This is a genomic window from Pseudonocardia sp. N23 (genome assembly GCF_002583555.1).
Taxonomy (GTDB): Bacteria; Actinomycetota; Actinomycetes; order Mycobacteriales; family Pseudonocardiaceae; genus Pseudonocardia.
On record NZ_BEGX01000002.1, the window covers coordinates 113691 to 171101 of the forward strand.

Genomic DNA, 57411 nt, shown 5'->3' on the forward strand with positions numbered 1-57411 from the left:
GGGTCGGTGCTGCTCGCCGCAACGGCCGCCGGGTACGCGACATGCCCGCTGAGCCAGGCGCTCGAGCTCTCCGCGACACGCACCCGCGTGCGGAACGAGGCGGGCGGGGTCGAGTACCCGCAGCTCGTGTTACGCATCGGCCGAACGTTCGGCCACTCCGGCCCGGTGCCGGAGACGCCCCGACGGGCCCTCTCCGCCGTACTGCGCTGAGCGGACGACGTTCACCGGCCAGTGGGATCGCAACACTGCTCGCGCCGCTGCTGCGCGACCACGACGACCGGGCAACGGCCGTGGCGCACGACCGCGCGGTGGACCGACCCGCCCGGCGGACGCGCACCCGGCCGGGCCCCCACGACGACCAGCTGCGCGGTCGCCGACAGCCTCGTCAACGCCGCCGCCGGGCTCTCGCGCAGGACACGTGCGACGACCTCGACGGTCGGATGGAGCCGCCTGCACTCCTCCAGCAGCCGGTCCACCGCGGCACGGGTACCGGGATGGACGGCGCGCGTCGCGTGCACGGCGTGCACGGGCGCCCCGCGCCGCTGCGCCTCGTCGAACGCGAACCTCGCCGCTGCCGCGGCGCCCGCACCGACGCCCACCACCACGGGGTCGCCGGGAGCGGCCGGAGCGGTCCACGGGTCGGGCTCGGCGACAACGACCACCGGACACCGCGCACCCGCCATGACCGTCATCCCGACGGACCCGAGCAGCGTCCCGGTGACCGGTCCGCGCCGATGGGACCCGAGGACCAGCATCGACGCCTCCCACCCGGCCTCCCGCAGCACTCCCGCCACCCGGCCGTGCGCGACCGTCCGGGTCACGACGATGCCCGGTGCGACCTCGCCGGCGACGGCGGCGGCCGCCGCCAGGTACACCGGGGCGGAGCCGTCGAGGAGTGTGCCGGGCGCCGGTTCGTGTCGCCGCGCAGGCCATCGGGGCACCGCGACGAGGCTGACGGTCAGGCCCCGGAGCCGGGCCTCGGCGGCGGCCCAGCGGACCGCCTCGGTCGCCGACCGCGAACCGTCGACCCCGACGACGAGCGGGCCGGCGGCCTGTACCTGCGGCACCGTGTCGTACCCGGCCGCGTCCGTCACCTTCCCGTCGGCCCGCTGCCGCGGCACCGTGCGTCGATGACTGCCGCGTGACCCGGTCATGCGAGGTCCCGTTGCCGGAAGGCGGCCGCGCCGACCCCCGCGATCACGATCGCGACGGCGAGCGTCGCCAGGACGGCCGCCACGTCGACCGCGCCACCGGGCAGGTGTGGGACGTGGGTGAACGGGGACAGGTCCAGCACCCAGGAGGGCGCGCCGAGCACCGGGCCGAGCTCGGCGACCGTGACGAGTCCCGCGACGACCAGCCACACCAGTGGCACCGACCGTCGGGCGAGCCCGTACCCCGCGGCGGCCAGGCACGCCACGAACAGCACGGCCGGGGCCTGCGCGAGGGCCGCGGCGGTCAACCGGACCACCTCCGTCCCCGTCGTCGCGGTCCCGTGGGTGACACCCGCTGCGGCGCCGCCGACGGCGAGCATGACCAGCCCGCCCGCCGCGGCAACACCCAGGTGGGCCAGGAACCAGCGCGCGCGCCCGACCGGCGCGGACAGAACGGCGTCGGCGCGGCCGCTGCGTTCCTCGGCCGCCATCCGCAGGACCGCGGCGGCGACGACCAGCGACGCCGCCGATGCGAGCAGGCCGAACTCGGCGACGAGGAACGCATCGGACATCGCGTGGGCGCCGCCGAGAGCCGTCACGACCTGCCGCATCCGAACGCTGTCGAGCATCCCGCCCAGCTGTGACGTGACGCTGCCTGCCACCGCGCCGACGACGGCGAACGCCGCTGTCGCCACCGCGAAGAGCCCACGCTCGCGGTGCACGGCGAGCCCGACGGGCCCTCGTAGCAGGGGCGACGCCTCGGCCCGGCCGGGACGCGCGTGCAGCAGTCCCGTCCCCAGGTCACGACGACCGCGTACCGCGAGCGCGGCGCCGAGGAGGGTGAGCGCGACCGCCGGCGGGATCGCCAGCACCCACCAGTGGCGCGCGCCGAAGGGGTCGACCCGTTCGCCCCAGCCGAGCGGGGACACCCACACCATCCACGTGCTCGTCCCGCCCGTGGCATCGCCGACGGCGCGCACGAGGTAGGCCGCCACGACACCCAGGACCGCCAGCGTGGTCGCGACCCGGGCCGACCCGGCGATCTCGGCCGTGAGCAGCCCCACCCCCGCGAAGACCAGTGCCGCGCCGCCCCAGGTCGCAGCGAACGCCAGGGCTCCACCCCAGCCGAGACCCGCTGCTGCGAGCGCAGTCGCCGTGACCAGCGTGAGGCCGGCGGCGAACGTCGTCGCGGTCAGACCGGCCGCCGCCGTCGGCGCCCACCGGCCGGCGCCGGCCGACGCCACGAGCTCGGTTCGGCCGCCATCCTCCTCGGCCCGGGTGTGCCGCACGACGACGAGTACGGCGACGACGGCCGCCGCCGCCGCACCCAGGACGCCCAACTTCCAGAGCGCGAGCGCCCCGGCGGCGCCGTCGCCGGAGAGGGGACCGTACATCGCCAGGAGTGCGGGCGAGGCCGTGATCGCTCCCACCGCGGCCCCTCGCTCGGCGGGGTCGACGTAGAGGGCGTCCGTCGCGGCCGCCGACAGTGCCGCGGTGCCGGCGAGCGCGGCGACCGTCACCGGCAGCCGGACCCGCTCCCTGTGCAGGGCACGGCGCAGCAGTACGCCGCCCCCGGTCCAGCTCTGCAGGGTCGCTGCTCCGGGCGGGCCCCCCGTCACGCCGACGCCTCTCTCGTGGTCGGCGCGAACTCCGCCAGGAACACCTGTTCCAGCGAGGGTGGGCGCACCTCCAGCCGCACGATGCCGGCGGCGGAGAGCCGTCGCATCAGACCGTCCATCGCGGCGGGGTCGACGTCGCAGACCACGACCCGGCCGCGGACCTCGCCGAGATGCACCCCGGCCAGGTCGTCGGTCCGGGGAACAGGTGCGGCGAGCTCAGCGGTCACCGTGGTCCGGCAGAGGTGGCGCAGCTCCGGCAGCGACCCGGACTCGACCGTCCTGCCACGGCGGATGATCGTCATCCGATCGGCCAGCGCCTCGACCTCCGAGAGGACATGGCTCGACAGCAACACCGTCCGCCCGCGGTCACGCTCCTCGCCGAGCACGCGCCGGAACTCCGCGTCGACGAGCGGGTCCAGCCCCGTCGTCGGCTCGTCGAGCACCAGCAGCTCGACGTCGGACGACAGCGCCGCGACCAGCGCGACCTTCTGCCTGTTGCCGCGGGAGTACGCCCGGGAACGGGTCGTGGGGTCGAGTGCGAAACGCTCGACCAGGGCGTCGCGTCTGGCCACGTCGAGGCCACCTCGCAGAGCCCCCAGGAAGTCGATGACCTCGCCCCCGGTCAGGTCGGGCCACAGCGACACGTCGCCCGGTACGTAGGCCATCCTGCGATGCAGCTCGACGGCATCGCGCCGAGCATCCCCGCCCAGAACACGGACGTGCCCGGCGTCGGGCCTGATCAACCCCAGCAGGACACGCAGGGTGGTGGTCTTCCCCGACCCGTTCGGCCCGATGAACCCATGGATCTCGCCCTGCTCGACACGCAGGTCCAGCCCGTCGAGGGCAGCGGTCCTGCCGAAGCGCTTGACGAGGCCGCGGACGTCGACCGGGACGTCGGCGGGGACGTCGGCGCTCACACCTCGTCCCCGTCGGCCTCACTCGGTGCTCCCGACGGTGGGCGGACCACCGCGACCGGACAGGGAGAATGTTGCAGCACCGCCTGGCTCACCGAGCCCAGGAGCAGTCCCCGGGCCGGGCCGAGACCCCGGGAGCCCACGACGACGAGACCGGCGCCGACGGCTGCGTCGAGCAGCGCGCGGGCGGCGCCGTCACGCACGACGACCTCGCGCACCTCGACCCCCGGGTACTTCGCGGCCCACACCGCGACGGAGTCGGTGAGCACACGCCGCTCCTCCTGCGCGACGGACGCCCAGTCGACGTACGGGACGATGAACGGGTCGATCACCGTCTCGATCCACGAGTGGACGGCGATCAGCGGGACACCCCGTCCGGCGGCCTCCTCGAAGGCGAACGCGATCGCCGGCTCGCCCTGGGCGGACTCCTCGATGCCGACCACGACGGGCGCGTCAGGGCGAATCGGACGGTCGGGCTCGCCGCGGACGACGACGACCGGGCACAGCGCATGCGCCGCGACGCCCACCCCGACGGACCCCAGCAGCAGCCCGGCGAAGCCCCCGTTCCCGCGGTTGCCGACCACGACCAGCGCTGCGCCGGCCGACTCGTCGACGAGCACACGGACGGGGGCACCGCCACGGACGTCGCGGTCGATCCCGACCTCCGGGGCGACCCCGTGGGCCGCCTCGGCCGCGGCGTCCAGTGACCGGTGGGCGACCTCCAGCAGTGCGTTGCGCTCGTACTCCTCGCCCAGTGCTGCGAGACCGATGGGCGCGTAGCTGCTCCACCCGAGGGCCGCGACCAGTCGGAGCCGCAGCCCCCTGCGGTGCGCCTCGACCGCCGCCCACCGTGCCGCGGCACGGGCATGCCCCGACCCGTCGATACCGACGACGACGTTCATGGGAGTGGCGGCGCGCATGGTTCCTCCAGGTCTGGTGTGCTCAGGCGAACGATCGCCGACAGCGGGTGGCACCGGCACCGGCTCTCCGGCCCGCCGACACGGGACGTTCGGCCCGGAAGGGCGCCGGTCCCGTGGCCCGCGCCGCGAGCGGCGTCAACGGACCGGATGAGGGGGCTCGGCCGGGGAGGTGAGCGGCACCGTCCAGACAAGTCGTGTCCCACCGCCCGGGCGGCGCCGGACAGTCATCTCCCCGCCGAGTTCACGAGCCGTGCCTGCGAGACCGAGCAGGCCGTGTCGTACGACGTCGTCGTCGATGCCGGTGCCGTCGTCCACGATCTGCACGGTGAGTTCGCCGCCGACGTCGACGTCGACCTGGATCTCGCGGCCGCCCGAGTACCTGACGGCGTTGGCGACGCCCTCCCGCACGACGGCGAGCACGTGCTGGACCAGCCCGGGTACGACCAGGGTGTCGACCGTGCCACTCGTCCGGGCCGTCGCGTACACCCCGGAGTCCCGGACGACCTCGGCCACCAGGTCCAGGACGCGACGCCGCAGACCCCGGTCGCCGTCGTCCGAGCCCTGCAGGTCGAAGATCGACGCCCGAATCCGCCGAACTGTCGTGTCGAGCTCGTCGCCCGCCTGTCGGAGCCGCTGCTCGACGTCGGCATCGTGGACGCGGCGCAAGGTGCTCTGCAGCAGCAGGCCCGTGGCGAAGAGCCGCTGGATGACGTGGTCGTGCAGGTCGCGGGCGATCCGCTCCCGGTCGGCGAGCACGTCGAGCTGCCGCTGCGCCCTGGTCTTCCCGATGAGGTCGAGTGCGAGGACCGCCTGCTCCGCGAAGGACGTCACGACCGGGACCTCGTCAGGCAGGAACGGCGTCGTGCCGGCCGAACGCAGTGCCAACACCACCCCGATCACGCGTTCGCCCGCCCTCATCGGTACAGCGACCCACGGCCCGAGACCATCGACGGGCCGAGGAAGGAGGTCGGTCGGTTCCTGACCCAGTTGGGCGCTGCGGCTCTCCGTGACCTCGACGAGGCGCGGTCCGCCACGGAACCCTTCCCGGCCCGGACCCGACGCGACGCCTGCCGATCCGGCCGTCCGGTAGAGGTGGTCGTCGTCGGGGCCGAGCACGACCGCCGTGGCGACCGAGCGCGTGAGCTCCAGCGTCCGTGTCGCGACGAGGGTGAGCACCTCCGTGTCGCTCGCCCCTGCCATGACCTCGGCGCGGATGTCGTCGAGAGCCTCCAGCCACCGCTCCCGCTGACGTATGCGGTCGAACTGCTCGGCGTTCGCCACCGCGACTCCTGCTGCCGCGGCCAAGGCCTGCAGCACGACCTCGTCGTCGGCGGTGAACGCCGCGCCGCCACGCTTCTCGGTGAGGTAAAGGTTCCCGAAGACGCTCCTGCCGGCGCGGACCGGGGCACCGAGGAAGGTGCGCATCGGGGGGTGTCCCGGTGGGAGACCCCCCGATGCGGGGTGCCGGCCGAGGTCGGTGAGGCGGAGCGGCCGCGGATCGGTGATCAGCACTCCGAGCAGACCCTTGCCCGTGGGTGGGCGCCCGATCCGCTCCCGCGCACCATCGGGGAGCCCGACGTCGACGAACCGGGCGATCGTCCCGTCGGGGCCTAGCACGCCGAGGGCACCGTAGCGGGCGTCGACGAGAGCGACGGCCGCCTCGACGATCCGGCGCAGGGTCGCATCCAGCTCCAGCCCGGAGCCGATGACCAGCACGGCGTCGAGGAGGTCGCGCAACCGCTCCGCCTCCCCCACCGGTACCGCGACCGGACGCGCGGGCGTCCGCGTCACCCGGCCTCTGCTCGGAACACGCTCGTCCGCGGCTTCGTCCTGCCGGCCCCGCGTCATCGGTCTCCCCCGTCGTCGGTCCGCACCGTCGCAGCCGGGCCCGCCGGCCGACACCTGCGCGTGTCCCGGAGCCGGGTGGCAGAAGGCCTCACCGGCGAGGACCTTCGCCGCTGGTCGATGTGTCCGGACCACCCGCAGGCTGGTGTCGACCCCCGGCCCGCCCCAGGCCGGTCCGCAACGACGACGGGGAGCGGTGATGAGCGAGACGGCCCACGCACTCGGTACGACGAGAACGCAGCTCCTGGACGTGATCCACGTGGCCGGGCTGGCGCCGTCGCTGCACAACACGCAACCCTGGCGGTTCCACGTGACACCCGACCGGCTCGAACTGTGGGCCGACCGCAGTCGCCAGCTGCACGTCGCCGATCCCGACGGACGCGAGCTCCGGATCGCCTGCGGTGCAGCGTTGTTCAACCTCCGGCTCGCTCTCCTCGGCGTCGGTGTCCGGCCGCTCGTCAGCGTCGTGCCCGACCCCGACCGTCCCGACCTCATCGCGGTCGTCCGGCGTGGCGGTACCAGGCCCGCGAGCCCGCAGGTGAAGGAGCTGCTACGAGCGGTTCCCTTGCGGCGCACCAATCGCAGACCGTTCGCCGATGCCGAGGTGGCGACGTCCGCGCGTTACGAGCTCCGTCGCGCCGCGATCGAGGAGGGCGCCTGGCTGGACCTCGTCACCGACCCGGACATCCGGGTGGAGCTCAGTGGTCTCGCTCGCGAGGCGCACGACCTCCAGGTCTCCGATCCGGAGTTCGTCGCCGAGCTGGACGCCTGGACCGGCCACGTCGCCGAACGCCGTGACGGAGTGCCGGCCCGCTCCGGGGGTCCGCTGCCTCCCCCGAACTCGACCTGGGTGTTCCGGGACTTCACCAAGGGCTCGGGGGCGACCGGGCGCATCTACGAGGCCGAGCCGCTCATCGGTGTCCTCAGCGTCCACGGTGACGGCCCGCGTCAGGACGTTCGGGCGGGCGAGGCGCTGGAGCGTGTGCTGCTGACCGCGACCGTGCACGGGCTCGCCGCGTCGTTCCTGTCGCAGCTCGTGGAGGTCCCGGGAGCTCGTGACCGCGTGCGACAGTTGACCAGCGGCACCCGCCCACCGCAGGTCGTGATGCGGATCGGTCACGGATGGCCCGTGGCGGCGACGCCGCGGCGCCCGCTCGACGAGATCCTCGTCGAGGACCGTCCCCAGGACCGCGGCTCGACGGAGCGCCGCTCAGCGGAGCTCGACCCGGACGCCGCTCAGCCGCCGGGGCCTCAGCGAGAGCATCCGCGACGAGGATCCGCCGGCCCACACCCCATGCAGCCGACGCCGTAGACGCACTGCGTCGAGCTCCGACCGGATCTCGGCTGTCCCACCCACCGCCAGCACCGTCCACGCCACAGCGGCGACGTCGTCGACGCCGTCGGTCTCGAACGCGGCGACTCCGTTCGCGACGATCGCGCGCGCGACAGCCGGATCCTCGATCGCGAACACGACACGGCTCCCTTCCCACGTGTAGGCGACCGGCCTGCACTCGGGCAGCGCCCCGCGGGTGTAGACGATCCGTCCGAGCGTGCCCGCACCCAGGAGCGCACGGCAGCGCATCGCGTCCATCACGCCCTCACCGGCCGCTGGGCCGGCGGGGTCGGAGCTGTGCGGCGGCGTGGCGGTCATCGCGGTGACGTCGCGGTCATCGGACAACGATCGCTCGCCGGGCGCCCCAGGGTGGAGGGCCGAAGGTCCCTGATCGGGCATCCCAGAGTCCTTGATCACCGTCAGGGCAATGGCACCGACCAGCACAGCCGGCTCCCACCAGCCGCTGCCACCCCGAGCTCGAACCGACCGCCGCGGCGCTCGGCGCGCCGCCGCAGGTTGGCCAGTCCGCTTCGCCGGCCCCCGCCACCCGGACCCCGGCCGTCGTCGGCCACGACGACCTCGACGAGGCAGGCCGCGGGGTCGACGACGACGTCGACCTCGACGTGGGACGCGTGGGCATGCTTGGCGACGTTGCTCAGCGCCTCGCGCAGCACCGCCGTCATGTCGTCCACCAGGTCATCATCGGAGGCCACCGTGTCGGCGGGACCGGTGAACCGCAGCGCCGGACCGAAACCCAGCGACGCGGCCGCCTCCTGGACCACGTGCAGGATCGAGGCACGGACACCATCGCCGCCGTCGTCGGCATGCTGCAGCGCGAAGATCGTCGTCCGGATCTGCGAGATCGTGTCGTCGAGATCCCCCACGACACCCCGCAGACGCTCGGCCTCGGCGGTGTCCCCCAGGCGCGCCGCGATGCTCTGCAACGACAGACCGGTGCCGAACAGCCGCTGGATCACGTGATCGTGGAGGTCGGCGGCGATGCGCTCGCGCTCGTCGAGCATCCGGAGCCGCTCCCGCTCTGACCGGGCCTCGGTCAGTTCGAGGGCGACGGCGGCCTGGTTCGCGAAGCCGGCGACCAGGCCGAGGTCCGTGTCACTGAACCCGGGCCGTCCGCGGAGCCGGATGACCGTCAGGACCCCGTCGGTCCGCGACGGACCCACCAGTGGGACCACGAGCATCGGGCCGATGTCGAGCAGGTCGCCTCCCGCCGCCGGGGTGAGGTCAGGGCGTTCGTCCGGGCCGGAGAGCCGCATCGCCGTGGCGGACGTGAAGACCTCGCCGCTGACCGACCCCAGCGTCGGGAAGCGCCGGTCGTGCAGGTCGGGCAGGACGGGCTCGAGGCCGCGCCGGACATCCGCGATGTCGACCCGGAGCATCTCGCCCGCCGGGCCCTCCGGGCGGGCGAGGACCGCGAGGTCCGCGCCGGCGAGCTCACGGCTGCGTTCCACGATGAGCCGCAGCGGCGGCTCTCCCGGTGACCCGAGCATCTGCTGGGTGACAGCCGTCGTCGCGGCCATCCATTCCCCGCGCACCGTCGTCGAGTTGAACAGGCGCGCGTTGTCGATGGCGACCGCGGCGGTCGCGGCGAGGGCGCGCGCGAGCTCCTCGTCCTCGTCGCTGAACTCCCCGCGCGCGCTCTCGGTCAGGTACAGGTTGCCGAAGACCTGTCCCCGGATACGGATCGGAACGCCGAGAAAACTCGTCATCGCCGGATGGCCGTCCGGGAAGCCCGAGGAACGGGGGTCCGCCGACAGCTGCCGCAGCCGGATGGGCCGCCCCTCGTCGATCACGGCGCCGAGCAGGCCACGCCCCTCGGGAAGGTCACCGATCCGGTCGACGACCTGTTCGTCCATCCCGATGTGGACGAACTCGGCCAGTCCTCCCCCGACGTCGGCCAGCACGCCGAGAGCGGCGTACCGGGCGTCGAGCAGGTCACGTGCCGCCTCGGCTATCCGCCGCAGGACCGCCGGCAACGCCAGGTCGGCGATGATCGCCTGATTCGCCTTGAGCAAGCCCCGCAACCGGCCCTGGGCGGCCATGACCTCACCTGCGCGGTCGACCAGCTGTCCGAGGAGCTGATCGAGCTCGAGGCGTGGCAGATCGGGGAAGGTCAGCATCGGATCGGCTGCGGGCGGAGGAGAGCCGTCGTCCGCATCCACGGGCTGCTCGGTGGACATGTCGACTCCGATCGTCATGCCTCGACGCTCATGCCCACGTCGGCCGGACAGTTCCGCCGCAGAGCGGGTGGACTCCTTCGAGGTGGCGAACCTACCGAGATAGGTGGGATCGGGGCCAGGCCGGCCACCGGATCCGCGGGGCGTCCACCCGACACGACCGGCGCCGGCACGGCTACCGGCGGGCACTTGGTCCCGACAACGGCGGTGACTTCGACTGTGCCCGAGGGGCCGTTGCACCGCAGTGCGATCACCGCTCCACGGCTGATCCTCGACAGGTCCGACACACAACCGAGGAGGGTCACGATGACCATCACCCAGGGCCACACCAGCCCGGCAGGCGCCCACGGTCAGCAGCCGCCGACTCCGCCCCCGGCTGCCGAGGCACCTCCCCGCGCTGCCGCGATCACGCTGGCGGCGTTGCGGATCGGTGTCGGCTTCGTCTTCCTGTGGGCGTTCCTGGACAAGACGTTCGGGCTCGGCTACGCGACGGGAACCGCGAAGGCGTGGGTCCAGGGTGGCTCACCGACGAAGGGTTTCCTGGGTTCGGTGGACGTCGGCCCGCTGCAGTCGATGTTCCACACCTGGGCCGGCACCTGGTGGGCCGACTGGCTGTTCATGCTCGCCATGCTGGGCATCGGACTCGCGGTCGTCATCGGCATCGCGCTCCGGCCCGCAGCCGTGGCCGGCACGATCGTGCTCGCCCTGATGTGGTTCGCCGAGTTCCCGCTCGCACAGCACGCGGCAGACGGCACGGCGAGCGGTTCGACGAACCCGTTCGTCGACTACCACGTCGTCTACATCCTGGCCCTGATCACGCTGGCAGCGACGCAGGCCGGCCGCTTCTGGGGTCTCGGGGGCTGGTGGTCCGGCCTTCCCTTCGTGCGCGACCACCGCTGGGCGGTGTGACCCGCACGATCCATCATCCGCCGGGTCACCCACCACCCGGCGCCGGCGGAGAGGCAGTACAGCGTGCAGGCACTCGTGGTCCACGAGTCGTACCGACGGAGCGCCGAGCCCGAGATCGTCCTCTGCGTGGACGACTCCGCGACGGCACCGTACGCCGCCGCCTGGGCCGCCGCCGAGGCCGCGGCCCGCGGTGGCCGGCTGACGATCATGCACGCCACCGGGTACGCCGTCGACGCACCGGACACACGTCGGGCCACCGACATCCTGGACACCGCAAGAGAAGTGGCTCGCCGGGAGCACCCGCGGCTCGGCATCGCGACACGCATCGTCGACGGAGACCTCGTCCACGGCCTGCTCGACGCCGCCGAGGATGCGCAGCTCGTCGTCCTCGGTCTCGGTTCGGGGGCGACCGCCGGTGCGGTCCGCGAGCCGCCCGCCGTCGACCTGCTGGGGCGGGCGTCCTGCCCCGTCCTGCTGGTGCGTCGTCTCGACGTGCTCTCCGGCTCGTCGGTCGTAGCGTGTGTCGACGGATCGCCCGTCGACACCGCCGTGCTGTCCTCGGCGTTCGCCGCGGCCGCGGCGCACCGGCTCCCCCTCCGTGTGATCGACGTCGACCCGCCCCGGAGCTATGAGCCGGCCGAGCTCGTGGCGGCCGAGCTGCAGTGCTGGTCCGGCCCGTATCCCGAGGTCCGGGCTACTTTCGAGGCGGTGCAAGGCCGTCCGGCGACCGTCGTCGCCCAGCGATCGGCCGGAGCCCGGCTACTCGTCGTCGGCATTCCTCGACGGCGGAGCCGCGGAGCGGCGGTCGGCTCGACGGACCGATTGCCCGCTCTCGAAAGCCGGTGCCCGGTCCTCGTCGCGATCGGCAGCGATTCCGGGCCGCCGCGTCGGGTGAACGGCTACGACACCCCGTGGGGAGCGGCACCCCGGGGGCGCTGACCTCCGTCCGGGCCCCGGGTCGCGTTCCTCCCACACGCCCTCGTCCGCCGTCGGTCTCAGAGCGCCGTCGGTCTCAGAACATGGGCAGTGGCCGGTCCGAGGCGTCGGTGAATCGTTGGGTCAGCCTGTCCTCGACCGCCACGACGCCCTCCAAGCGGGACACGAGGGCCACGGCGAGCTTCGCGTCCGACTGCTGGGGTACCTCTCCGGCCAGGGACACGACCCCGTCGTGCACATCTATCCTCAGCCCGGACGGGTCGACCAGCAGGATCCGCCGGAACACCTGGTCGGTGACCTCGGTCCGCAGGTCGTCGTCGTCGCGGAAGAAGACCCCGAGCACGTCCGACCTGCCGAGCACGCCGACCAGCCGGGAGACGCCGTCCTCGTCGGGATCGACGACCGCCAGCCATCCGACACCTCGCAGGCGCATGAGCCGGGACGCCTCGGCGACGGACACATCCGGGCGCACGCAGATCGCCGGGCTGCTCATCAGCTCCGCTGCGGTCGTGGGGCGGGCCCCGGCGTGCCGGCGCCAGGAAGGACCGTGCGGCCGCGACCGGATAGAGGGGTCCCCCAGCTCGGCGGTGCGCGCGAGGTCGGCTTCGGACACGACGCCGACCGGGCGTCCGTCGTCGAGCACAGGGACCGCACGTACCCGATGACCGACGAGCAGATGGGCCACCTCGTCGAAGGTCGCGTCCGGGGTGACGGACACGACCGCGGTGGACATCACGTCGCGGACCAGTGTGCGTCGAAGGGTGTGGGCACTCATGACGGCTCTCCTCCGGGGACGGGGACTCGGATCACGGATGCTCGTGCGGCGCCGCTGCCGGCACCACGAGAACCGAGCAGTGTGCGTGGTGGACCAGCGCCCGGCTGACGGAGCCGAGCAGGAAGTCCCGCACGGCACCGCGCCCCCCGTTCCCGACGACGACCGTCCGGGCACTCTCGGAGAGGGTGGTGAGGGCACCGGCCGCTCCGTCACGGACGAACACCCGCCGGAGTGCGACCTCCGGGTACTCCTTCTCCCACGGCGCGGTCCAGCCCGCGACCATGTCGTCGCTCTGCGACTCGATGAGCGACCAGTCGAGCAGGGGCAGTGCGAGCGGATCGAGCTTCGCCGCGCTCCAGGCGTGGACGACGACGAGCTCGCAACCCTGAGCGGCTGCCTCGGTGAAGGCCAGCCGAAGGACCTCCTCGCGGCCCCGGGAGTCGTCGACACCGACGACGACCGGCCCGTCCGCCGACGCCGTGACGTCGCGGACCACCATGACGGGGCAGTAGGAGTGGGCGGCCAGCGCCAGGGCGACCGACCCGAGGAGCATCTCGCCGAAACCACCGGTTCCGCGGCCTCCGACGACCAGGAGCGCGGCACCTGCCGACTCCCGCTCGAGCGCCGCGGCAGCGGCACCGCCGATCACCTCGCAGCTCACCTCCAGCTGTGGCTGCAGGACCGCCACTCGCGCCTGCGCCGCTGACAGATGGCCGCGGGCCTGCTCGAGGAGGACGTCGCGCAGGTGGTCCTCCCCCAGCGCGGGGAGCCCGATCGCGCGGTAGGTGGCCCACTCGACCGCGGCGACCAGCCGCAGGCCCGTCGCGTGTGCCGCGGCTTCCACCGCGGCCCGCTCCACCGCGGCGAGTGCCGCGTACGAGCCGTCCACTCCCGCGACGACGGGACGATGCCATTCGATACTCATGACTCCTCCTCACGGACGACCGCGACAGGACAGGAGGCGTGCCGGAGCAGTGCCTGGCTGACCGAGCCGAGCAGCGCCCCGCGCAGTGCACCGCGTCCACGGCTTCCGACCACGACGAGGTGGGCGCCGATCGACATCTCGACCAGAGTCGCGGCAGCGTTGTCGCGGACCACCCGCCGACCCACTTCGACGTCGGGGTACTTCTCGGCCCAACCCGCCAGCCTTTCGCCGAGCACCTCCTCGGCCTCGGCGGCGAGCGCAGTCCAGTCGATCGCGGGAGCGACCAGCGGGTCGATCATCGCGTCGCTCCAGACGTGGACGGCCACCAGTGGCAGCCGTCGGGCCGACGCCTCAGAGAAAGCGAACGCCAGCGCGGCCTCTCCCTTCTCGCTGCCGTCGACGCCGACGACGACGGGCAGCGGGCCGCTCGACCCGACGATGCCGCGCACGACGACGACCGGGCACCGTGCCGAGGCGGCGACGGAGATCGTCACCGACCCGGCCAGCAGACCCGCGAATCCGCCGAGACCCCGGCACCCCAGGACCACCAGCTCGGCCTGTTCCGACTCCGCCAGCAGCACAGGAGCCGGAGCGCCGGGCCTCACCTCGGTCTGCACGGCGACCCCGGGTGCGGTGCGTCGCACCTCGGCTGCGGCCTCGGCCAGCGTGTCCTCGGCCGCCTCCACGAGCGCGACGCGCAGGGACTGCTGACCGAGCGCGGTGACACCGACCGGAGAGGCGACCGCCCACTGCGTGGCTGCGACCAGACACACCGACGCGCCGCGGCGCGCCGCCTCGGCGCCGGCCCAGCGCGCGGCATCCAGTGCCTCGCTCGATCCGTCGACCCCGACGACGATCACGCGACCCCGTCGAGCACTCATCGGACCTCCTCCGTCCGCCCCACCATCGCCACGGCGTCCGTACCGGGCCGTGGGACCGAGCAGGCCCCACCATCGTCGTCGGAGGTCTCCCGGACCGGCCCCGGTCCGGACCCCGTCGTGACCGTGCACCGCGTCGTCCCGATCACCGATTCCGCAATCCGGATCGCCATGCTCCGGTCCGGCACGTCGGCCGCCCGGTCGGACGCGAGCACGACCTCCCCGTCCTCCACCCGCACCGTCCACCGGTCGCCGAACCGCAGGGCGAGCCGGCGCCGGACGTCGGCGGCGATGTCGGCATCGGGCCGGGCGAGCGTGTGGACCAGGTCGCGCCAGGTCACGACACCGACGACGACGCCGTCCTCGACGACCGGGATCGAGCGCAAGCCTCCCTCGCGCATCACGACGAGCAGGTCGCCCGCGCCGTCGCGCGGCGAGGCCGTCACGACGTCCCGCCGCACGACGTCGCCGACGAGTCGGGGGACCGCGCGGGGGGGACGGTCCGGCACGGGCAGCCGCGGATCGGGCGGCAGCCGGTCGGCGAGGACGTCCGCCTCGCCGACGACACCGACGAGCCTTCCCCCGTCGTCGACGACGGGCAGCGCGGTGAAGCCGCGCTCGTCGAGCAACCGTGCCGCCACCTTCACCGAGGCGTCACACCCGACCACGACAGCCGGTGCCGACATCACCTCACGGACACGCATGGCCACTCCTTCTCCGGACACGGCCCCGGATGTTGCGGGCCCTCGCCACGACGCTAGGTCGGCGGGCCGGTCGAGGATGCCGACGAAGGGCCCGAGAGTGGGGGTCTCCCGTCAGGCTGTTCAGGGGACGGCTCGCCCGATGGGCCCCGGCGGAAGCGCTCGACCCGGTCCGGTCCGTACCGCCGATCGGCTCTCGACGAGGTCCGGGCGGCCCGGGTCATCTGTCGCCGTCCTCCGGCGTGATCACGGCGACCTCGCGGCGCCGCGCGAACCACCGGAACGCCTCGTCGACCCCCCACACGATCACCGGCATCACCAGCAGGAGCGGGTAGACCCAGACCGGCAGCGCCGCCGTCCCGAACACTGCCTGGAGCGGAGGCGCATAGACGAGTGCTGCGGAGAAGGCCAGCTCGAACGCGATGCCTCCCAGCAGCATCCGGTTTCCGAACAGTCCGACACGACGTAGCGACGTCCGGTTGGTGCGGGCGGCGAACGCCGTTCCGACCTGGCAGGCGACGATTGCTGCGAAGGTCGCCGTCGTCGCCTGCCGGTACGCGTGGTGCAGTGGGGCACCGGGACCGGTGTCCGCGCCCGGCGTCCAGCCCGCGCGTACCAACACGAGCAGGAAGAGGCCGACGCCGAGGACTGCCGAGACCGTCCCCATCAGCGCCCAGGCCCGCAACAGCATCCGCCGGTCGATCACGCCGTGGCCGGGTCGGCGGGGCGCCCGCTCCATGAGTCCGGGCTCCGCGCGCTCCCGACCCAGTGCCAGCGCGGGCAGCGTCTCGGTGCCGAGGTCGACGGCGAGGATCTGCAGCACGGTCAGCGGCAGCGGGATCACGCCGGCGGACAGCGCGAACAACAGGAACGGGACGACTTCCGGTACCGCGTGGGCGAAGATGTAGAGCACGAACTTGCGGACGTTGTCGTAGACCCGGCGGCCCTCCTCCACACCGACGACCACGGTGGCGAAGTTGTCGTCGGTGAGGATCATGGTCGCTGCCTCGCGGGCGACGTCCGTACCGCCCCTGCCCATCGCCACACCGATGTCGGCGTGGTGCAGAGCCGGCGCGTCGTTCACCCCGTCACCAGTCATCGCGACGGTCTCACCGTTCGCCCGCAGGGCGTCGGCGATGCGTAGCTTGCTCTCGGGGGCCGTCCTGGCGAAGACGATCTCCCCCGGACCGGCGAGCAGCGTCCTCAGCCGCTCGTCGGAAAGGGTGTCGAGATCGCTCGCGTCGACGACACGGTCGACCCCCAGCCCAACCCGACGGGCGATCTCCGCGGCTGTCCGTCCGTTGTCGCCGGTGACGACGTGAACCCGGATTCCCGCCGAGTGACACGCCGCGACCGCCGCCGGCACCTCGGGCCGCGGTGGGTCGAGCAACCCGATCAGTCCCAGCAGCCGCATCCCCGGCCCCTCCGCCTCGTCGCGACCCGGCATCGACGATCCCGGCCGGTCACGGGCCGCGACCGCGAGCACTCTCAGACCACGGCCGGTCATCTCCTCGATCGCTGCGGCGATCCCGTCGTCCGCGTACGGGTCCGTCTCGCACCGGGGGACGACGAACTCGGGAGCACCCTTCAGATGCACGCGCAGGCGGTCCCCGGAGACGGAGTCAACGGTCGACATGGCGCGCCGGCGGGGATCGAACGCGAACAGGGCCCGCCGCCGCCGGTCACGCGACTCGGCGCGGACGTCGGCTCCGGCGGCGGCGGCCATCTCCAGCAGTGCGAGCTCGGTCGGGTCACCGGTCCGCGCCGCGAGATCGGCGGTCGAGCACGCGACCACGGCCTCGACGAGGTCCGGTCCCGGCCGGTCGAGCACCGTGCCCGCGGGGCCGCGCACCTCCGCGACGGTCATCTCACCGACCGTGAGTGTGCCCGTCTTGTCGGTGCAGATGACGGTCGTGGAGCCCAGCGTCTCGACTGCCGACAACCGCTTGACGAGTGCGCCGCGTCGAGCCAGCGCCCGCACACCACCGGCGAGTGCCAGCGTGATGGTCGGGAGGAGTCCCTCGGGCACGTTCGCGACCAGCAACCCGACGGCGAAGACCCCGGCCTCCGTCCAGGTCAACCCGGCCAGCACGCCGAGCGGCAGGAAGGCGACACCGACCCCGAGTGCGACGGCCGCGATCAGGTACGCGACCCGGCGGACCTGTCGTTCCAGCGGGCTCTGCTCGCCACCGCGCCGCTGGGTCAGCGCCGCGATCCGGCCGATCTCGGTGTCGCGGCCCGTGGCGTGCACGACCGCCTCCGCCGAACCTCCCACACACGCGGTGCCACTCCACACCAGCACCGGCGAGTCGAGCGCCCGGTCGGCGTGATCGACGGCGAGCGCGTCCCGGTCGACCGGGGTCGACTCTCCCGTGAGCGCAGCCGCGTCGATCTCGAGCGCACCGGACAGCAGTCGGCAGTCGGCGGGCACCCGGTCGCCCTCACCGAGCAGGACGACGTCACCAGGCACGATCTCGGCCACCGGAAGCGACGCCACGGTGCCGTCCCGTCTCACCCTCGCATGCGGGGGCAGGTAACGGCCGAGTGCCTCCACCGCACGACCTGCCTGCCGCTCCTGGACGAGCGCGAAGACGGCGTTGAGGACGACGACCGCGAGGATCGCCCACGCGAGCTCGGTCGTGCCCGAGATCCATGCCAGCACTGCGGCGGCCACGAGCAACAGCGCGAGTGGATGGGTGAACTGCCGGACGACCGCCGGCAGCAGGCCCCGGCCGACAGGCTGTGGCAACACGTTGGGGCCGTGCCGTTCGACCCGTCGCGCGGCATCGGCGGCCGACAGCCCGTGCCCGTCGGCCCGTAGGTCGCGCAACAGCCGGGCCGCCGGCTCCCGAGGATCGGGGGCCGCATCGACCGGACCGGTCGCCGGAGTCCGGGTGTGCAGTACCGCCATGACAGCTCCCTCCCGAGGAGTTCCCGGGCAAAAACGACGATCCCCGTCCCGCAGGCGCGGTCAGGGCCGGTCGGCCCACGACGGGCGTGGATCGCACCCCCGATGGGCTCCTCCGTCCCACGAACGGCGCCGGCAGCACGTGGACGGCTCGCTCGGATGAATCCACGACCAGGTCACGCACCTCCGGGACCTCGCCATCTCTCGCCGGCCCCCGGATCGATGCACGGTCGTGGTCGGGCCGGGCCCTTTCGACCCTCGTCGGTCCGGGCCCTTCGACCCTGCCCGCACCGGCCGTGGACCGCGAACCATGAGGGGACACCGCAGCGTGACCACACCGCGCGGTGCCTCCCGTCGCTGGGGAGCGGACGGGAGCAACCGGCCGGGGTGGACGTCATCGGGGTACGTCCACCCCGGCCCGATGCCGTCCCACACCTCTGTCGACCCGGCCGTGTGCTCAGGTGCGCCCGGACCCGCCGCGCAGCGCGGCACGCAGACGCTCGTACTCGTCGAGATCGATCTCCCCCGCCGCGAGGCGCTCGTCGAGAATGCGAAGGGCACGGTCGGTCTCCGGACCGTTCGCCCAGGTACCGGCGCGTCGCGCCACGACCAGCACCGCGGCCGCCGCACCGCCGCCGGCGGCCAGCAGGAGCAGCACCAGCTCCACGATCCAGACCGTCGGTGCGACGTCCCAGCCGCCCCACATCATCGCGCCACCTCCGAGGTCCCAGGGCGCGAACCGCTCGCGGCGCCGACGATGACCGCGACGCCGATCACCAGCATCCCCAACGCCGTCCAGACGGCCGCCGCCGACGCCAGGCCCAGCACCGGGACCCGTGCCGCGAGCTGCACCCCGGCCGAGACGGGCCCGGTGCCGTCGGCGTTCATCACCACGGCCGTCCAGTCACCCGGCACGGGTGTCCACGACGCCGCGGTCGTCCCTGGTCCGGATGCTCGCGCGGCCCAGAACGTCTGCCCGCCCGGCGGCGCGACCGCCGGTCTCCCTGCGATCTCGTCCACCCGCGCGGCGGCCCCGCGTCCGTCGACCGCGCCGGTCCGCCACACGCCCTGCGCCGCCCCGCCGAGGTAGCGGGACACCTCCGCCGTCGGACCGATCCCGACGAACACGGTGCCACCCCGGTTCGACGAGGCTCGCAACGCGATCTCGCCGAACACTCGGGCTGCGGCGTCGGGCTGCGCGGCGTCGATCCGCAACGGGTCGGTCCGCAGCGCCACACCGTTCGTCGTCGCCGAGCCGACGCCTGTGGCGAGGAAGCCGCCGGCGTCCCTCGCGACGCGGTCGGCGACGAGGCCCGCCACGCCGGCCCCGGCCACCAGCACGGCGAGCGCACTGACCACCGAGCCGACGACGAGCAGCAGCGACCGCCCGGTCGACGGCGGGGCCGGCGTGGTGGGGGGCGGGCGGCTCGCGCCGGGCGGTCCGTCGTCGTGGGCCTCGGCGACGTCCACCGGTGGTGCGACGACCATCGTCCGGCCGTCCGGCACCCTCGCGGTCGCCGGTGCGGGTGCCCCTCCGGGCGGTCGGGAGGGCACCGACGCGACTCGGGTCGCCCCGTCGCCGGTGACCGGGACGGGTTCGTCGCCACCCTGGTCGAGCCGGAAGGGTGGGTAACAGTCGGTCATCAACGCCGCATACGCCGCGACCCGCAGCACCCACCGGTTCAGACCCATGACCGCGTCGAAGATGCCGCGGGGATACCGGCCGGTGAACAGCAGCGCCACCAGCGCGATCACCACGAGCACCCCGATCAGCCCGAGGCCGAACACACCGGCACCGGCCCCGTCGGTCCCCGGCACGGCGGTCCGGCCGGCGCCGACCAGGAGTACGACGACCATGTAGTGCGGGATCGCCAGCAGCCACCACTTCACCAGCGCCTTCGGTCTCGAGAGCCGGTCCGGCCACTCGACCTCGAGCCGGGCCGGATAGTCCGGGACATCGGCCAGTGTGAACGGTGGGTACCGATCGGTCCCGCCGACCGCGTACCCGTAGAAACCCACACGCCAGGCCCACCGCAACACTCCGACGTTGAACCCGAAGAGCGCACGTGGGTAGCGACCCGACACGACGATCGCCACCAGCGCGACGACCGAGAGGACCACGAACGCGACCCACAGCACACCCAGCACCACCAGGTGCGGGATCAGCAGGATCCATTTGACGAGCCACGTCCACCGCGAGAGCCCCGGATCGAGGCGACCGCTCACGCGGACCGCTCGGTGAGTGTTCGACATGTTCCCGACGATCCAGCGCAGCACGGGGCTGCGGCAGGGGCTCCCTGCTCCCAGCACCGGGCCGGAAGGCCCGGGAACCCGAGCGGGACCGAGGTCCCCTCCCTCCAGGTCCCTCGACATCTACCCGCCGCCGTCCGCCGACGAGAACGTCGTGCCATGTCAACGACCTATGCCTGGCTGCTCGGCGGGGCCGCCGCCGTCGTCCTCGTGGGAATGCTCAGCCTGCGGCTCGTGCAGCAGTACGAACGTGGCGTCGTCTTCCGCTTCGGCCGGGTGCTGGACAAGGTCCGCGAACCGGGCCTGCGGGTGCTCGTCCCGATCGCGGACCGGATGGCCAAGGTCAGCACCCGGGTCGTCGTGCTCGCAGTGCCCGCTCAGGGTGCGATAACCCGCGACAACGTGACCGTCAAGGTCGATGCCGCGGTCTACTTCAGGGTCGTGGACCCGGCGAAGGCGATCGTGAACGTCGAGGACTACAAGCACGCGGTGTCGCAGGTGGCCCAGACCTCCCTCCGGACCGTGATCGGGCGCGCCGACCTCGACACGCTCCTCTCCGACCGCGAACGGATCAGCACCGAGCTCAAGACCGTCATCGACGCGCCGACCGAGCAGCCGTGGGGAGTGCGCATCGAGCTCGTGGAGCTCAAGGACATCTCGCTGCCCGAGCAGATGACCCGATCGATGTCGCGCCAGGCCGAGGCCGAGCGCGAACGCCGGGCCCGGGTGATCGCCGCCGACGGCGAGCGCCAGGCCTCCGAGCAGCTGGCGGCCGCGGCCGGCCGGATGTCCGCGACCCCCGGCGCGCTGCAGCTGCGGCTGCTGCAGACGGTCGCGGACGTCGCGGCGGAGAAGAACAGCACCCTCGTGATGCCGTTCCCGGTGGAGCTGCTGCGGTTCTTCGAGGACCGCAGCGGCTTCTCGCAGAGGGAGGCACCGCACCCCGCCGATCGGACGGTGCCGCCGATCCCACTTCCGCGCGAGCCCGACCACCTCTGGCTGCGCTCGCCCGGCGCGGCGGATGCTCCCGATCCCCTCGGCCGCGCGGACGATGCGCTGGGTTCGGTGCGAACAGCTGCTCATGACGACGCCGGAACGGACCCGACGGTGTGACCGTGTCCATCACGGCCGGCACGGCCGTTCGACGCGCACGCGTCGGGGTAGCCGGACCCCGGCGAGAAGTACCAGCGCTGGGACTGCGGCGATGCCGTTGATCGACCACCACGGACCGACTCGAGCCGGCACCAGGAGGACGCGACCGTGAGCTGCCGCCCGATCCTTCTCGTCGCCGACGACATGGTCTCGGCCCGGTGGGCCGCGGCCGAGGCGGAGCGGATGCACACACGCGTGCAGGTGGTGGGGACCGGGGACGACGTCGGCCGGGCTCGCACGACGCGACGGCTGCGCGCGTTGTTCCCTGACGCCTCGGTGTCGACCTGCCGTGTGGCAGACCCTCTCGGCGTCGACCTGGAACGGATCAGCACCTCGGCCGAGCTGCTGGTCGTGGCGGCACCGCCGGACCCCGAGGTCCTCCTGGCCGCGGCCTGCCCGGTCGCGGCGGTGCCCCTCACGGTCCCGCCGGCCGGCCGTGTGATCGTCGGCGTCGCGCCCCGGACGGCGACGGCGGTCCTCGACATCGCGGTTCGCGAGGCCGTCTCTCGCGACGCCGAACTGGTGGCGGTGCGGGCGTGGAGCAGTGCCGAGTCCGATCTCGGCCGCATCCTGCCGGACACCCTGGAGAGGTGGGACCGCGACCTCGCACGGGTCCGTCACGATCTGGAGCGGTCCGTGGCGCCGTGGCGTACCGGTGAGCCCGGCCGGCGCATCAGGTTGCTGACCGTGCGCGACGACCCTGCGCCGCTGCTGGTCGCACTCGCGGTCGACGCGGAGCTCCTCGTCCTCGGCCGCTCCTCGAATGGCGCGGCTGCCGGCACCGTCGCAGGCGCCTCCCCCAGCGACCTGGTCGCCGCGGCCCGGTGCCCGGTGCTGGTCGTGCCGGAGCCGGTGCCCGGTGACGGTCCCGGACTTGCGGGCCACCCGGCCGGTGCCGGACGTCGTTCGGCCCGATCGAACCGGACCGGCCCGTCGCCATCATGAACGCGATCGATCGTCGCCGGGCACGGTCGGGTCGTCGGGCGAAGACTGGACCGACCGTTCCGGGAGGGAATTCTCGTGGCAGAGCACAGGGACCGCATCGTGGTGGGCGTCGACGGCTCGGAACCCTCCAAGCACGCACTGCGCTGGGCACTCTTCCTGGCCAGGACGTGCGGCGCCGAGATCGAGGCGGTGACCGCGTGGACCTTTCCGACCCTCGCGGGCGCGACGCCGAACTGGCCTGACGGCTGGGACCCGGCCGCGGACGCGGCGACGGTCCTGCACGACACGGTCGTCGAGACGCTCGGGGAGCGACCGGGCGCCCCGGTCCGGGAGACGGTCGTGGAGGGCGGGGCGGCGCACGCGCTCCTCGACATCGGCGCCGGCTCACGCGTCCTGGTGGTCGGCAGCCGCGGGCACGGCGGGTTCACCGGCCTGCTCCTGGGGTCGGTCAGCGCGGCCTGCACGGAGCACGCCACGGGGGCGGTGCTCGTCGTCCACGGGGACACTCCGCCGCCGCCGTGACGGCCACCCGGCCCGGCCCACCTGGACACCCGGACCTGGCACAGGGGCCGATCGGCCCGGAGCTGCGACGGCCGGAGCGCGGGACGCTGGGACGATGACCGGCACGACGAACGAGGGCCCCGCGCGGGCCCGGCCCGATTCCCGGCCCCCGGCGGCGGGGCTCCTCCAGGAGGCCGTTCGGCAGGCGCTGGCCGCACCGTCGGTGCACAACACCCAGCCGTGGCGATGGCGGATCGGGGACGACCACGTCGACCTGCACGCTGATCGGGACCGATTCCTGCCCGGGACCGATCCCGAGGGCCGTGACCTGCTCATCAGCTGCGGAGCGGCGCTCCACCATCTACGTGTCGCCCTCGCGGGTGCGGGCGTCGCGACCCACGTCGTCCGGCTGCCGGACCCGGAGGACCGCGACCACCTCGCCACCGTGCGTGTCGTGAGCGGCGAGCCGGGCCCGATGGACGTCGCACTCCACAACCAGCTCGTCAGGAGACACAGCGACCGCCGTGCCTACGCCGACGGCCCCGTGGACGCCGGAACGCTCGACGCGCTCGTCGGAGCGGCCGCGGCCGAGGGAGGGGTCCTCTGGCCCGTCCTCGACCCCGGACGTCGCGAGCGCCTGCTCGCCCTGCTCGGGGACGCGGCGACCCGGCAGCAGGACGCGCCCGGCTACCTCGCCGAGCTGATGACCTGGACGCACCGCTACCACAACGCACACGACGGCGTTCCCATCGACGCGGTCCCGAGGGTGTCGGGGACGGCGGTCGCACTCCCCCGTCGCTTCCCGGCCGGCACCCTCGGCCCCGAGGACGGGTGCTCGATCGGTGCGGGCACCCTGCTCGCCCTGTGTACCCGTGACGACGACACGGCTGCGCGGCTGCGGGCGGGTGAGGCGACCAGCGCCGTGCTGCTGACCGCGACCCACGCGGGCCTCGCCTCTGCCCCGCTGAGTCAAGCCGTCGAGGTCGCGACCACGCGCGACCGTCTGCGGTGGGAGGTGCTGGGCGTCCCGGAGCACCCCCAGCTGATCCTCCGAGTCGGCGAGCGGCCACCCGGGTTCCCTCCCCTCCTCCCGACGCCGCGCCGGCCGCTGCGGTTCGTGATGCAGAGCTGAACTCCTGGCCCAGGCCGCCGTCAGGACCGGGCGACGAGCACCGGGCACTCGGCGAGGTGCAGCAGGGCGTGCCCGACCGAGCCGAGCAGCAACCCCGACACACGTCCTCGCCCGCGGGATCCCACCACGACGAGCTGTGCCTTCGCCGACAGGTCGAGCAGGACCTCGGCGGCCTTGTCGCGCCGCACCAGCGTCCGGACCTCGACGTCGGGGTACTCCTCGCGCCGGCCGGCGAGCCGCTGGGACAGCAGTTGACGCTCGTCGGCGTTGATGGCGTCCATGTCCACGATCGGTCCCAGCTCCACCAGCATCCGGTCCGACCAGGCATGAACGGCGAGCAACGGGGCGCCACGCTCCGACGCCTCCGCGAAGGCCAGCTCGATCGCCGAGTCGCTGATCGGCGACCCGTCGACGCCGACGACGACCGGACGATCGTCCCCCGGGCCGACGACGGTTCCGCGCACCACGACGACCGGGCACTCCGCCTTGGCCGCGACGGTCGTCGACACCGATCCGAGCAACAGCCCCGGCACACCACCGAGCCCGCGGTTGCCGATCACCAGAACCGTCGCGTGCCGGGACTCGTCGAGCAGGACCGGGACCGGGAAACCCTCCCTGGCGTCGGAATCGACGTCGAGACAGGGTTGCGCGCGCACGGCCTGATCGGCAGCCATGTCGAGCGCGGCGCGCGCCGAGACGACGAGATGGCGCGCGGACACCTCCTGCAGGTCCCCGTCGTCGGTGCGACGAACCGCCGGTGGGCCCAGCGCGGCGACGAGCCGCAACGGTGCCCCGGTCAGCATCGCCTCCGTCGCACCCCACTCCACCGCCTGCGACGCGGACCTCGATCCGTCGACCCCGACGACGACGGGCCCACTGCGATGTCGGCTCATGGCTGCCTCCTGTTCCTCACGAGGTGGTCCGGTCCGGTCCGCCGCCGCGACCCGGACCGTTGATGCGGATGCGGCGCCGATCAGGGCGGGAGCGCTCCGGGCGCGGGCCCGGACGACGCGTCCGGGCGCCGTGTCCGGTTCCCGGCACCGGCCTGCGCGCGGACTGCTCGCGGCCGGGGCCGGCCGTCGGGGACGAACGTGGTGGCCGCCCGGAACACCGCGGAGTCACCAGGCCCGAGTGAGCGGAGGTCCGACCCGCACCCGACGCGGACCGCGCCGCCGGGCCCCGCGGCTGCGGACACACGCACCTCACGGCCGCTGACCCGCACCTGCAACGGCAGGCCCCGGTACTGCACGGCGAACTCGAGCGCACCGAACCGCTCGGGCCAGTGCGGGTTGAACCAGAGCGTGTCGTGGCGCGTCTCCAGTCCGGCGAAGCACCGCTGGAGCAGGTCGACGGAGCCGGCCATGGCGGCGAGGTGGACGCCCTCCGCGGTCGTCCCACCCTGTATGTCGGCCAGGTCGCTGCGCAGCGCCCGTTCGAAGTGGTCGAGGGCGTCCTCGCGGTTCGCCCGGGCCAGCACCCACCCGTGGACCAGCGCGCTGAGCGTGGACCCGTGCACCGTGCGGGCGAGGTAGTGGTCGATGGTGAGGGGGATGACGGCGGCCGGCAGTGCGTAGCCGAGCCCGCCCAGGAGCTCCCGCAGCTCGTCGGCGGACATCAGGTAGAACAACATCAACACGTCGGCCTGCTTGGAGACCTGGACGTCGTCGACGGACCGACCTTCCGCCTCGAGGATCCGGTCCAGCCGCTGCAGGTCGTCGTAGCGGAGTCGGTACTGCGGCCAGTCCAGCTCCGCGAGACGGTGCTGGTCGTGGAACTGCTCGATGATCCCGGAAGGCAGGAACGGGACGTACATCCGCCTGCTCAGTGTCGACCAGTGCAGGAGCTCCGCCGGGGTGAGCCCCAGCCGTTCGACGAGCTCGACACGTCTGATGCTCGGGAGGGTGTCCAGCACCTCCTGTGCCCGGCGGAAGAGCCACACGGCCATGACGTTGGTGTAGGCGTTGTCGTCTACGCCCGGCTCGTCGGCGCCGGGATATCGCGTCGAGTACTCGTCGGGTCCCACCACGCCGCGGATGCGGAACCGGTCCAGCAGGGGGTCGTAGCTGGTGAGGCTCGCGAAGAACCGGGCGATCTCCAGCATCGTCTCGGCGCCGTGCTCGGCCAGGAACTCCAGGTCCGCGGTCGACTGGTAGTACGTCCAGATGTCGTAGGCCACCGCGAGCCCGACGTGTCGTTGCAGGTGGCTGGGGTCGGGCAGCCACCTGCCCGACAGCGGGTTCAGGTGCACCGTCTGCGCCTCCTCACGACCGTCGCTGCCCGACTGCCACGGGAACATCGCGCCGCGGAGGCCGGCGGCTCGGGCGGATCGCCGCGCGGTCTCGAGCCTGCGGGTGCGGTAGTGCAGGAGCGCCCGGGCCAGTACCGGCATCCGCAGCGTCAGGACCGGGAGCACGAAGAGTTCGTCCCAGAAGACGTGCCCGCGGTAGGCCTCACCGTGCAGACCGCGCGCAGGGATGCCGGCGTCGAGATCGAGGTCGTGCGGCGACACCGTCTGCAGCACGTGGAACAGGCCCAGGCGCAGGGTGCGCAGGGTGTCGTCGATCGTGACGCTGCCGGGCATCGCCGGCTCCACCTCGAAGCGTCGCCACAGCTGGGCCCAGGCCATCTCGTGCGACGCGAGCAGCTCGTCGAAGCCGCCCGCGTCGCCGATGAGGTCCACGGCCGCCGCCGCCGGGTGCGAGATCGCGACGTCGCGCGACGTCACGACCGTGACGATCTTCTCGATCGTCACCGACTCCCCGTCGACGAGGTCGACCCGGACCTCGTGCCCGACCCTCCCGTCCGCCTCGACGAGCACCCGGCCGGCCGGCCGGTCGGCCCGCGTCCGCGCCGCGATGGCGACGAGGATGCCCGACTGTGTCGTGCGGGCGGTGAGCAGCACGGTCTCGCGGTCGACCTCACGACACCCGTCGACCTGCAGATGCCGATCGGCCATCTGCCGGTACCGGGCGACACCGGCGTTCGTCACCGTTCCGTCGATCTCCGAGCGGATCCGCAGGCGTCCGGACCAGTTGTCGGCGGAGACGACGGTCTGCAACCCCGCCACGTGGTGGTGGCCCATGTGGACGAACCGCCGCTGCCGCAGCGTGATCCGTCGGCCGTCGGGATCGACGAAGCGGACCAGCCGGCTCAGCAGCCCCCGGCGCAGGTCGAGGGTGACCCGGTGCTCGGTCGGCCGCACCGAGGAACCGAGCGGGTCGAGCCACTCACCCGACCGGTCGTCGTCGTCGACCGCGATACGTGTGCACAACCAGTTCGGGAGGTTCACCATGCTCTCGGTGGTGACGGCCCGGCCCCCGAGCTCGTCGTCCAGCCGGTTGAAGACTCCGGCCGAGTAGGTGCCGGGATAGTGCACGCCGTCGGCCGAGCACTCGGGAGACGCCCCACGGGTCGCGAGATAGCCGTTGCCCAGGGTGCAGAGCGCCTCGCGCCGGCCCTCGTCACCGGGATCGAACCCCTCGAAGACGACCGTCCAGGCATCGACGGGACGTGGCGGTGGCACGGGCGCGTTCCCGTCGCGTGACGGGGTGGACATCTGGGCGGCCTCCCTGACTACATGCCCGGCTCCGGTGATCGGCCCGGGTCGTTCCCAGCCTCGCCGGGAGATGCCCGGCGGCCCAGGGGCCGTCGGAGGCGCCGAGCCGGGACGAAGGTCCCCACCTCACCGACCCGCGGCCGGACAGACCGCGGGCCGGCGCCACGGCGGCGCCCAGGGTCGGGCCGGACGTCCTCCGCAGCGATGTCGGAAGACCCACGCGATCCGGCGAGCAGGCCGCCACCCTCGGGGGATCGGCACACGACCGAGGAGGAACCGTGCATGCAGACGTGGGAGACCGGATCGTCGTCGAGAACAGCGTCCTCGACGCTGCGCCGCGGCGGGGCACCGTCGTCGCGGTTCTCGGGAAGGACGACGGGCTCGAGCACTACCAGGTGCGTTGGCAGGACGGCCACGAGTCGCTGTTCTTCCCGGGGCCCGACGCCCATCTGGACGACGGCTGAGGAGACGCCATGAACCAGCAGGCCACCGGTGTGGCTCACCCTCGTGCGGCCGTTGCGGTGACCGACGACGAGCCGATCACCGATCCCGCCAAGCTCTTGAGGTTGGGCGGCATGGTCAAGCAGCTGCTCGAAGAGCTCCACGCGCAACCGCTCGACGCGGCGGGGCGTTCCAGGCTGGTCGACGCGCACGCAGCCACGCTCGCCGAGATCGAGGCGACGGTGCCCGCGGCGTTGCGCGCCGAGCTCGACGAGATCGCACCGCACCTGCGCGTCGGCGCGGCCATCTCGGACGCCGAGCTCCGCATCGCCCAGGCCCAGCTCGTCGGCTGGCTCGAAGGCGTGTTCCAGGGTGTCCAGTTCGCGATGGCCGTGGGCGGAGCAGGCGCGCAGCCGGAGTCCGCGGGCGCACCGGACCGCCCGTCGCCGCGGAGTCGCTGACGTCGACCTCGACGACGTCCGGCGCGCCGCCGTCTCCCGTGGCACCGGACCGGACGACCCACCCGGATCGACCTGTCGCCCCCGTGGGGGACCGAGTCCTCCACCGACCTTCGAGGAGCATTCCGATGCCGACCGACACCCACCCGCCTCACGCCGGCGGCATCGACTCGGTCGCGCAGGCCGAGCGGACGGCGTTCAGCTGGATCGACACCGTCGCCGAGTCCGTCGGGACCTCGGACCGGACGTATGCGTTCCGTCTCCTGCGCGGATGGCTCCACACGGTGCGCGACCGGCTCGAGGTCGACGGCGCGGCCCACCTCGGTGCGCAGCTCCCGTTACTGCTGCGCGGCATCTGGTACGACGGCTGGCGACCCGCGGTCGTGCCGGTCAAGTTCGGCCCCGACCAGCTGGTGTCGCTCGTCGCCGACGCCGCCGGCGTCGACCCCGACGAGGCGAGACGGGCCATCCCCCTGATCACCGCGGCCCTGGACAGTCGATGGGCACCCGGCCAGACCGACCACCTCCTCGCGCAGCTACCAGCATCGCTGCGTCACCTGATGGCTCCCGACGGCACGAGGTCGGACGCACCGGCCCGGGCCCGGTCGACGGCGGACACGCGTGCGATCGATGCGCCGCCGCGCCGCACCACCGCCACCGCCTCGCCGGACCGCGTCGCGGCGCTCGAACACTCCGTCGCGACGGTCGTCGACGCGCTGGCCGCGTTGCTGCACGGGTTGGAGGTCTCCGTCGGCGCCGGAACGTACGTGCCCCGCGCCTACCGCGTGCTGACCGGATCGGCCCCGGACTCGCACCAGGTCCTCCTGCCCTCCGCCGTCGAGGCGGTGCACCACGCCCAGCGGATCCTCGCGGGGCTGCGGTACTGCTCCGCGTCCGCCGTCGCGCCGGCGTCGTCGTCATCGGACGAGCGGGATTCCGGCCCGGCGACGGAGTGACCCCGGAAGCGACGGAGTGACCCCGGAAGCGGCGTGGGCGGGGCGCCGCGCGGGCGCCCCGCCGTGTCCCGTGTTCAGCGCGTCCGCCGCCGGCCCGGTGCCCGTCGGGCGGCGTCGAGGAGCAAGCGCCGTTCCGCGGCGTCGATCGCCGCCCGCGCCGACCCCACGGCATCGGGGTTGACCGACACGGCGGTGATGCCGGCCCGCACGAGGAACTCCACGAACCCCGGGATGCGGCTGGGCGCCTGCCCGCACAGCGAGGTCGGGACCCCGAGGAGGGTGGCGCGCTCGATGATCGTCGAGATCGCGTCCAGCACGGCCGGGTCGGACTCGTCGTACAGCTCCGCGAGCCGTTCTGCGTCCCGGTCGACGCCGAGGACCAGCTGTGTCAGGTCGTTGCTGCCGATCGACACCCCGTCGATGCCGAGCCCCACGTACTCGGGCAGCCAGTGCAGGACGGACGGCACCTCCGCGGTCAGCCACCGCTGCAGACCGCGCCGGCCGCCCAAGGGGCTCGCGTCCACCAGCTCCAGTACGGCCGCCAGCTCCCATCGGGTGCGGACGAAGGGGATCATCAGGTGGACGTTCGGCAGCCGGTCCCGGACCTCTGCCAGCATGCGCAGCTCCATCCCGAACACCTCGGGCTCGTGCAGGTAGCGATAGGCACCGCGATACCCGATCATGGGGTTGCGTTCGACCGGCTCGAACCGGTCGCCACCGGTCAGGCCACGGAACTCGTTGCTGCGCAGGTCGGTGGTCCGGTAGAGGACCGGCCTCGGCGCGAACGCCGCGCCGATCCGGCCGACGGCCGCCGCCATCGCGGTCACGAACCCGTCAGCCTCCCCCGCGGCGAGCACCGCCCGGGGATGGCGCCCACCCAGCGCCGAGGTCAACACCACCTCCGCCCGGAGCAGCCCGACACCGTCGACGTCGAGTGCGGCGACGCGCTCGGCCGAATCGGGGAGGGCGAGGTTGACGTGCAGCTCCGTCCCGGTGCGTGGCGACGGCACGGACGGTGCGGCGTCGTGCCTGTGGGGTGCAGGGGCGTCGGAGACCACGAAGGCGGCTCCCCGGTGCACCTCACCGGTCGTGCCGTCGACCGCGACCAGCTCGCCCTCGGGCAGGTCGGCCGTTGCCGACCGTGTCCCCACCACGCACGGAATCCCCAGCTCCCGGGCGACGATCGCAGCGTGACATGTCACCCCGCCCTGGTCGGTGACGACCGCAGCGGCGCGCCTGAGCGTAGGGAGCCAGTCCGGGTCCGTCCTCGGCGCGACGAGGACGTCCCCGTCCAGCAGCCGGCTGCCGTCGCGCGGCTCACGCAGCAGCCGGACACGGCCGCTCGCCCGCCCCGGAGCGGCGGCAAGTCCCGAGACGAGCAGGACGCCTCGACCGGTGTCCCGTTCACCCGCGGCGTCCGGCGTCGTCGCGGCGCCCCGGTCGGGGAGGGTGGTGATCGGGCGTGTCTGGACGAGCTGGATCCGGTCCTCGACCATCGCCCACTCCACGTCCTGCGGACGGCCGTAGTGCTCCTGCACCCGCAGCGCGAGCCGCGCGACCGCCTCGGCCTCGGCATCGTCGAGCACACGACCCGAGGACCGTTCCCGGTCGAGGACGCGCGTGACGTCGTGGCCGTCGCGACCGCGGACGACCTCGTGGGTCTGGTGCCCGACCCGCAGCGACACCAGGTGCGGGTCGGGCGCGGAGAACACGTAGGTGTCGGGTTCGACGGCGCCGCTCACGACGGTCTCACCCTGCCCCAGGACGGCCTCCACGACCACCCGGTCACGTCTGCCGCTGGTCGGGTCCGCTGTGAAGGCGACCCCCGACCGCTGCGCGCTCACCATGACCTGGACGACGACGGCGACGGCCGGCTCACCGGACAGGCCGCGCTCGGCGCGGTAGGCGACAGCCCGGGGCGCCACCGCGGACTCCCAGCAGCCGATGATCCTCGCCGACAGCTCTGCGTCGCCCCTCACGTTGGTGAACGACTCGTGGACGCCGGCGAACGACGCCCGTTCACCGTCCTCCCCCACCGCGGAGGACCGCACCGCCACCGTCACCGGACCGGGACCGTCGCCGGCCAACGCCGCACGGGCGGTCGCGACCCGGCCCTCCAGGGCGGCGCCGAGACCGCCCGTCCGGATGAGCTCCGCCATCCGGGCGCACAGCGCGTCGACCTCGTCGGGCCGGCCCGCATGACGCAACGCGTCCTCGTACAACGCCGCGATGTCCGTACGGACCCCGGCCTCGTCCATCGCCGCCAGGTAGGCCGCTGCGGGAACCACGAAGCCGTCCGGGACCGCGAACCCGGCGCCGATGAGCTCGCCGAGGTTCGCGGCCTTGCCGCCCACCTGGGCGGCGTCCGCAGCGCGGACGAGGGCGAGCGGTCGCAGGCACGCGTCGTCGACGACCGGACCGGGCGCACACGGTGTCTGTCGGGCAGGTTCTGCAGCCATACCGCCACGGTCGCGGTGCCCGGGCCCGGTCGCTGCGGCTCTCCGGCCCGCGCGGACCGGACCGAACGTCCCGAACCCACCCGGGCAGGTGGCCGCACCGTGTGACGTCGTCTCACCGGCCCGGCGGCCGACCGTCGCCGGGCGGCCGGCGGCGGTCCGCCGAGCCGGGTGCTGGCTCGGCGCCGGACGCCGACCGGGAACTCCTCGTGCTCGGGGCCACCACCGTCGCCGCGGGGCTGCTCGGGGGGCCCGGTCAGCAGCTCCGGGAGCCGCGCGGCGCTCGGGCGGGCGGCGGGCGCGCGCAGCCACCGGCGCTCGGTCGTGGCGCTCGCCGTCGCCGCCGTGCTGGCCCTCGGGGTGCTCTACGGCGTGCTCGCCGCGGTCGCCCTGTCGGTACTCGGCCTCGTCCGGCGGATCGCCCGGTCGCACGCGGCCGTCCTCGGCTTCGCACCCGGCGTGGCGAGCAGCGCACCCGTGCGGGTGGCCGAGGCGGCGACGGCCGTCCAGGCCTGGAGACGGGCGGCCGTCGTGGTCTCCGTGGTCATGGCCAGGCTCCTCCCACGCGGGTGGGACCGACGTCGGCCCCGGCGCCGTGGTCCACCGCGATGTCGTGGTCCAGCTCGAAGTAGTTCTCCTCCTCCTGCACGAAGTGCAGTCCCAGCACCGCGTGCAGGCCGTAGAGGCACGCGAGGAGGTCCTCCACCCGCTCCGGGGGGATCCCGCCTGCGGCGGCGGCGGCGTCCCTGTGGGCGGTGAGCCTGCGCCCGAGACGCTCGATCTCTGCGTGCGTACGGCTCATCGGGGCGGTCGCCTCCGGGCCGAGCGGTGCGGCGAGCGCCGGGTAGAGCTGGTGCTCCTCCGCCCGTTCGTGCGGCAGGATCCGCTCGTCGAGCAGCGCGTCGGCGCGGCGCAGCGCCGCGAGCACCGCCGCGTCGGTGAGAAGCCCGCCCGCCGGCCGGGTGGCCACGACCAGCCTCGCGGTCTCGCGGAACGATCCCAGCGCGTCGCGCAGGTCGTCGTGCTCGGCGGCGAACCGGTGCAGCAGCAGACGGGTCGTGTCCGGGACGACCATCCGTTCGGCACGTCCGGGACGGAGCGCGCGCAGGGCGTTCACGATCACCGTGACGTCGATCGCCTCCTGCAGCAGTGCCCCGGGCGCGGCGGGCAGGAACCCGAGGGCGGCCACAACCATCGCGACCAGCGACAACGCCATTCCGACCGCGGCACTCTGCACCGCGATGCGGCGGGACCGGCGAGCGATGAGGACCGCGTCGGCGAGCCGGTCGAGCCGGTCCGTGGTGAGCACGATCCCGGCCGCCTCCGACGAGGCCGTCGATCCCCGTGCCCCCATCGCCACCCCGACGTCGGCGGCCGCGAGGGCGGGCGCGTCGTTGAGCCCGTCCCCGACCATCATCGTCACCTGGCGGGCACGTTCGTCGCGGACGGCGTCGACCTTGTCCGCGGGCGACAGCTCGGCCCGGACCTCGTCGAGCCCCAGCACGGCCCCGACCTCGCGGGCCGGTTCCCACCGGTCACCGGTGAGCATGACCAGCCGCTGCAGCCCGACCGCGCGCAGCCGGCGCAGGGTCCGGGAGGCGTCGCGGCGCACCGGGTCCCGCAGTACGAGCGCGCCCACGGGAGCGTCGTCGACGCGTACCCAGGCGAGCACGGTCCCGTCGAGCACTGCGCGCTCCGCGACCGCCCGGACCCAGCCCGCTCCGCCGTCGCCCGAGCGTCGCCCCACCTCGACCCGCCTGCCGTCGACCACGCCCGACGCCCCTGTCCCGGGGTCCTCGACGACGTCCGCGGGCATCGCCGGGTCGAGTCCGCGCCGGCGCGCCTCGGCGACGATCGCCCTCGCCAGCACGTGCGGTGACACCTGGTCGACCGACGCGGCCCACTGCAGGACCTCGTCGGGGTCGGCACCGGCCGCGGTCTCGATCCCGACGACGGCGGGCCGCCCGCCGGTCAGCGTCCCGGTCTTGTCGAGCACGACCGTGCGCACCGCGGCCAGTCGTTCCAGCACCGCACCGCCACGGATCACCACGCCGGCCCGCGACGCCCGCGACAACCCGGACACGATCGCCACCGGCGCGGCGAGCAGCAGGGGGCACGGCGTCGCGACGACGAGCACCGCGACCGCACGCACCACGGACCCGCTCAGCAGCCATGCCGTGCCCGCCACCAGCAACGCGACCGGCAGGAACCAGGTCGCGACCCGGTCGGCCATCCGCACCACCGGCGCGTCCTGTGCCCCCGCCTCGCGCGCGAGCCGCACGACCCCGGCGTAGGTGCTGTCCTCCGCGGTCGCCACGGCGCGGATCGTGAACGCCGGTCCCGCCGCGGACGTCCCGCTCCGCACGGGCCCGCCCGCTTCGATCCTGGTCTCGATCGGTTCGCCGGTCAGGGCGGACTCGTCGAGCACCGCGTCGGTTCCGACGACGACCCCGTCGACCGGGACGACCTCCCCCGGTGCGACGACGACCTCGTCCCCGGGCACGACGGCGCCGAGGTCGACCTCCTCCACGCCCGTCCCGGTCCGGCGGCGTGCGGTCCGGGGCGCCCGGTCCAGCAGCGCCCGCAGGTCACGCGACGCGCGGCGTTCCGCGGCGGCGTCGAGCGCACGGCCGGTCGCGAGCATGACCGCGATCAGCGCGCCGGCGAGGTACTCGTGGACGACGAGCGTCCCGACCAGCGCGAGGACGGCGATCGCGTCCACGCCCGTCCGGCCCCGGCGCAGCCCGGCGACCACCCATCCGACGGCCGGGAGCGTCGCCGCCAGCGTCCCGGCCACCCAGCAGGCGGTGGCCGTCCCGCGCGACCCGAGGAACCACGCGGCCACGCCCGCCCCGAGCGCCGCGAGGGTCACGGCGAGCAGGACGACGGCGAGCCGGCCGGACTCCAGCACGGAGCCGGCCCCCGGGTCCGGTGTGGTCCCGGCTCGGTCACGCCGGCTCATCCCGTCGACACCCTGGCCATCGCCCCTCCCCTGCCGCGGTGCGAGCCTCGCCCGGGCAGGGGCGGCCGTGGCAGCGCCGGGCGACCCGTCCCGGTGGGCCGTTGGTCCCGCCGCCGCGCGTCCCGCGCCCAGCCGCTCCCGTCGGCCGCGGGGCCGCTCGCCCTGCGGACGCGGGACGATCTGCCCCTGCCGCGCCGCCGTCCGCGGCCCCACGCTGCACCGGTGTCCGACGACCACCCACGGCTCGCCCACCTCGACGATCTCCGGACCGTGCTGGTCGCCTGGGTCATCGGCGGGCACGCGCTGCTCGGGTACTCCGCGGTCGGCGGCTGGGCATACCACGAAATCCGCGAGGTCTCCTACCCTCCGCTCGTCGAGACGGTGCTCGTGGCGATCCTCGGTCCGTCGGGCCTGTTCGTGATCGGGTTGTTCTTCTTCGTGGCCGGGCTGTTCGTCGCCCCTGCCGTCGCCCGCCGCGGCCGGGTCGGATACCTGGGCGACCGCACCCTGCGCCTCGGCCTGCCGTGGCTCGTCTCGGCGCTGCTCGTGTGGCCCGCGTCGGTGTGGGTGGCCTACCGTGCGGCCGGCCACGACGTGTCGTTCTGGTGGGTGCTGACCCATCGGCAGCCGTTGCTGGACTCCGGGTCGCTGTGGTTCGCGCTGGTCCTGCTGCTCTTCTCCGTACCGGTCGTGGCGTGGCCGCGGGGCGTCGCGCTGCGGGGTCGGCACCTGCCGGTCGTCGTCGTCCTCGTCGCGCTCGCGTCGTTCGTGATGCGGCTGTGGTGGCCCGCCCGCAGCGGCCAGGTCGGCGACCTGCACCTGTGGCAGTGGCCCCAGTGCCTCGGGTTGTTCCTGCTCGGCGTCGCCGCGCGACGGTCGGGCTGGGAGCGGCACGTGCCGGACCCGGTTCGACGGCTGTGCGGCGCCGCCACGATCGTCACCCTGCTGCTCCTGCCGGTGGCCGCGATGGCGAGCGGAGTGCGCGACGTCGCCCGCGACTCGGGCCCCTACCTGGGCGGATGGCACTGGCAGGCGCTCGCCCTCGCGGTCGTCGAAGCGATGCTGGTGGTCCTGGGTTCGGTCTGGCTGGTGGGCATCGCGGAGCGCCGTCTCACCCGGTCCGGCCCCAGGTGGACGCGCTGGTCGCGCAACGCCTTCGCCGCGTTCGTGATCCAGGGCCCGGTGCTCCTGGTCCTGGCGAGCGCACTACGACCGTTCCCGGCACCGGCGTGGGTGAAGGCCCCGCTCGTCGGCGCCGCGGCCATCGCGGTGTGCTGGTGGGTGGGAGGACGGCTCCCGTTCCTCGCCGGGGACCGGCCGCGCGGCCATGTCCAGGCGCACGACGACGGCGGCACCGGGCCCACCGTGGTCCTGATCCACGGGGTCGGCGGCTCGGCACTCGACTGGACGCTCCTGGTCCCGGAGCTGCGCCCCGTCGCCCACGTGTGCAGCGTCGAGCTCTCCGGTGACGTCCACCGGTCCGTCGAGGCACTCTCCCGGTTCCTCCGCGAGCAGACCGGGCCGGTGACGCTGGTCGGCAACTCGATGGGGGCGCTGATCGGCATCGAGGTCGCCGCACGCCACCCCGACCTGGTCCATGGCCTCGTCCTTCTCGGCCCGGCGCTTCCCGACGCCGGGCGGATCCTCTCCTCACCCGGCACCGCGCTCCGCCTCGCTCTGCACGGCGTGCCGGGACTGGGCGAGCGGCTCCGGCGCAGGCGGCGGAACCGGATCGGTGCGTCGGCCACCGCCCGCGAGAGCCTGGAGCTCGGCGGCGTCGACCCGGCCGGCCTGCCCCCCGCGTTGCTCGACCGCTTCGCGCACCGCGTCGCGACCCGGGCGGACACCGTGGGCAGCGACCGTGCGTTCCTCGGCACGTCCCGGTCGCTGGCCCGCAGGCTGGCCCGGCCGCGCCGCTACGAAGCCCTGATGTCCGTGGTGTCCGCCCCGGTCCTGCTCGTGCACGGTGACCGCGACCAGCTGGTCCCGGTCACCGCGGCCCGCCGCACCGCGCGGCGCCATCCCGGGTGGGGCTACGTCGAGCTCCCGGACGCGGGCCACCTCCCCCATCTCCAGGCCCCGGCCGTCGTGGGTCGCGTCATCGTCGAGTGGCTGCGCGGGCCCGGACGCCCCACCGACGGGCCGGACGTCGCCGACGGCGGGCCGAAGGGACCTGACCGCCCGGCCGGGCCCCGCGAGACCGTGCCTCCATGACCCCCCGCGTCGTGCTCCTGCACGCCACCGCCGCCGGTTCGACCACCGGCATCGCCGACCACATCGGTGAGGTGATCGAACGCGCCGGGTGCACCGTGCACGCCGAGCGGCTCGACGGGGGGACGTCCCCGGACCCCGCCGCGCTCTGCGCCGCCGACGCGGTCGTGGCCGGGAGCGCGGTCCACGACATGGCCTGGTTGCCGCCCGCTCTCGGCGTCCTGCGCACCCTTGCGACACTCGCTCCCGCACCACCACTGTGGTGCTTCAGTGTCGGAGGGGTCCAGCCGCACGGGCCGCTGACCCGCGTTCTCGCCGCACAGGAGATCCGACGTGTCGAACGCGGCTTCCCGCCGGGCCTGCGCCCGCGGGACCACCGGCTCTTCGGCGGAATCGTGGAGTTCGACGGGATGCCGCTGTGGGGCAGGTTGTTCTACCGGTTCGTGGCGGGTGGCCGGCCCGGCGACCACCGCGACTGGTCCGCGATCAGGGCATGGGCGGCCACTGTCGCGGCGGAGCTGCGTGCAGGTCCTCCACGGGCGACGTGATGACCTGCATGTCCGACGCCCACGGCACAACGGATCGCGAACGCGACGGTCGTCGGTCACGATGGGGCGACGCACCCCCGGCAGGCAGGAACCCACGTGCAGAAGCGGCGCACGCGCACCGTCTCCGTCGCCGCGCTCGAACCCGGGACCGGAAAGTCGGCCGTGGTGCTCGGGCTGGTCGACGTCCTCGCCCGTCGGGCGGGCCGGACCGCTTTCCTGCGTCCCGTCGTCGCCGCCACGGACCCACCCGACCCGGACATCGAGCTCGTCCGCCACCACTTCAAGCTCCCCCAGGGGCACGCCGCCTCCTTCGCCCTCACCGCGGCCGAGCTGCACTCCCCGCGGGACGCACTGCTCAGCCGTGTCATGGAGGCGTGGGCCGCACTCGCCGCCGAGTCGGACGTCGTGGTGGTCGAGGGCAGTGACATGACCAGCTCCCCCGCGTCCGAGGTCGACCTGGACGCGAGCATCGCCGTCCATCTGGAGTCCCCCGTCCTGCTCGTGGTCGGTGGACGGGACCGGACGGGGCCCGCCGTGCTGGACGCGGTCCGGCGCGACGTCACAGCGCTGGTCGACCGGGGGTGCGAGCTGCTGGGCGTCGTCTGCAACCGGGTCGACCCGGACCAGGTGGACGCCGTGCGCGACGGCCTGCCCACGGCGTCGGGTGGTCTGCCGGGTGGGGTGCTGCCCGAGCTCCCACTGCTCGCCGCCCCCACCGTCGCCGAGATCGCCGAGACCCTGGGCGCAGCCCGCGTCGCCGGTGATCCCGCGACCGCCCGTGAGATCGAGCGGGTGATCGTGGGCGCCATGGGGCTGCCGCACTTCCTCGACCGCATCCGGGAGGCCGACCTGGTGATCACCCCCGGTGACCGTGCGGACCTCGTCGCCGGCACGCTCGCGGCCCACCTGTCCGGCGCCTACCCCGCCGTCGCGGGCCTCGTGCTCACCGGTGGCTCCGTCGATCCCGCCGTGCGCAGGCTCGCGAACGGCCTGGGCGCCGCGGGCGTGCCGGTGCTCTCCGTGGCCGGCGACACCTACGACACCGTCTCCGCCGTCGGCCGGGTGCGCGCCGCACTGCGCCCCGGCGGGGACCGCAAGATCGCCGCCGCGCTCCAGCTCTTCGACACCGCGGTCGACCACGAGGCCCTGGCCCGCAGGCTCGCCGTCGCTCGACCGACCCGGACCACACCTCTGATGTTCGAACAGCGGCTGCTCGACCGCGCCCGCGCCGACCGCCGGCACATCGTGCTCCCGGAGGGTGACGACGACCGCATCCTGGCGGCCGCCGACCAGCTCCTGCACCGCGGCGTCGTCGACCTGACGTTGCTCGGCCCCGAGGCGGACATCAAGGCCCGGGCGAGCGCACTCGGCCTGGCCCTGCCCGGCGCCCACATCCTCGACCCGGCGACCTCACCCTGGCGGGCCGACTTCGCACGGGCCTACGCGGACCTGCGGCGCCACCGCGGGGTGGGACTGCCGATGGCACTGGACCTGATGGCCGACGGCACCTACTTCGGCACGATGATGGTCCGCCAGGGCGCCGCCGACGGGATGGTGTCCGGCGCCACCCACACGACCGCGCACACGATCCGTCCGGCGTTCGAGGTGATCCGGACGGCTCCGGGCGTGTCGCTGGTGTCGAGCGCGTTCCTGATGTGTCTGCCCGACCAGGTGGTCGTCTACGCGGACTGCGCGGTCGTCCCCAACCCGGACGCCGACCAGCTCGCCGAGATCGCCCTGTCCGCCGCGGACACGGCGACGATGTTCGCCATCGAGCCCCGTGTCGCGATGCTCTCCTACTCCACCGGCGAGTCCGGGACCGGTGCGGACGTCGACCTCGTGCGGGACGCGACCGCCCGGGTCCGCGCCCGGCGGCCGGATCTGCCCGTCGCAGGACCCATCCAGTTCGACGCCGCCGTCGACCCGGGGGTGGCGCGGACCAAGCTGCCCGACAGCGACGTGGCGGGCCGGGCGACCGTGTTCGTCTTCCCGGACCTGAACACCGGCAACAACACCTACAAGGCCGTCCAGCGGGCCGGCGGAGCGGTCGCCGTCGGTCCGGTCCTGCAAGGCCTCGCCCAGCCGGTCAACGACCTCTCCCGCGGCGCGAGCGTGCACGACATCGTCACGACGGTCGCGATCACCGCGATCCAGGCGCAGGCCTGACCGGGGCCGTCCGGCCGTGCGCACCGGCACCTGGTCGTTCGTCGTCCCCGCCGTGCTGATCGTGGTCGGTGCGGTGACGGTCGTCGGCGGCCTGGCGGCGGCGCACCGCGCGCGGGACTGGCGTCAGACCGCATGCAGGAACCGGAACTCCCTGCGCCGCAACAGCCGCAGCACGGTGGCACGCGCCCCGCCGAACGCGGCGAGACCGGCCTCGGTCGGACAGGGGTCGATCCGGTCGACGCTGTGTGCGACACCCCGGTGGACCAGGACGCACCCGCCCGCGGCCGTGATGTTGCGGTACCAGTCGACGTCCGGGCCGTAGGTCAGCTCCACCACGAACCCGTCCTGCACGGGCGCGGCCAGCAGCGGGGTCTCGTACGTCCGCCCGGTGCGACGACCCTTGTGGCGCACCAGGGCCCACGGACCGCGGCCCGCGCGGGCGAGCGGGATCGTGACCCGGTTGAGGGTGCGGCCGATCAGCCACAGGAACCGCGCCCGCGCCCGGCCCCTCACGATCGGCCCTGCCCGCGCGACGCGAGAGCTGTCCTCGCCGCAGGCTCCGTGGGATCCATGCCGGCACGGTGGCCCGGGGCCACCCGCGCGGACAGGGCCTACCGGCCCGTCCCGGTGGTCCGACGGTCCACCCGGGGAAGACGTCCCGCCGTCGACCCCGACGCCGGTGACCGCGGTCCGTCCGGGTTGAGGTCGGCGCGCCCGCACGGACGGGTCGCATCGCGCCGACCACCTGCCGCTCCCACCCCGGACACCAGGATCGTCGGAGGGACGTCCGGCGCCGCGGAGGGGGACGGACGGCCCTGCGCGACGGGGCCCGGCAGGCGGAGGGTCGGGAGCGTCCGACACACCCGATACAACCGGAGGACTACCCCATGAGCACCCTCTCCCGCCGTGAGCGTGGTGACGTGGCACCGCTCGGCCGGATGGACAAACTGTTCGACGAGTGGTTCCGCTCGCTGCCCATGCGACGCCCGTTCGGCATGAACTGGGACTGGCCCGGTGAGGACCTGATCCGCGTGGACGAGTTCCGCGACGGCGACACCCAGGTGGTCAAGGCCGAGCTGCCCGGCATCGACCCGGAGAAGGACGTCGAGATCACCGTGGCGGACGGCATGCTGCGGATCAAGGCGGAGCGCCGCATCGAGCAGGACCGCGAGGACAAGGGCTACACCCGCCACGAGATCCGCTACGGCGCGATGACCCGCACCCTGCCGCTGCCGCTGAACGTGGCCGAGGGCGACATCTCGGCCTCGTACCACGACGGCATCCTCGAGATTCGCGTCCCTGTCCCATCGGCCCCGGAAGCCGCCGCGCCGGTCACCATTCCGGTCAGCACGAGCTGACCGGGACCCGCGACGCACCGTGCCCGTGGGCGCGGTGCGTCGCGTCATGTCGTCCGGCCCGGGCCGGACGACCCCCACGGTGCGGGACGCGGGGCCCTGTCCGGCCCGCTGCGGGCCGCGCGAACCTTGTCCCATGGCCTCTGACACCCTCGTCGTCGAGGGCACCGGCTCCGACGTGGACGACGCCTGGACCGCCGCCCGCCGCAGCCTCGCCGGCCTGCCGGGCGGCGGGCTCAACATCGCCCACGAGGCGGTCGACCGGCACGCCGCGGACCCCGGGGTCCGGGGCCGCACGGCGCTGCGGGTCCTGGACCGCGACGGCGACGCCCACGAGCTGACCTACGGTGAGCTGGCCCGGCGCAGCAGCCGTTTCGCCTCGGTGCTCGACCGGCTCGGCGTCTGGCCCGGTGACCGGGTGGCCACCCTGCTCGGCCCCGACGCGGACCTCTACGTCGCGGCGCTGGGCATTCTCAAGGCGGGTGCCGTGCTCGCCCCGCTGTTCAGCGCCTTCGGCCGGGAACCGGTCCGCACCCGACTCGAACTGGGTGGGGTGTCGGTGCTGGTCACCACGCCCGAGCTGTACCGGCGGACCGTCCAGCCGATCCGCGACGACCTCCCGGGGCTGCGCCACGTCCTGCTCACCGGCCCGATGCTCGACGGCCTGCTCGACGCGGCCGACCCGGATCGCCCGATCACCCCCACCGCACCCGGCGACGCGGCCCTGCTGCACTTCACCAGCGGCACCACGGGTGCTCCGAAGGCTGCGCTCCACGTGCACGAGGCAGTCGTCGCGCACCTGGCGACCGCCCGGTCGGTGCTCGGGCTGCGGACCGACGACGTGTACTGGTGCACCGCCGACCCGGGCTGGGTGACCGGGGTGTCGTACGGGATCGTCGCGCCGCTCGTCGTGGGCGCCACGGCGGTCGCCGACACCCGTCCCTTCGACGTCCGACGCTGGTACCGCGTGCTCGCCGAGCAGCGTGTCACCGTCTGGTACACCGCTCCGACCGCGCTGCGGATGTTCATGGCGCGCGGTGGACAGGAGGCCCGCCGGTACGACCTCTCCGCGCTGCGGACGATCGCCAGCGTCGGTGAGCCGCTCAACGGCGCGGTCGTGGAGTGGGCGCTGGAGGTGCTCGGGCTGCAGGTGCACGACACCTGGTGGCAGACCGAGACCGGGGCGATCATGCTCGCGACCCCCGCGGACGAGGAGGTCCGGCCGGGCGCGATCGGCCGTCCGGTCCCGGGCATCGAGGCCGCGGTCCTGGCACAGGGGCCGGACGGGCGCGCCCGGATCGACGACGGGCACGTCACCGTCGTCGGCGGCTCGGCGCAGGGCGAGCTCGCGCTGCGCCCGGGCTGGCCCTCGCTGTTCCGCGGCTACTTCGGCGACCCGGACCGCACGGCCGCCTGCTTCGCCGACGGCTGGTACCTCACCGGTGACGTCGTGCGCCGGGACCGCGACGGCTGGTACCGGTTCGTCGCCCGGGCCGACGACGTGATCAAGACCGCGGGTCACCTCGTCGGTCCGTTCGAGGTCGAGAGCTGTCTGATGCGCCATCCCGCGGTCGCCGAGGCCGGCGTGATCGGGGTGCCGGACCCGGCTGCGGGGGCACTCGTGAAGGCGTTCGTCGTACTCCGCGCAGGGATCGAACCGAGCCGGGAGCTGCGGGCCGACCTGCTCGGCTACGGGCGCCGCGAGCTCGGCGCGGTCGCGCCGCGCTCGATCGCGCTCGTGCCCGATCTCCCACACACCCGCAGTGGGAAGGTCATGCGACGGCTGCTGCGGACGCGCGAGCTCGGTCTGCCCGACGGCGACCTGTCCACCCTGGAGAACCCCTCATGAGCAAGCTCGCGAGCGAACGATCGGTACAGACCGACCCTCAGGCCCTGCTCACGACGATGATCCGCATCCGGCGCCTCGAGGAGCGCTGCGCCGCGCTCTACTCCGCGGGCGCGATCCGCGGGTTCCTGCACCTGTGCGTGGGCGAGGAGGCGGTCGCCGCCGGTGTGCTCGACGCACTGGGTCCCGACGACGCGGTCGTCTCCACCTACCGCGAGCACGGGCACGCTCTGGCCCGCGGCATCCCGATGGCCGCGTTGCTGGCCGAGATGTTCGGCCGCACGACCGGTTGTTCACACGGCCGCGGCGGTTCCATGCACCTGTTCGACGCCGCGCGGCGCTTCTACGGCGGGAACGCCATCGTCGCGGGCGGCATCCCGCTCGCGACGGGCCTCGCCCTCGCCGACCGCTACCGCGACCGCCCGTGGGTGACCGCGTGCCTGTTCGGCGACGGTGCGGTGGCCGAGGGCGAGTTCCACGAGTCGCTCAACCTCGCCGCGCTCTGGCGGCTCCCGGTGGTGTTCTGCTGCGAGAACAACCGCTACGCCATGGGCACCGCGCTGGAGCGCAGCCACGCCGAGACCGATCTCGCGCTGCGCGCGGGCTCCTACGGTCTGCGGGCCTGGGCCGTCGACGGCATGGACGCCGTCGCCGTCCGTGAGGCCACCGCGCTCGCGGTGGACACGGCCCGCACCGGTGCAGGCCCGTGCTTCCTGGAGCTGCGCACCTACCGCTTCCGGGCCCACTCGATGTACGACGCCGACCGCTACCGAGACCGGGCCGAGATCGACGAGTGGAAGGACAGGGACCCGATCGACCGGCTCGCCACCCTCCTCACCGACGAGGGCCTGCTCGGTGCCGGTGGCCGGGCCGCCCTGGAGGCGGCCGCGGACGCCGAGATCGACGAGGCCGTCGCGGTCGCCGAGGCCGGGCCGATCGAACCGGTCGAGGACCTCACCCGCCACGTCACCACGGAGGTGCCGGCGTGACCGTCACCGCGGCCGGATCGGCCACCCGCACGCTCACCTTCCGGGACGCCTTCGGGGAAGGGCTGCGCGAGGCGCTCGCCGCCGACGACCGGGTGTTCCTGATGGGTGAGGACGTCGGTCGCTACGGCGGTTGCTTCGGGGTCAGCCAGGGCCTGCTCGACGAGTTCGGCCCCGAACGCGTCCGGGACACCCCGTTGTCGGAGTCGGCTTTCGTCGGGGCGGGGATCGGCGCCGCGCTCGGGGGCACCCGGCCGATCGTCGAGATCATGACGGTCAACTTCGCCCTGCTCGCGCTGGACCAGATCGTCAACACCGCCGCCACCCTGCGGCACATGTCGGGAGGGCAGCTGAACGTCCCGCTGGTGATCCGGATCCCCACGGGCCCCGGGCGCCAGCTCGCAGCCCAGCACTCGCACACCCTGGAAGGCTGGTTCGCGCACGTCCCCGGCCTGCGGGTCGTCACCCCGGCGACCGTCACCGATGCCCGCGGGATGCTGGCGAGCGCGCTCGCCGATCCGGATCCGGTGCTGGTGTTCGAGCAGATCGCGCTCTACGGCGCGTCCGGGGACCTGCCGGTCACGGCCGGACCGGTCGACCTCGACCGCGCGGCGATCCGGCGGCCGGGCCACGACGTCACGGTCGTCGGCTACGGCGGCTCGCTCGCTCCCGCCCTCGCGGCGGCCGAGCAGCTCGCGGCCGGCGGGGTCTCGGCCGAGGTCGTGGACCTGCGCACGCTGCGCCCACTGGACTCCGCGACGGTGCTCGAGTCCGTCGCCCGGACCCACCGCCTGGTCGTGGTGGACAACGCGTGGCGCTCAGGCGGCCCGACGGCCGAGGTCGTCGCCCGGGTGGCGGAGCAGGCGCTCGACGAGCTCGACGCCGCGATCGAGCGCGTCGCGGCTGCCGAGGTGCCGCTGCCCTACCCGCGGCACCTGGAGGAGGCGGCGCTGCCGTCCGCGGACAGGGTCGTCGCGGCAGCGCGGCGCGCGCTCGCCTGAGGAGGCTGCCATGGTCGCGTTCACCATGCCCTCGCTCGGCGCCGACATGACCGAGGGGACCGTCGTGGCGTGGCTCGTGGCGCCCGGTGACACCGTGGCTCGCGGGCAGGTCGTGGCGGTGGTCGACACCGAGAAGGCCGCCATCGACGCCGAGTGCTGGACACCCGGGGTCGTGGAGCGGTTGCTGGTCGGGGTCGGGGACAAGGTCGCGGTGGGGACGCCGCTGGCCGAGATCCGCACCGCGGACGTGCCGGTGGACCCGCACCCGGTCCCACCCGAGCCCCCGCTGCCGATCCCGCCGCTCCCCGGTCCCCCGATGCCCGCCCCACCACCACTGCCCGAGCCGGTCCCCATCCCCCCGCCGACCGAGCCTGCTCCCCTGCCCGAGCCCTCACCGTTGGCCGAGGGGGCCACCGCCGGCGCACCCGCGCCTCCCGGACCGCTGCCCGAGCCACGGGTGAGCTCACCGCTGGTGCGCCTCGACGCGGCGCGGGCGGGGGTGGACCTGCAGGCCGTGCACGGCAGCGGGCCGACCGGGATGATCATGCGGTCCGACGTGCGGCGGGTGCGCCACCCCCCACGGGTACGCGCCAGCCCCTACGCCCGCAGGATCGCCCGGGAGCGGGGGGTCGACCTCGCCGGCACCCGCGGAACCGGACCGGGCGGGCTGATCCGCGCCCGGGACGTGCCCGTGGCGAGGACCCGGCCACGGCCCGGCCCCGACTCCCGTCGGGCCACGGCGACGCTGATGACCAGGTCGAAGCAGGAGATCCCGCACTTCTACCTGAGCACCCAGGTCGACCTCGCCGAGGCTCTCGCCCGGCTGCGCACGCACAACCGCACGGTCCCGGTCCCCGACCGGGTCCTGCCGGCGGCCCTGCTGCTCGCGGCGGTGGCGCGTGCCCTGCGGGCCGTCCCGGAGCTGAACGGGCACTGGGTCGACGACACGTTCCGTACCGCCGACCACGTCCACCTCGGCGTGGCCGTCGCGGTCCGCGGCGGTGGTCTCACCGTCCCGGTACTCCGCGACGCCGACACCCTCGACCTGCCGGCCCTGATGGCCGCGCTCACCGCAGCGGGCACCCGGGCCCGCGCCGGGCACCTGCGGTCCTCCGACGTCGGTGGGGCCACCGCGACCGTGACGAACCTCGGCGACCAGGGTGTGGACGCCATCATCGGGGTGATCCATCCCCCGCAGGTCGCCCTGGTGGGGATCGGCGCGGTCCGCGACCGCCCCTGGGTCGTGGACGGCGCGGTCGTCGTCCGTCCCGTGGTCGACATGACTCTCGCCGCCGACCACCGTGCCACGGACGGCGCCACCGGTGCCCACCTGCTGCGGGAGGCGAGCCGGCTGCTGCACCGGCCGGACGATCTCCTGCCGGTGGACCCGGCGTAGCCGAGCAGCTCGGCCGGCCGGTTCGGCCGGTTCGGCCGGCCGGTTCGGCCGGTCAGTTCGGTGAGGACCCGACCGGGACCGACCATTCCACCCGGGTGCCGTGCGGCTCGACCGCGGTGAGGGTCATCCGGCCGCCCCGGCGTTCGGCGCGGCGACGGAGGTTGGCCACCCCGCTGCGTCGTCCGCCGGCGGCGAACCCGACCCCGTCGTCGCGGACGACGAGGGTCAGCACGGAGCCGTCGGCGACGAGGTCGACCCGGACCTCCGAGGCGTCCGCGTGCTTGGCCGCGTTGGTCAGGCACTCCCGCGCGACCGCGCACACGTCGTCGACCAGCTGCGCACGCTCTGTGGCACCGAGTCCGGCGACCACCGTGTCGACCGGGCCGGAGAACCGCACCACCGGCGTCAGGCCGAGCGCGACGGTCGCGTCGGTCACCACGTCGAGTACGCGCGAGCGCGGACCGTCGGCGGCACCTCCCGAGAGGCGGTCGATGTCGAAGACGCTCGTGCGGATCCAGGCGATGGTGTCGTCGAGGTCCTCGACGACCCTGCGGACCAGGTGGGCGTCGGACGGGTCGAGCCGGGCCGTCACCGCCTGCAGCGCCAGACCCGTGGCGAAGAGCCGCTGCACGACGCCGTCGTGCAGGTCCGTGGCGATCCGCTCGCGCTCGTCGAGCACGGCCGACCGCTCCGCCTCGGCGCGGGCGTCGGCCAGCTCCAGTGCGAGCGCGGCCTGGTTCGCGAACCCCGCGGCCATCCGCAGGTCGTCCACGTGGAAGGGGACCCGGCCGGAGAGCCGCGCGACGGCGAGCACCCCGGTCGTCCGTTCGGCTCCGGTGAGCGGGACGACCAGCACCGGTCCGATGTCGATGGCGTCGGCCAGCATCGCGGGCGGCAGGCCCGGATGGTCGTGGGCGTCCGCCAGCCGCACCGGTTCGCCGGTGGTCAGGACGTGCGCGCACAAGCTGGTCCCGACCGGGCTGACGGTCCCGACGAGCTCCGCGGCCCGCGCGGCCGGAACACCGGCGGCGGTGGTGACGCGCAGGGCACGCCGGTCCCGGTCGGGCACCATGAGCGCGACCAGATCGGCATCGGCCAGCCGGTGGGCATGCTCGGTGACCTCCTGCAACGGCGCCCCACCGGCCGGGTCGAGCATCCGCCGGGTGACGTCGGTGGTCGCGCCCAGCCAGTCACCCCGGCGGCGGGCGGTCTCGAACCGGCGGGCGTTGTCGATCATGATCGCGGCGGTGGCGGCGAAGTAGCGGGCAAGCTCCTCGTCCTCGGCGGTGAACCTGCCGCGGACGCTCTCGGTGAGGTAGAGGTTGCCGAACACCTCGTCGCGGGTGCGGACGGGGACACCGAGGAAGGTCGTCATCGGCGGGTGGCCCGCCGGGAAGCCGGAACCACGGGGGTCCGCGGCGAGGTCGTCGATCCGGATGGGCCGCGGGTCCTCGATCACCGCGCCGAGCAGGCCCTTGCCCTCGGGCAGGTGCCCGATCGCCGCCACGTCCTCGGACGGCATTCCGACGTGCACGAACTCGGCGAGCCCGCCGCGCCCGTCGAGCACCCCCAGGGCCGCGTACCGGGCCCCGACGACGTCGCGTGCAGCGTCCGCGATCCGGTGCAGCACCTCGGCCGGGCCGAGCTCCGCGATGATCGTCCGGTGCGCCCGCATCAGGCCCCGCAGCCGCCCCTGGACGCCCATCAACTCCTGGGCGCGGTCGACGAGCTGCGCCAGGAGGTGGTCGAGCTCCATCCGCGGCGCGTCCGGGAACGTCAGCTCGGGCGGCTCCGTCCCGGGCCGCCCGGTCGTGTCGTCGATCCGGCCGTTCTGGTCGTCCACGGGTCGGTCCTCGCTGCTCGCGACACTCGGACCCGACCAACGTGTAGTCCGCTCGGCAGGGCCGGGCAAGACACCGACGACGGGTTCAGTCGCACGGACCACGGCGGTGCGCGCATTCGGTCCAAGGCCGTTCTCGCAGGACGCCTCCACCCGCCCGGTGCCGCTCGACCACGGGTCCGAGGCCTCCCCCGAGCACCCCTGCCGCCCGGGTCGGAAGGGTCCGTTCGCCCCTGCCGCGGGCCGCGGCGCCGGTGGACGCTCGCCGTCATGACCGACCACCTGGCCCTCGCCGCCGACGACGCCCGCACGCTGGTCGTCGACGTGCTGCGCACCATCGCCCCCGGCCCGGCGCTGGACACCCTGCGGCCCGACGACGACCTCCGGGACGTCCTCGGACTCGACTCGCTCGACTTCCAGGCACTGGTGGCCCGGGTGTCGGAGCGAACGGGCCGGCGGATCGAGGAGGACGACTACGCGTCCCTCGCCGATCTCGCCGGCTGGGTCCGCCATCTCACGAACTGACCGGCCCCATTGCGATCGCGACGCCTCGGCCACGCGCCGCGGACAGGCCCGGGCGGCTCCCGTCAGGGTCCGGAGGACCCGTGCGAGGGACCCGGCTCGGTCTACCGCCGCGTCCGCGATCGGTCCGGTCGTGATCGTCCACCGGGTGGTGCCGTCCGCCACCCGCCCTGCCGAGAGGACATCCTGGTGAACCACAGGCTTCTGCTGCTCGCGCCCGTCGTCCTCGTTCTGGCGGCCGGGTGCGCCGCCGTCGCGAACCCCGCGGTGCCGGCGGCCGTGGGAGCGCCGGGCTTCTGGTCGGGGCTCTGGCACGGGATCATCCTGCCGATCACCTTCGTGGTCTCCCTGTTCGTCGACCAGGTCGCGGTGTACGCGGTGCCGAACTCCGGGCACCTCTACGACCTCGGCTTCGTGCTCGGGGCGTGCTTCCTCTCCCTTCCCGGCCTGCTCTTCCGCCGCGGCGACCGGCACACGCGGGCATCGCGATGACCACCGTCGAGTTCGACGAGCCCGTGGGTCACGACGTCGTCCTGGCCGCCCTGGACCTCGCCCGGCTGGCACCGTCGGTGCACAACGCGCAGCCGTGGTGGTGGCGGACAGGTGACGGCGTCGTCCACCTGTACGCCGACCTGGCCCGCTGGCTGCCCGCGACCGACCCGGACGGCCGCGACGTGCTGCTCGGCTGCGGTGCCGCCCTGCATCACCTCCGGATCGCGCTGGCCGACCTCGGCCACGGTGCCGTGGTGCACCGGCTGCCCGCACCCGACGAGCCGGACCTGCTGGCCGTCGTCGGGGTCCGGCCCGGCCCGCGCGTCGAGCCGGCCGTCGACCCCACTCTCGCCGGGGCCGCCCGGCAGCGGCACACCGACCGCCGGCCCTTCCTCGAGGCGTCGCTCGCGCGTCGGACCGTGGACCGGCTCGTCCGGGCCGCCGGGGCCCAGGGTGCCCACCTGCGGGTCGTCGACGACCCGGACACCCGCGACCTGGTCGTCACCGCACTGCACTCGGCCGCGATCGAGCACGCGACCTCGGAGGGCTACCGCGCCGAGCTGGCGGACTGGACCGGGCGACCGAGCCGCCTCGACGGCGTGCCCGGGCACCGCCTCACCGGCGTCGGCGAGGGCCCCGACGGCGCGACCCTGTTCCTGCTCGCCACCTCGTCGGACGACCGGCTCTCCCGGCTCCGCGCGGGTGAGGCGATGAGCGCGGTGCTGCTGGAGGCGACCCGTTCGGGTCTCGCCACCTGTCCGCTGAGCGAGCCCACCGAGGTTGCGGGCGCCCGCGGACTGCTGGAGGACGAGGTGCTGCGCGGCTCGGCCTGCCCTCAGCTGCTCCTGCGGGTGGGCGACGCGCCGTCGGCCGGTCCCGAGCCCGTCCCCACCCCCCGTCGACCACTGTCGTTGCAGGTGGAGCACCTCGGCCGGTGACCGTGCGGCGGCCGACCGGACCGCCGCACGGGATCAGATCACCCTCCGGTGCTGCAGGTAGCGGAACGCGGCGATCCCGGGCAGCACGGGCAGCCAGTAGGTCAACAGGCGGCACACCAGCACAGCACTGACCGCCACCGCCGACGCGGTCCCGAGTGCGACGAGGCCGCCGATCATCATCGCCTCCACCGGTCCGACGCCACCGGGGACCGGGAGCAGGTGCCCCAGGGTCTGGGCGACCATGAACACGGCCAGCACTCCCACGACCGGGACGGGTCCCCCGAACGCTGCGAGGCTGGCGGCGAGACCGGCCGCGGAGACGACCATGTGCCCGAGGGCACCGCCGAACAGCTGGGTCGCCCGGACCGGGCGGCGCAGGGTGGCGGCCAGCTCACGGGCGATCCGGAGGCCCGGCCGCAGGACCCTGCGCCTGCCGAACGGCGATGCGAGCACCGCGACGGCAGCCGCCGCCACCCCCGCGGCGGCGACCGCGACCGGCCACCCCATCGGGATCCGCAGGTCCCGGCCGACGGTCGACGCGCCGAGGACGAACAGCCCCGCCAGACAGCAGACCGCCCCGCCGAGGCCCCCGGCGGCGACGTTGAGCACGGTCGCCCCGACCGCCGACGACCGACGGACCCCGAGCCGTTCCAGGAACGCCACGTTGATCGCGACGAACCCGATCCCGCCGGGCGTCGTGCGCCCGGTGAACGCGGCGGCGAGCTGCACGGCCGTCGTGCGCCAGAAGGGCAGCGCGACAGGGCTCGAGCCGAGGAACGACACCGACGACGCCACGATCGCGGCCAGCCCGGTCACGGTGGCCACCGCCAGCCACACCCGGTCCGCGTCCCGCAGGGCGCCGATGACCTGGTCCGCGCTCGCGAGCAGCGGGAGCAGGGCGTAGACGGCGGCACCGAACAGCAGGAGCCCGATCACGGTCGCCGGCCGCACCGGGGAACGCAGCACCGGGATCGGACGGTCGATCTCCTGGGCGAGCCGGCCCCGCAGCTCGGTGACCTCCAGACGCCGACCGGCGAGCTGGCCTCGGATCCGGCGGGGCAGGGCGAGCAGCTGCAGGTGCGGCAGCGCCGCCTCGAGCCGGTCCGGGTCGAAGGCCCGGCATGCGCTGACGACCGCCCGTTCCACACCGACGACCGACGCGACCGACACCAGCGCCTCCGCCAGGTCCTGGGCGCAGCGCACCGGAGACGCCCCGATCTTGCCGAACGTCAGGCCGAGGACCCACGGGCGGCCGTCGGCGTCGACGAGCACGTTGCGGGCCCGCAGGTCGTGGTGGGCGATCCGGGCCTGCGCCAGGACGGCGACCTGCGCCCACAGCCCGTCGAGGAGGGCGTCGTCGACCTGCTCGCGCGGCAGGTCGGGCAGGCGTCGCCCGGTGATCTCCCCGCGCACCAGGAGTGGGGCCCCACGTCCGGCCTCGCAGATCGTCACCAGCGGCGGGGTGCGCAGGCCTGCCCGCTCCGCCACGACGGTGACCAGCGCCTCGTGCTCGGTCTCGTGACGGATACTGGCCAGCGGCGGCTCGTCCTCCACCTCCACCGAGGCCAGCAGCCTGCGCAGCCGGTACCAAGCGCTCGCCCGACGGTGCAGCCGCTGCACCACCTCCACCCGCAAGCGCTGTCCGGCCGCGGTGGACACGGCGAACTCAAGCGGCCCCCACATCCGGGTCCGCAGCGCGACGATCTCGTCGACGTCGATCCCGGCCCGCTCCAGCGCGCCCCGCACAGCCGGCCCGCTCGTCCGTCGTCCCGGCGCACCCCACACCAGGTGCGAGGCCGACGCGACACCCCAGCCGAGTAGCCCGCCGCCGAGCGCACCGAGCAGCCATGCGTTCCCGAGGTGGATCTCCGCGACCGCGACCAGCACCGGCACCACCCACAGGACGCCGCGCCATCTCGTGGCGAGGTACGGCGTCAGCACCGCGACCAGCACCGCGGTGACGGTGACGGTGACCGTGGGGAAGGCCGGTCCGCCGCCGTCCGGTGGCCGTGGCCCGGCCAGTCCGCCGATCCCGAGGGCGAGCAGCCGGCTCGCCGCCACCGCGGCCGCAAGCTCGACCGCGAGCCTGAACCGCTTGAGGTAGAGGGCGGCAGCGACGACGGCCGCGACGCCGACCCAGCCGCCGACCAGCACGAGGCCCCGCCAGACCAGGTCGAGACCGCCGACGAGCTGCCGGATCTGCTCGACGAGCCCCAGCTCCACCGGCCCCGGGGCGACGAGGCGCCACACGAAGGCGGCCGCCACGAGCAGGCCGGAGGCGAGCCCTGCCGCCACGAGGTCGCGGGGATCCCTGCCGATCGCGGTCACGGACCGCAGCAGCCGGTCGTCGCGACGACCGGCTTTCGCAGTGACCGCCTCGTCCGGCGCGGGATCGCGGCGCCGCCGCCCGAGAATTCTCATGTGATGTGCGACCCGGCCCGATCGGTCAGCGCTGCCGGTTCCGGGAGCCTTCGGCCCACCCGGCCGGCATGTTGCCGTCAGGGTCGGCGAACATCGCCGTCTCACCGACGTCGCCCACCGGCATCGGGCCCGTCAGCCGGTGCGCGCCGAGCTTGTCGGCCCGGCCCAGGACCACCTCCAGGTCGTCGACGCGCACGTAGAAGGTCACCCACGGGGGCACCCCCTCGGGGGTCTGCACCATCCCGCCCTGGATCCCGGCGTTCCCGCCGGTGTCGACGACGCCGTAGCCGGTCCGATCGAGGTTCACGCTCCACCCGGACAACGCCGAGTAGAAGCACCCAGCGGCATCGGCATCGGTGGCTCCGACCTCGGAACGGACGACGGGGGCACCCATGGCGAACCTCCTGTTCGGGGACGCGGGAGTGCCGCGTCGGAGTCGGTGAGCCGCTGACGGGCCAGCCGCTCCAACAGCTCGGGCAGGGCCCCGGCGGGGACCCCGGACAGATCGGCCCAGCTGCCCCGGACCACTCGGCAGACTGTGCGGCGAGGCAGTGCAGGGAACTCCGCGGCGAGGCGCTCGACGGCACCGATGGTTGTGTCGTCGACGCGGGCGGGAGTGGACGGAGCCTGGATCATCGTGTTCCTTGTCGCCGGTGCAGGGCGGGCGGACGCGATGGTCGTGTCCCCCCCTCCCGCCCGACCAGGGACGAAGGTCCCTCGCACACGGCACACGTCGTGGCAGCCGGGGTCCGGGTCCGAGGTCAACGCCGTCCCGATCCCTCTCGGCCGCTCCATCCCGGCTCGACCTGCCGCCATTCCGCGGCCCACTCGCTCGACCGCAACCGACCCAGCATCCGCCTCTCGACCATCGTGCCCGACCCGACCAGCGCACCGCCGACCGCGAGCGCGACGATCACGCTCAGTGCCGTCATGACCAGCGGGAACTCCGGGCCCAGTGGTGGATCGACGAGCTCACCCCCACGGTCGGTCCAGACCGTGACCTCACCTCCCGCCTGGGTCAGTGGCGGCACCTGGGTGGTACCGGTCCGGGTCGATCCGTCGGCGGCGGTCCACCGGACGCTGCCGTACGCCGTCGCGGCACCGCCGTCCCTCGGAATGACCGGCACATCCGACAACGCCACCGCCCGGATCGGGAGGCGGTCGCCGTGTTCGCGGCGCACCTCGTCGCCGGCCGCCGCATGCACCCAGACGCCCACGACGGCCACTGCGACGAGGACGGCTGCGGTCAGCCCGCACAGCAGCCACGTCGTCGCCGCCTCGACACGGTCGCTACGGCGGCGTGGCAGGCGGCGCCGCCCACGGCGGTCGGGGTGCTCCTCCGTGCGCATCGCTTCCTCCAGAGAACTCTCGACGGTCGGGGCGGGCCCGACACACCGGTGGCCGTCCGGCCTCTCGCCGAGCACACCGCACCCGCCCCGAGGGCCCCAGGGCCGAGAGGTCCGTCGAGACCTCCGGAGGTCCCGGTTCCGCCGTGCCGAGGGTCCCGGGACCGACGCCACGGACGACCTCACCGCGTCCGGCAGCACCCGACCATCGACCTCGAGGACAGCGGACCGGCACCCGCCTCCCAGCGGTTCGTCGTGACCGGACCCGGACCTGCTGGTCGGTGGACCGACGCAGGCGTTCGGCCCGCTGCACACCGTGCCGCGGAGCGGCTGCGGCACCTGGGGTTCGTGATCCTCGGTGCTCCGACGACGTTCTGAGCCGCGACCACGGGTGTGGATCACGACCGGTCCGGTCCCGGTCCACCGGTCCCTCACCCGGGGACCTTCGCCTCCGGTGCGACGACGCGCGGGCGGCGCACCGTCGGGGCACACCTACGTGGAGCGTGGCCGAGCATCACAGGCCGACGAGGCCCGGGCAACGAGGGAGCAGGCATGAACGACCAACACACATCCGGACACGAGTACGCGGTGGTCGTCGGCGTCGACGGCACGGCGACGGCGCTGCACGCCGTCGCCTGGGCGGCCGACGAGGCCGTCGCCCACGGAGGATCGCTGCGGATCGTGCACGCCGCCCCGTACGCGGTCGATGCACCGGGGACGCGCCGGGCGACCGGGATCCTCGCGCGTGCGAAGGCCGTCGCACGCCACGAGCGACCGAGGCTCGCGGTGCACACCAGGTGCGTCGGCAAGCAGGTCCTCGACGGTCTGCTCGGTGAGGCCGAGGGGGCGCAGCTCCTCGTGACCGGCCTGATCTCCGAGACCATCGCCGACACCGTTCTCGGCTCGGTGACCCTCGACGTGCTCGGACGTTCCTCGTGCTCGGTCGCGGTGGTACGCCGCAGTGACGCGATCAGGGGCAGGGGAATCCTCGTCGGCGTCGCCGATCCCCGTGCCGACACCAGTGCCCTCCTCCTCGCGTTCACCGAAGCCGCCGCGCACGACGACGGGGTGACGGTGATCCACGTCGACGGTCGCCGGCCCGGCTTCCCCACGACCGACCTCGTCGACGCGGTCGGCCGGCTCTCGGCGCGCTTCCCGCATGTGCGGGCCCACGTCGACAGCGTGCACGGCGACGCCGCGGACGTGCTGGCGCGCCGGTCGGCCGCGGCGCGGATGGTGATCGTCGGTGGCGGGGGGCCGCACGATGCACGCCGTGTGCTGCTGGGGTCGACGAGCCGCGCGCTCGTCTGGAACAGCGCGTGCCCGGTCCTCGTCGCTCCTCGTGATGCCCAGCGGCACGCGACGGTCGGGGCGGCCGGACCGGAGCACGACGCCGGGTGACCCGCGGTCAGCCGATGACGAAAGCGAGCGCGGGACTCACCTGCAGCAGCGCCAGCGTGGTCCCGCGGTGCGCTGTGCCGAGCACTGCGCCGGCAGATCCTCCCAGCGCGTCGTGGAGACAGCTCCTGTCCACGGGCGCGGCGGCGATCCGCGTCCACCAGCCGAGCGCCGCGGCGGTGAGCCGGACCGCTTCGATCGCGCGCCCGAGGCGGACGTCGGCGTACGGGGGTGGGCCGTCGGCCCCCATCGCCAAGGTCGAGGGGTGCTCCGGAACGGCCCGCCCGTCGGACCACGCCGGGCCCAGTCCCGTGGCGTCGATGCGCCCCGCGTTGCGCGCCCAGACACCCTCACGTTCTGCCGCACGGCGGAGCCAGGGCAGGAGGCCCGCCTCGCGTACCGCCGGGTCGAGCCGACGTGGCACCCCGAACCGTTGCAGCCCGTCCAGCATGGCTACCTCCTCGCGGCAGGGCTCGCGGTACTCACCGGCCCGCAACACCGCGAGCACACCGGGTTCGGACGACACGGTGGTCACCGGGCGACGACCAAGTCCCACAACGGCAAGGCTCGCTGCCCGCAGCGCCGTACCGCACCCGACCCTCGCGAGGACCGCCTCGGCCGAGGGAGCCTCGGTCCACCGCCGGACCGTCATGCGGATCGCGACACCGTCGGACACCGGGTCGACATACCACGGTGTCGGGCCTGCTGGCCGGGCCGCGATACGGGCGGCCGACGTGACCGCCTCCATCAGCCTGTCGACGGTCTGCGGCTCCATCACCAGCCCGTCGGTGACCGTCGTCCGCTGTCGGTACATGCGTTCCAGTCTCCGGTGGGAGCGCCTGCCGGCACGAGGGCGGAAGGTCGGTCGCCTACGGTGCGACTGTCCGGATCCCGCCGGGACGATCGGCAGGGACGACCGGTGACGTTCGGCCCGACCCGGCCCGGCGTCGCCTGCCGGCCGGCCAGGGGGTGGGCCCGGGGTCATTCCGTCACGAGCACCGCCGCACCGATGATGCGATCGGCGGCGAGGTCCTCCAAGGCCTGGTCCGCGGCGGCCAACGGCCGTGGGTCGGTCCGCGGGCGCACCCCCAGCGTGCTCGCGAGGTGCAGGAACTCGTCCCCGTCGGCCCGCGTGTTGGCGGTGACACTGCGGAGCTGCCGCTCACGGAACAGCTCGCTGTCGTAGTCGAGCGCCGGAACGTCGGACAGATGGATGCCGGCGACCGCGAGCGTCCCGCCGGCGTCCAGGGCGCGCATGGCGACGGGGACGAGCTCCCCGGCGGGCGCGAACAGGACGGCCGAGTCGAGCGCTTCGGGCGGGACGTCGTCGGCCGGGCCGGCGGACGCCGCACCGAGCGAGAGCGCCAGTTCACGCGCGGCGGCCGACCTGGTGAGGACGTGGACGGTCGCACCCTGTGCGATCGCGACCTGGGCGACGACGTGTGCGGACGCACCGAATCCGTAGATCCCGAGACGTCCACCCGGTGGTAGTTCGGCACGTCGCAGGGCGCGGTACCCCACAATCCCGGCGCACAGCAACGGTGCGGCCGTCACGTCGTCGAGGGAGCCGGGCAGCCGGTAGGCGTAGGCCTCGGGGACGAGGCACAGCTCGGCGTAGCCGCCGTCGGCGTCCCAGCCGGTGAATCGCGCGTCGGGGCACAGGTTCTCCCGGCCCGACCGGCAGAACCGGCACCGTCCGCACGTCCGGCGCAGCCATGCCGCCCCGATCCGGTCGCCGACGGTGAAGCGACCCGTACCCGTCCCCAGCGCATCGACGACGCCGACCACCTCGTGTCCCGGAACGGTCCTGTCCCGCCGGGGCGCGAGGTCGCCCTCCGCGAGATGCAGGTCGGTGCGGCACACCCCGCATGCCGTGACGCGGATGCGCACCTCCCCGGGACCCGGCTCGGGCTCGGGCAGCTGGACGCGCCGCAGCGGTGACGACGTCGCGACGGGGCCCGGGTGGTCGACGACCCACGCCTGCATCGCCGCCGCCTCAGTCCGCCGGTCCGGCGAACACGTCGAGGATCTCGCGCACCGACACCATGCCGCCGACCGTGCCGGATGTTCCACGTACGGGCACGTGCCTGACGCCTGCATCGTGCATCCGCCGCGCGACGTCGCCGA

At 74.2% G+C, this 57411-nt stretch carries 50 protein-coding genes (2 of these 50 running past the window's edge); 23 read left to right on the top strand and 27 right to left on the bottom strand.

Annotated features, from left to right (window positions below):
• Positions 1 to 210 carry the final stretch of an NAD(P)H nitroreductase gene (locus TOK_RS01370; RefSeq protein WP_098955905.1) on the top strand. It extends 786 nt beyond the left edge of the window, so only the last 210 of its 996 coding nucleotides appear in the window; its start codon lies off the left edge, out of view; the stop codon is at positions 208 to 210.
• 11 nt (positions 211 to 221) lie between these two features.
• On the opposite strand, the gene TOK_RS01375 is transcribed toward TOK_RS01370, so the two are convergent.
• The 5 genes from TOK_RS01375 to TOK_RS01395 form a co-directional block, all read right to left on the bottom strand.
• Positions 222 to 1154 (bottom strand): universal stress protein, encoded by a 933-nt coding sequence (locus TOK_RS01375; RefSeq protein WP_098955906.1) that lies wholly within the window; start codon positions 1152 to 1154, stop codon positions 222 to 224.
• Complete coding sequence (locus TOK_RS01380) at positions 1151 to 2770, bottom strand: ABC transporter permease (protein WP_098955907.1); 1620 nt, start codon at positions 2768 to 2770, stop codon at positions 1151 to 1153. The genes TOK_RS01375 and TOK_RS01380 overlap by 4 nt, the downstream gene beginning before the upstream one ends.
• Positions 2767 to 3687: an ABC transporter ATP-binding protein gene (locus TOK_RS01385; RefSeq protein WP_098955908.1), complete on the bottom strand. Its 921-nt coding sequence runs from the start codon at positions 3685 to 3687 to the stop codon at positions 2767 to 2769. The genes TOK_RS01380 and TOK_RS01385 overlap by 4 nt, the downstream gene beginning before the upstream one ends.
• The gene (locus TOK_RS01390; RefSeq protein WP_098955909.1) at positions 3684 to 4604 is read right to left on the bottom strand and encodes a universal stress protein; all 921 of its coding nucleotides are present in this window, start codon (positions 4602 to 4604) and stop codon (positions 3684 to 3686) included. Before TOK_RS01390 ends, TOK_RS01385 begins: the two co-directional genes overlap by 4 nt.
• 135 nt (positions 4605 to 4739) lie before the next feature.
• Positions 4740 to 6395 (bottom strand): GAF domain-containing sensor histidine kinase, encoded by a 1656-nt coding sequence (locus TOK_RS01395; RefSeq protein ID WP_172457340.1) that lies wholly within the window; start codon positions 6393 to 6395, stop codon positions 4740 to 4742.
• A gap of 253 nt (positions 6396 to 6648) precedes the next feature.
• Here TOK_RS01395 and TOK_RS01400 point away from each other — a divergent pair, with 253 nt between their 5' ends.
• Positions 6649 to 7761: a nitroreductase gene (locus TOK_RS01400; protein ID WP_216361806.1), complete on the top strand. Its 1113-nt coding sequence runs from the start codon at positions 6649 to 6651 to the stop codon at positions 7759 to 7761.
• On the opposite strand, the gene TOK_RS01405 is transcribed toward TOK_RS01400, so the two are convergent.
• A complete protein-coding gene (locus TOK_RS01405) occupies positions 7660 to 8127 on the bottom strand; it encodes a pyridoxamine 5'-phosphate oxidase family protein (RefSeq protein WP_172457341.1) in 468 nt (155 codons plus the stop codon). The genes TOK_RS01400 and TOK_RS01405 overlap by 102 nt on opposite strands.
• A 74-nt stretch (positions 8128 to 8201) precedes the next feature.
• Positions 8202 to 9998, bottom strand: coding sequence for a GAF domain-containing protein (locus TOK_RS01410; protein ID WP_098955912.1), 1797 nt, complete (start codon positions 9996 to 9998; stop codon positions 8202 to 8204).
• Between the two features lie 285 nt (positions 9999 to 10283).
• Between TOK_RS01410 and TOK_RS01415 the strand changes: the two genes are divergently transcribed.
• Together TOK_RS01415 and TOK_RS01420 are read left to right on the top strand one after the other, a co-directional pair.
• Positions 10284 to 10886, top strand: a complete 603-nt coding sequence (locus TOK_RS01415) for a DoxX family membrane protein (RefSeq protein WP_141566230.1) — start codon at positions 10284 to 10286, stop codon at positions 10884 to 10886.
• 126 nt (positions 10887 to 11012) lie between these two features.
• Complete coding sequence (locus tag TOK_RS01420) at positions 11013 to 11825, top strand: universal stress protein (protein ID WP_172457342.1); 813 nt, start codon at positions 11013 to 11015, stop codon at positions 11823 to 11825.
• 73 nt (positions 11826 to 11898) lie between these two features.
• Here the strand turns inward: TOK_RS01420 and TOK_RS01425 are convergent, their stop codons facing one another.
• The 7 genes from TOK_RS01425 to TOK_RS01455 all read right to left on the bottom strand — a co-directional run bounded on the left by TOK_RS01425 (position 11899) and on the right by TOK_RS01455 (position 20235).
• A complete protein-coding gene (locus TOK_RS01425) occupies positions 11899 to 12597 on the bottom strand; it encodes a CBS domain-containing protein (RefSeq protein WP_098955914.1) in 699 nt (232 codons plus the stop codon).
• A 31-nt stretch (positions 12598 to 12628) separates the two neighbouring features.
• Positions 12629 to 13522: a universal stress protein gene (locus TOK_RS01430; protein WP_098955915.1), complete on the bottom strand. Its 894-nt coding sequence runs from the start codon at positions 13520 to 13522 to the stop codon at positions 12629 to 12631.
• Positions 13519 to 14403, bottom strand: coding sequence for a universal stress protein (locus TOK_RS01435; protein WP_098955916.1), 885 nt, complete (start codon positions 14401 to 14403; stop codon positions 13519 to 13521). Before TOK_RS01435 ends, TOK_RS01430 begins: the two co-directional genes overlap by 4 nt.
• The gene (locus TOK_RS01440; RefSeq protein WP_253258119.1) at positions 14400 to 15104 is read right to left on the bottom strand and encodes an HPP family protein; all 705 of its coding nucleotides are present in this window, start codon (positions 15102 to 15104) and stop codon (positions 14400 to 14402) included. Before TOK_RS01440 ends, TOK_RS01435 begins: the two co-directional genes overlap by 4 nt.
• 217 nt (positions 15105 to 15321) lie before the next feature.
• Positions 15322 to 18012 (bottom strand): cation-transporting P-type ATPase, encoded by a 2691-nt coding sequence (locus TOK_RS01445; RefSeq protein WP_098955917.1) that lies wholly within the window; start codon positions 18010 to 18012, stop codon positions 15322 to 15324.
• Between the two features lie 454 nt (positions 18013 to 18466).
• A complete protein-coding gene (locus TOK_RS01450; protein ID WP_098955918.1) occupies positions 18467 to 18718 on the bottom strand; it encodes an SHOCT domain-containing protein in 252 nt (83 codons plus the stop codon).
• Positions 18715 to 20235: a DUF4389 domain-containing protein gene (locus tag TOK_RS01455; RefSeq protein WP_374754842.1), complete on the bottom strand. Its 1521-nt coding sequence runs from the start codon at positions 20233 to 20235 to the stop codon at positions 18715 to 18717. The genes TOK_RS01450 and TOK_RS01455 overlap by 4 nt, the downstream gene beginning before the upstream one ends.
• 183 nt (positions 20236 to 20418) lie before the next feature.
• Between TOK_RS01455 and TOK_RS01460 the strand changes: the two genes are divergently transcribed.
• From TOK_RS01460 to TOK_RS01475, 4 genes are all read left to right on the top strand, one after another.
• On the top strand, positions 20419 to 21372 hold the full coding sequence (locus TOK_RS01460) for a slipin family protein (protein WP_098955919.1): 954 nt from the start codon (positions 20419 to 20421) through the stop codon (positions 21370 to 21372).
• Positions 21373 to 21519: 147 nt separating this feature from the next.
• Complete coding sequence (locus tag TOK_RS01465) at positions 21520 to 22356, top strand: universal stress protein (RefSeq protein WP_098955920.1); 837 nt, start codon at positions 21520 to 21522, stop codon at positions 22354 to 22356.
• Between the two features lie 75 nt (positions 22357 to 22431).
• On the top strand, positions 22432 to 22878 hold the full coding sequence (locus tag TOK_RS01470; protein WP_098955921.1) for a universal stress protein: 447 nt from the start codon (positions 22432 to 22434) through the stop codon (positions 22876 to 22878).
• A 94-nt stretch (positions 22879 to 22972) separates the two neighbouring features.
• Positions 22973 to 23989: an NAD(P)H nitroreductase gene (locus TOK_RS01475; protein WP_098955922.1), complete on the top strand. Its 1017-nt coding sequence runs from the start codon at positions 22973 to 22975 to the stop codon at positions 23987 to 23989.
• 20 nt (positions 23990 to 24009) lie between these two features.
• On the opposite strand, the gene TOK_RS01480 is transcribed toward TOK_RS01475, so the two are convergent.
• Together TOK_RS01480 and TOK_RS01485 are read right to left on the bottom strand one after the other, a co-directional pair.
• A complete protein-coding gene (locus tag TOK_RS01480; RefSeq protein ID WP_098955923.1) occupies positions 24010 to 24882 on the bottom strand; it encodes a universal stress protein in 873 nt (290 codons plus the stop codon).
• Between the two features lie 80 nt (positions 24883 to 24962).
• Entirely contained in the window at positions 24963 to 27545 is a 2583-nt protein-coding gene (locus TOK_RS01485; RefSeq protein ID WP_098955924.1) for a glycoside hydrolase family 65 protein, read from the bottom strand.
• Between the two features lie 278 nt (positions 27546 to 27823).
• On the opposite strand from TOK_RS01485, the gene TOK_RS01490 reads away from it, so the two are divergent.
• The 3 genes from TOK_RS01490 to TOK_RS01500 all read left to right on the top strand — a co-directional run bounded on the left by TOK_RS01490 (position 27824) and on the right by TOK_RS01500 (position 29400).
• Complete coding sequence (locus tag TOK_RS01490; protein WP_098955925.1) at positions 27824 to 28009, top strand: DUF1918 domain-containing protein; 186 nt, start codon at positions 27824 to 27826, stop codon at positions 28007 to 28009.
• 9 nt (positions 28010 to 28018) lie between these two features.
• The gene (locus tag TOK_RS01495; protein WP_098955926.1) at positions 28019 to 28447 is read left to right on the top strand and encodes a proteasome activator; all 429 of its coding nucleotides are present in this window, start codon (positions 28019 to 28021) and stop codon (positions 28445 to 28447) included.
• A gap of 125 nt (positions 28448 to 28572) precedes the next feature.
• Complete coding sequence (locus tag TOK_RS01500) at positions 28573 to 29400, top strand: DUF2267 domain-containing protein (RefSeq protein WP_098955927.1); 828 nt, start codon at positions 28573 to 28575, stop codon at positions 29398 to 29400.
• Positions 29401 to 29474: 74 nt separating this feature from the next.
• On the opposite strand, the gene ppsA is transcribed toward TOK_RS01500, so the two are convergent.
• The 3 genes from ppsA to TOK_RS01515 form a co-directional block, all read right to left on the bottom strand.
• A complete protein-coding gene (gene ppsA, locus TOK_RS01505) occupies positions 29475 to 31859 on the bottom strand; it encodes a phosphoenolpyruvate synthase (RefSeq protein ID WP_098955928.1) in 2385 nt (794 codons plus the stop codon).
• Positions 31860 to 32221: 362 nt separating this feature from the next.
• Positions 32222 to 32404: a hypothetical protein gene (locus tag TOK_RS32255; RefSeq protein WP_172457343.1), complete on the bottom strand. Its 183-nt coding sequence runs from the start codon at positions 32402 to 32404 to the stop codon at positions 32222 to 32224.
• A complete protein-coding gene (locus TOK_RS01515; protein WP_098955929.1) occupies positions 32401 to 34818 on the bottom strand; it encodes a heavy metal translocating P-type ATPase in 2418 nt (805 codons plus the stop codon). Before TOK_RS01515 ends, TOK_RS32255 begins: the two co-directional genes overlap by 4 nt.
• 222 nt (positions 34819 to 35040) lie before the next feature.
• Here TOK_RS01515 and TOK_RS33165 point away from each other — a divergent pair, with 222 nt between their 5' ends.
• The 3 genes from TOK_RS33165 to pta all read left to right on the top strand — a co-directional run bounded on the left by TOK_RS33165 (position 35041) and on the right by pta (position 39743).
• Positions 35041 to 37032 (top strand): alpha/beta fold hydrolase, encoded by a 1992-nt coding sequence (locus tag TOK_RS33165; protein ID WP_216361807.1) that lies wholly within the window; start codon positions 35041 to 35043, stop codon positions 37030 to 37032.
• Positions 37029 to 37577: a flavodoxin domain-containing protein gene (locus TOK_RS01525; protein ID WP_098955930.1), complete on the top strand. Its 549-nt coding sequence runs from the start codon at positions 37029 to 37031 to the stop codon at positions 37575 to 37577. The genes TOK_RS33165 and TOK_RS01525 overlap by 4 nt, the downstream gene beginning before the upstream one ends.
• A 96-nt stretch (positions 37578 to 37673) precedes the next feature.
• Positions 37674 to 39743, top strand: a complete 2070-nt coding sequence (gene pta / locus TOK_RS01530; RefSeq protein ID WP_098955931.1) for a phosphate acetyltransferase — start codon at positions 37674 to 37676, stop codon at positions 39741 to 39743.
• Positions 39744 to 39866: 123 nt separating this feature from the next.
• Here pta and TOK_RS01535 read toward each other — a convergent pair whose 3' ends face one another.
• Complete coding sequence (locus TOK_RS01535) at positions 39867 to 40256, bottom strand: nitroreductase family deazaflavin-dependent oxidoreductase (protein ID WP_216361808.1); 390 nt, start codon at positions 40254 to 40256, stop codon at positions 39867 to 39869.
• 374 nt (positions 40257 to 40630) lie between these two features.
• On the opposite strand from TOK_RS01535, the gene TOK_RS01540 reads away from it, so the two are divergent.
• From TOK_RS01540 to TOK_RS01560, 5 genes are all read left to right on the top strand, one after another.
• Positions 40631 to 41101: an Hsp20/alpha crystallin family protein gene (locus tag TOK_RS01540; RefSeq protein ID WP_216361809.1), complete on the top strand. Its 471-nt coding sequence runs from the start codon at positions 40631 to 40633 to the stop codon at positions 41099 to 41101.
• Between the two features lie 133 nt (positions 41102 to 41234).
• A complete protein-coding gene (acsA, locus tag TOK_RS01545; protein WP_098955932.1) occupies positions 41235 to 42947 on the top strand; it encodes an acetate--CoA ligase in 1713 nt (570 codons plus the stop codon).
• A complete protein-coding gene (gene pdhA, locus TOK_RS01550; RefSeq protein WP_253258120.1) occupies positions 42944 to 43933 on the top strand; it encodes a pyruvate dehydrogenase (acetyl-transferring) E1 component subunit alpha in 990 nt (329 codons plus the stop codon). Before acsA ends, pdhA begins: the two co-directional genes overlap by 4 nt.
• The gene (locus TOK_RS01555) at positions 43930 to 44931 is read left to right on the top strand and encodes an alpha-ketoacid dehydrogenase subunit beta (protein WP_098955933.1); all 1002 of its coding nucleotides are present in this window, start codon (positions 43930 to 43932) and stop codon (positions 44929 to 44931) included. Before pdhA ends, TOK_RS01555 begins: the two co-directional genes overlap by 4 nt.
• Before the next feature lie 10 nt (positions 44932 to 44941).
• On the top strand, positions 44942 to 46327 hold the full coding sequence (locus TOK_RS01560; RefSeq protein WP_098955934.1) for a dihydrolipoamide acetyltransferase family protein: 1386 nt from the start codon (positions 44942 to 44944) through the stop codon (positions 46325 to 46327).
• A 52-nt stretch (positions 46328 to 46379) separates the two neighbouring features.
• Here the strand turns inward: TOK_RS01560 and TOK_RS01565 are convergent, their stop codons facing one another.
• Positions 46380 to 48170 (bottom strand): GAF domain-containing protein, encoded by a 1791-nt coding sequence (locus TOK_RS01565; protein ID WP_098955935.1) that lies wholly within the window; start codon positions 48168 to 48170, stop codon positions 46380 to 46382.
• 267 nt (positions 48171 to 48437) lie between these two features.
• On the opposite strand from TOK_RS01565, the gene TOK_RS01570 reads away from it, so the two are divergent.
• From TOK_RS01570 to TOK_RS01580, 3 genes are all read left to right on the top strand, one after another.
• On the top strand, positions 48438 to 48692 hold the full coding sequence (locus TOK_RS01570) for an acyl carrier protein (RefSeq protein WP_098955936.1): 255 nt from the start codon (positions 48438 to 48440) through the stop codon (positions 48690 to 48692).
• A gap of 186 nt (positions 48693 to 48878) precedes the next feature.
• Entirely contained in the window at positions 48879 to 49181 is a 303-nt protein-coding gene (locus TOK_RS01575; protein WP_216361810.1) for a hypothetical protein, read from the top strand.
• Entirely contained in the window at positions 49178 to 50119 is a 942-nt protein-coding gene (locus tag TOK_RS01580) for a nitroreductase family protein (RefSeq protein WP_098955937.1), read from the top strand. Before TOK_RS01575 ends, TOK_RS01580 begins: the two co-directional genes overlap by 4 nt.
• A gap of 33 nt (positions 50120 to 50152) precedes the next feature.
• On the opposite strand, the gene TOK_RS01585 is transcribed toward TOK_RS01580, so the two are convergent.
• The 3 genes from TOK_RS01585 to TOK_RS01595 form a co-directional block, all read right to left on the bottom strand.
• Entirely contained in the window at positions 50153 to 52540 is a 2388-nt protein-coding gene (locus TOK_RS01585; RefSeq protein WP_141566231.1) for a lysylphosphatidylglycerol synthase transmembrane domain-containing protein, read from the bottom strand.
• 25 nt (positions 52541 to 52565) lie between these two features.
• The gene (locus tag TOK_RS01590) at positions 52566 to 52934 is read right to left on the bottom strand and encodes a VOC family protein (protein WP_098955939.1); all 369 of its coding nucleotides are present in this window, start codon (positions 52932 to 52934) and stop codon (positions 52566 to 52568) included.
• A 367-nt stretch (positions 52935 to 53301) separates the two neighbouring features.
• Positions 53302 to 53889, bottom strand: a complete 588-nt coding sequence (locus TOK_RS01595; RefSeq protein WP_098955940.1) for a hypothetical protein — start codon at positions 53887 to 53889, stop codon at positions 53302 to 53304.
• A gap of 549 nt (positions 53890 to 54438) precedes the next feature.
• On the opposite strand from TOK_RS01595, the gene TOK_RS01600 reads away from it, so the two are divergent.
• Entirely contained in the window at positions 54439 to 55287 is an 849-nt protein-coding gene (locus tag TOK_RS01600) for a universal stress protein (protein WP_098955941.1), read from the top strand.
• A gap of 7 nt (positions 55288 to 55294) precedes the next feature.
• On the opposite strand, the gene TOK_RS01605 is transcribed toward TOK_RS01600, so the two are convergent.
• From TOK_RS01605 to TOK_RS01615, 3 genes are all read right to left on the bottom strand, one after another.
• Positions 55295 to 56098 (bottom strand): hypothetical protein, encoded by an 804-nt coding sequence (locus TOK_RS01605; protein WP_098955942.1) that lies wholly within the window; start codon positions 56096 to 56098, stop codon positions 55295 to 55297.
• A gap of 167 nt (positions 56099 to 56265) precedes the next feature.
• Positions 56266 to 57270, bottom strand: a complete 1005-nt coding sequence (locus TOK_RS01610) for a zinc-dependent alcohol dehydrogenase family protein (protein ID WP_098955943.1) — start codon at positions 57268 to 57270, stop codon at positions 56266 to 56268.
• Positions 57271 to 57280: 10 nt separating this feature from the next.
• A protein-coding gene (locus tag TOK_RS01615) for a cyclic nucleotide-binding/CBS domain-containing protein (protein ID WP_098955944.1) crosses the window boundary here: on the bottom strand, positions 57281 to 57411 show its end. It continues 283 nt past the right edge of the window; the window shows 131 of its 414 coding nt (coding positions 284-414); its start codon lies beyond the right edge, outside the window; its stop codon occupies positions 57281 to 57283.

What these genes read in the sequence shown, in the direction of transcription:
- TOK_RS01610 (WP_098955943.1), bottom strand. Translation starts at nt 57,270, where the DNA reads ATGCAGGCGTGGGTCGTCGACCACCCGGGCCCCGTCGCGACGTCGTCA.
- TOK_RS01500 (WP_098955927.1), top strand. Translation starts at nt 28,573, where the DNA reads ATGCCGACCGACACCCACCCGCCTCACGCCGGCGGCATCGACTCGGTC.
- pdhA (WP_253258120.1), top strand. Translation starts at nt 42,944, where the DNA reads ATGAGCAAGCTCGCGAGCGAACGATCGGTACAGACCGACCCTCAGGCC.
- acsA (WP_098955932.1), top strand. Translation starts at nt 41,235, where the DNA reads ATGGCCTCTGACACCCTCGTCGTCGAGGGCACCGGCTCCGACGTGGAC.
- TOK_RS01400 (WP_216361806.1), top strand. Translation starts at nt 6,649, where the DNA reads ATGAGCGAGACGGCCCACGCACTCGGTACGACGAGAACGCAGCTCCTG.
- TOK_RS01410 (WP_098955912.1), bottom strand. Translation starts at nt 9,998, where the DNA reads ATGACGATCGGAGTCGACATGTCCACCGAGCAGCCCGTGGATGCGGAC.
- TOK_RS01525 (WP_098955930.1), top strand. Translation starts at nt 37,029, where the DNA reads ATGACCCCCCGCGTCGTGCTCCTGCACGCCACCGCCGCCGGTTCGACC.
- TOK_RS01515 (WP_098955929.1), bottom strand. Translation starts at nt 34,818, where the DNA reads ATGAGCCGGCGTGACCGAGCCGGGACCACACCGGACCCGGGGGCCGGC.
- TOK_RS01450 (WP_098955918.1), bottom strand. Translation starts at nt 18,718, where the DNA reads ATGATGTGGGGCGGCTGGGACGTCGCACCGACGGTCTGGATCGTGGAG.
- TOK_RS01480 (WP_098955923.1), bottom strand. Translation starts at nt 24,882, where the DNA reads ATGAGCCGACATCGCAGTGGGCCCGTCGTCGTCGGGGTCGACGGATCG.
- TOK_RS01560 (WP_098955934.1), top strand. Translation starts at nt 44,942, where the DNA reads ATGGTCGCGTTCACCATGCCCTCGCTCGGCGCCGACATGACCGAGGGG.
- TOK_RS01390 (WP_098955909.1), bottom strand. Translation starts at nt 4,604, where the DNA reads ATGCGCGCCGCCACTCCCATGAACGTCGTCGTCGGTATCGACGGGTCG.
- TOK_RS01375 (WP_098955906.1), bottom strand. Translation starts at nt 1,154, where the DNA reads ATGACCGGGTCACGCGGCAGTCATCGACGCACGGTGCCGCGGCAGCGG.
- TOK_RS01430 (WP_098955915.1), bottom strand. Translation starts at nt 13,522, where the DNA reads ATGAGTATCGAATGGCATCGTCCCGTCGTCGCGGGAGTGGACGGCTCG.
- TOK_RS01435 (WP_098955916.1), bottom strand. Translation starts at nt 14,403, where the DNA reads ATGAGTGCTCGACGGGGTCGCGTGATCGTCGTCGGGGTCGACGGATCG.
- TOK_RS01460 (WP_098955919.1), top strand. Translation starts at nt 20,419, where the DNA reads ATGTCAACGACCTATGCCTGGCTGCTCGGCGGGGCCGCCGCCGTCGTC.
- TOK_RS01475 (WP_098955922.1), top strand. Translation starts at nt 22,973, where the DNA reads ATGACCGGCACGACGAACGAGGGCCCCGCGCGGGCCCGGCCCGATTCC.
- TOK_RS01415 (WP_141566230.1), top strand. Translation starts at nt 10,284, where the DNA reads ATGACCATCACCCAGGGCCACACCAGCCCGGCAGGCGCCCACGGTCAG.
- TOK_RS01425 (WP_098955914.1), bottom strand. Translation starts at nt 12,597, where the DNA reads ATGAGTGCCCACACCCTTCGACGCACACTGGTCCGCGACGTGATGTCC.
- TOK_RS01585 (WP_141566231.1), bottom strand. Translation starts at nt 52,540, where the DNA reads ATGAGAATTCTCGGGCGGCGGCGCCGCGATCCCGCGCCGGACGAGGCG.
- TOK_RS01605 (WP_098955942.1), bottom strand. Translation starts at nt 56,098, where the DNA reads ATGTACCGACAGCGGACGACGGTCACCGACGGGCTGGTGATGGAGCCG.
- TOK_RS01580 (WP_098955937.1), top strand. Translation starts at nt 49,178, where the DNA reads ATGACCACCGTCGAGTTCGACGAGCCCGTGGGTCACGACGTCGTCCTG.
- TOK_RS01595 (WP_098955940.1), bottom strand. Translation starts at nt 53,889, where the DNA reads ATGCGCACGGAGGAGCACCCCGACCGCCGTGGGCGGCGCCGCCTGCCA.
- TOK_RS32255 (WP_172457343.1), bottom strand. Translation starts at nt 32,404, where the DNA reads ATGACCACGGAGACCACGACGGCCGCCCGTCTCCAGGCCTGGACGGCC.
- TOK_RS01540 (WP_216361809.1), top strand. Translation starts at nt 40,631, where the DNA reads ATGAGCACCCTCTCCCGCCGTGAGCGTGGTGACGTGGCACCGCTCGGC.
- TOK_RS01495 (WP_098955926.1), top strand. Translation starts at nt 28,019, where the DNA reads ATGAACCAGCAGGCCACCGGTGTGGCTCACCCTCGTGCGGCCGTTGCG.
- TOK_RS01600 (WP_098955941.1), top strand. Translation starts at nt 54,439, where the DNA reads ATGAACGACCAACACACATCCGGACACGAGTACGCGGTGGTCGTCGGC.
- TOK_RS01445 (WP_098955917.1), bottom strand. Translation starts at nt 18,012, where the DNA reads ATGGCGGTACTGCACACCCGGACTCCGGCGACCGGTCCGGTCGATGCG.
- TOK_RS01590 (WP_098955939.1), bottom strand. Translation starts at nt 52,934, where the DNA reads ATGGGTGCCCCCGTCGTCCGTTCCGAGGTCGGAGCCACCGATGCCGAT.
- ppsA (WP_098955928.1), bottom strand. Translation starts at nt 31,859, where the DNA reads ATGGCTGCAGAACCTGCCCGACAGACACCGTGTGCGCCCGGTCCGGTC.
- TOK_RS01570 (WP_098955936.1), top strand. Translation starts at nt 48,438, where the DNA reads ATGACCGACCACCTGGCCCTCGCCGCCGACGACGCCCGCACGCTGGTC.
- TOK_RS01485 (WP_098955924.1), bottom strand. Translation starts at nt 27,545, where the DNA reads ATGTCCACCCCGTCACGCGACGGGAACGCGCCCGTGCCACCGCCACGT.
- TOK_RS01440 (WP_253258119.1), bottom strand. Translation starts at nt 15,104, where the DNA reads ATGCGTGTCCGTGAGGTGATGTCGGCACCGGCTGTCGTGGTCGGGTGT.